Source organism: Bacillus sp. NPDC094106 (genome assembly GCF_044764345.1).
Taxonomy (GTDB): domain Bacteria; phylum Bacillota; class Bacilli; order Bacillales; family Bacillaceae_G; genus Bacillus_A.
Map to the genome: position 1 here is coordinate 1 of NZ_JBIWHY010000013.1, position 54,029 is coordinate 54,029.

General features: G+C 36.3%; 75 protein-coding genes. 53 read left to right on the forward strand and 22 right to left on the reverse strand.

The window, feature by feature from the left end; all coding sequences use genetic code 11:
• Nucleotides 1-195, forward strand: a 195-nt coding sequence (locus ACIQ7L_RS18405; protein WP_400569394.1) for a 3D domain-containing protein, incomplete at its 5' end; no start/stop codon positions are given.
• Nucleotides 196-251: 56 nt separating this feature from the next.
• Here ACIQ7L_RS18405 and ACIQ7L_RS18410 read toward each other — a convergent pair.
• Complete coding sequence (locus ACIQ7L_RS18410; RefSeq protein WP_400570895.1) at nucleotides 252-494, reverse strand: hypothetical protein; 243 nt, start codon at nucleotides 492-494, stop codon at nucleotides 252-254.
• A gap of 185 nt (nucleotides 495-679) precedes the next feature.
• On the opposite strand from ACIQ7L_RS18410, the gene miaA reads away from it, so the two are divergent.
• Complete coding sequence (gene miaA / locus ACIQ7L_RS18415) at nucleotides 680-1,630, forward strand: tRNA (adenosine(37)-N6)-dimethylallyltransferase MiaA (RefSeq protein ID WP_400570896.1); 951 nt, start codon at nucleotides 680-682, stop codon at nucleotides 1,628-1,630.
• A gap of 25 nt (nucleotides 1,631-1,655) precedes the next feature.
• Entirely contained in the window at nucleotides 1,656-1,880 is a 225-nt protein-coding gene (gene hfq, locus ACIQ7L_RS18420) for an RNA chaperone Hfq (RefSeq protein WP_000813896.1), read from the forward strand.
• A gap of 84 nt (nucleotides 1,881-1,964) precedes the next feature.
• Here the strand turns inward: hfq and ACIQ7L_RS18425 are convergent, their stop codons facing one another.
• Both ACIQ7L_RS18425 and ACIQ7L_RS18430 read right to left on the reverse strand, forming a co-directional pair.
• Nucleotides 1,965-4,370 (reverse strand): Gly-Xaa-Xaa repeat protein, encoded by a 2,406-nt coding sequence (locus ACIQ7L_RS18425; RefSeq protein ID WP_400571052.1) that lies wholly within the window; start codon nucleotides 4,368-4,370, stop codon nucleotides 1,965-1,967.
• A gap of 111 nt (nucleotides 4,371-4,481) precedes the next feature.
• The gene (locus ACIQ7L_RS18430) at nucleotides 4,482-5,447 is read right to left on the reverse strand and encodes a tyrosine-type recombinase/integrase (RefSeq protein ID WP_400570897.1); all 966 of its coding nucleotides are present in this window, start codon (nucleotides 5,445-5,447) and stop codon (nucleotides 4,482-4,484) included.
• Nucleotides 5,448-5,567: 120 nt separating this feature from the next.
• Between ACIQ7L_RS18430 and spoVK the strand changes: the two genes are divergently transcribed.
• Nucleotides 5,568-6,524, forward strand: a complete 957-nt coding sequence (gene spoVK / locus ACIQ7L_RS18435) for a stage V sporulation protein K (RefSeq protein ID WP_400570898.1) — start codon at nucleotides 5,568-5,570, stop codon at nucleotides 6,522-6,524.
• Between the two features lie 50 nt (nucleotides 6,525-6,574).
• On the opposite strand, the gene ACIQ7L_RS18440 is transcribed toward spoVK, so the two are convergent.
• From ACIQ7L_RS18440 to ACIQ7L_RS18450, 3 genes are all read right to left on the reverse strand, one after another.
• The gene (locus tag ACIQ7L_RS18440; protein WP_255257320.1) at nucleotides 6,575-6,709 is read right to left on the reverse strand and encodes a hypothetical protein; all 135 of its coding nucleotides are present in this window, start codon (nucleotides 6,707-6,709) and stop codon (nucleotides 6,575-6,577) included.
• 12 nt (nucleotides 6,710-6,721) lie between these two features.
• Complete coding sequence (locus ACIQ7L_RS18445; RefSeq protein WP_400570899.1) at nucleotides 6,722-6,859, reverse strand: hypothetical protein; 138 nt, start codon at nucleotides 6,857-6,859, stop codon at nucleotides 6,722-6,724.
• Nucleotides 6,860-6,957: 98 nt separating this feature from the next.
• Entirely contained in the window at nucleotides 6,958-7,581 is a 624-nt protein-coding gene (locus ACIQ7L_RS18450; protein WP_400570900.1) for a trimeric intracellular cation channel family protein, read from the reverse strand.
• Nucleotides 7,582-7,673: 92 nt separating this feature from the next.
• Here ACIQ7L_RS18450 and hflX point away from each other — a divergent pair, with 92 nt between their 5' ends.
• The 4 genes from hflX to glnA all read left to right on the forward strand — a co-directional run bounded on the left by hflX (nucleotide 7,674) and on the right by glnA (nucleotide 12,163).
• Nucleotides 7,674-8,951, forward strand: coding sequence for a GTPase HflX (hflX, locus tag ACIQ7L_RS18455; RefSeq protein ID WP_400570902.1), 1,278 nt, complete (start codon nucleotides 7,674-7,676; stop codon nucleotides 8,949-8,951).
• Nucleotides 8,944-10,215 (forward strand): methionine gamma-lyase family protein, encoded by a 1,272-nt coding sequence (locus ACIQ7L_RS18460; protein ID WP_400570903.1) that lies wholly within the window; start codon nucleotides 8,944-8,946, stop codon nucleotides 10,213-10,215. Before hflX ends, ACIQ7L_RS18460 begins: the two co-directional genes overlap by 8 nt.
• A gap of 175 nt (nucleotides 10,216-10,390) precedes the next feature.
• Nucleotides 10,391-10,780 (forward strand): transcriptional repressor GlnR, encoded by a 390-nt coding sequence (glnR, locus tag ACIQ7L_RS18465; protein WP_097894650.1) that lies wholly within the window; start codon nucleotides 10,391-10,393, stop codon nucleotides 10,778-10,780.
• 48 nt (nucleotides 10,781-10,828) lie between these two features.
• Nucleotides 10,829-12,163 carry a type I glutamate--ammonia ligase gene (gene glnA, locus ACIQ7L_RS18470; RefSeq protein ID WP_400570904.1) on the forward strand — a complete coding sequence of 445 codons (1,335 nt, stop codon included), beginning with the start codon at nucleotides 10,829-10,831 and terminating at the stop codon, nucleotides 12,161-12,163.
• A 114-nt stretch (nucleotides 12,164-12,277) separates the two neighbouring features.
• Here glnA and ACIQ7L_RS18475 read toward each other — a convergent pair whose 3' ends face one another.
• Nucleotides 12,278-13,435 carry a tyrosine-type recombinase/integrase gene (locus ACIQ7L_RS18475; protein WP_400570905.1) on the reverse strand — a complete coding sequence of 386 codons (1,158 nt, stop codon included), beginning with the start codon at nucleotides 13,433-13,435 and terminating at the stop codon, nucleotides 12,278-12,280.
• Between the two features lie 80 nt (nucleotides 13,436-13,515).
• Nucleotides 13,516-14,148: a LexA family protein gene (locus tag ACIQ7L_RS18480; RefSeq protein WP_400570906.1), complete on the reverse strand. Its 633-nt coding sequence runs from the start codon at nucleotides 14,146-14,148 to the stop codon at nucleotides 13,516-13,518.
• A 156-nt stretch (nucleotides 14,149-14,304) separates the two neighbouring features.
• On the opposite strand from ACIQ7L_RS18480, the gene ACIQ7L_RS18485 reads away from it, so the two are divergent.
• The 14 genes from ACIQ7L_RS18485 (at nucleotide 14,305) to ACIQ7L_RS18550 (ending at nucleotide 21,029) form a co-directional block, all read left to right on the forward strand.
• Nucleotides 14,305-14,550 (forward strand): helix-turn-helix domain-containing protein, encoded by a 246-nt coding sequence (locus ACIQ7L_RS18485; protein ID WP_400570908.1) that lies wholly within the window; start codon nucleotides 14,305-14,307, stop codon nucleotides 14,548-14,550.
• Between the two features lie 93 nt (nucleotides 14,551-14,643).
• Entirely contained in the window at nucleotides 14,644-14,913 is a 270-nt protein-coding gene (locus ACIQ7L_RS18490) for a hypothetical protein (RefSeq protein ID WP_400570909.1), read from the forward strand.
• Nucleotides 14,914-15,040: 127 nt separating this feature from the next.
• Nucleotides 15,041-15,187, forward strand: coding sequence for a hypothetical protein (locus tag ACIQ7L_RS18495; protein WP_400570911.1), 147 nt, complete (start codon nucleotides 15,041-15,043; stop codon nucleotides 15,185-15,187).
• A gap of 13 nt (nucleotides 15,188-15,200) precedes the next feature.
• Nucleotides 15,201-15,374, forward strand: a complete 174-nt coding sequence (locus tag ACIQ7L_RS18500; protein WP_400571053.1) for a DUF6906 family protein — start codon at nucleotides 15,201-15,203, stop codon at nucleotides 15,372-15,374.
• A gap of 16 nt (nucleotides 15,375-15,390) precedes the next feature.
• On the forward strand, nucleotides 15,391-16,221 hold the full coding sequence (locus ACIQ7L_RS18505) for an ORF6C domain-containing protein (RefSeq protein ID WP_400570912.1): 831 nt from the start codon (nucleotides 15,391-15,393) through the stop codon (nucleotides 16,219-16,221).
• A gap of 81 nt (nucleotides 16,222-16,302) precedes the next feature.
• A complete protein-coding gene (locus ACIQ7L_RS18510) occupies nucleotides 16,303-16,953 on the forward strand; it encodes a hypothetical protein (protein ID WP_400570913.1) in 651 nt (216 codons plus the stop codon).
• Between the two features lie 38 nt (nucleotides 16,954-16,991).
• Nucleotides 16,992-17,177, forward strand: coding sequence for a hypothetical protein (locus ACIQ7L_RS18515; protein WP_400570914.1), 186 nt, complete (start codon nucleotides 16,992-16,994; stop codon nucleotides 17,175-17,177).
• Nucleotides 17,178-17,264: 87 nt separating this feature from the next.
• Nucleotides 17,265-18,032, forward strand: a complete 768-nt coding sequence (locus ACIQ7L_RS18520) for a conserved phage C-terminal domain-containing protein (protein ID WP_400570915.1) — start codon at nucleotides 17,265-17,267, stop codon at nucleotides 18,030-18,032.
• A gap of 13 nt (nucleotides 18,033-18,045) precedes the next feature.
• Nucleotides 18,046-18,924: an ATP-binding protein gene (locus ACIQ7L_RS18525; RefSeq protein WP_400570916.1), complete on the forward strand. Its 879-nt coding sequence runs from the start codon at nucleotides 18,046-18,048 to the stop codon at nucleotides 18,922-18,924.
• Nucleotides 18,921-19,151 (forward strand): hypothetical protein, encoded by a 231-nt coding sequence (locus ACIQ7L_RS18530; protein ID WP_400570917.1) that lies wholly within the window; start codon nucleotides 18,921-18,923, stop codon nucleotides 19,149-19,151. The genes ACIQ7L_RS18525 and ACIQ7L_RS18530 overlap by 4 nt, the downstream gene beginning before the upstream one ends.
• A gap of 78 nt (nucleotides 19,152-19,229) precedes the next feature.
• Entirely contained in the window at nucleotides 19,230-19,403 is a 174-nt protein-coding gene (locus ACIQ7L_RS18535) for a hypothetical protein (RefSeq protein ID WP_400570918.1), read from the forward strand.
• 137 nt (nucleotides 19,404-19,540) lie between these two features.
• Complete coding sequence (locus tag ACIQ7L_RS18540; protein ID WP_400570919.1) at nucleotides 19,541-19,717, forward strand: DUF6877 family protein; 177 nt, start codon at nucleotides 19,541-19,543, stop codon at nucleotides 19,715-19,717.
• Between the two features lie 36 nt (nucleotides 19,718-19,753).
• Entirely contained in the window at nucleotides 19,754-20,146 is a 393-nt protein-coding gene (locus ACIQ7L_RS18545) for a hypothetical protein (protein ID WP_400571054.1), read from the forward strand.
• Nucleotides 20,147-20,279: 133 nt separating this feature from the next.
• Nucleotides 20,280-21,029: a DNA-methyltransferase gene (locus tag ACIQ7L_RS18550; RefSeq protein ID WP_400570920.1), complete on the forward strand. Its 750-nt coding sequence runs from the start codon at nucleotides 20,280-20,282 to the stop codon at nucleotides 21,027-21,029.
• Nucleotides 21,030-21,075: 46 nt separating this feature from the next.
• Here ACIQ7L_RS18550 and ACIQ7L_RS18555 read toward each other — a convergent pair whose 3' ends face one another.
• Both ACIQ7L_RS18555 and ACIQ7L_RS18560 read right to left on the reverse strand, forming a co-directional pair.
• On the reverse strand, nucleotides 21,076-21,513 hold the full coding sequence (locus ACIQ7L_RS18555; RefSeq protein ID WP_400570921.1) for a type II toxin-antitoxin system HicB family antitoxin: 438 nt from the start codon (nucleotides 21,511-21,513) through the stop codon (nucleotides 21,076-21,078).
• Between the two features lie 46 nt (nucleotides 21,514-21,559).
• Nucleotides 21,560-21,745, reverse strand: a complete 186-nt coding sequence (locus ACIQ7L_RS18560; protein ID WP_400571055.1) for a type II toxin-antitoxin system HicA family toxin — start codon at nucleotides 21,743-21,745, stop codon at nucleotides 21,560-21,562.
• A 177-nt stretch (nucleotides 21,746-21,922) separates the two neighbouring features.
• Between ACIQ7L_RS18560 and ACIQ7L_RS18565 the strand changes: the two genes are divergently transcribed.
• From ACIQ7L_RS18565 to ACIQ7L_RS18700, 28 genes are all read left to right on the forward strand, one after another.
• Nucleotides 21,923-22,120, forward strand: a complete 198-nt coding sequence (locus ACIQ7L_RS18565) for a hypothetical protein (protein ID WP_400570922.1) — start codon at nucleotides 21,923-21,925, stop codon at nucleotides 22,118-22,120.
• Nucleotides 22,117-22,392, forward strand: coding sequence for a Rho termination factor N-terminal domain-containing protein (locus ACIQ7L_RS18570; protein WP_400570923.1), 276 nt, complete (start codon nucleotides 22,117-22,119; stop codon nucleotides 22,390-22,392). Before ACIQ7L_RS18565 ends, ACIQ7L_RS18570 begins: the two co-directional genes overlap by 4 nt.
• Nucleotides 22,389-22,772, forward strand: coding sequence for an HNH endonuclease (locus ACIQ7L_RS18575; protein WP_400570924.1), 384 nt, complete (start codon nucleotides 22,389-22,391; stop codon nucleotides 22,770-22,772). The genes ACIQ7L_RS18570 and ACIQ7L_RS18575 overlap by 4 nt, the downstream gene beginning before the upstream one ends.
• A 116-nt stretch (nucleotides 22,773-22,888) precedes the next feature.
• Nucleotides 22,889-23,326, forward strand: a complete 438-nt coding sequence (locus tag ACIQ7L_RS18580) for a P27 family phage terminase small subunit (RefSeq protein ID WP_400570925.1) — start codon at nucleotides 22,889-22,891, stop codon at nucleotides 23,324-23,326.
• Nucleotides 23,323-25,044: a terminase large subunit gene (locus ACIQ7L_RS18585; protein ID WP_400570927.1), complete on the forward strand. Its 1,722-nt coding sequence runs from the start codon at nucleotides 23,323-23,325 to the stop codon at nucleotides 25,042-25,044. The genes ACIQ7L_RS18580 and ACIQ7L_RS18585 overlap by 4 nt, the downstream gene beginning before the upstream one ends.
• A 14-nt stretch (nucleotides 25,045-25,058) precedes the next feature.
• Nucleotides 25,059-26,267, forward strand: a complete 1,209-nt coding sequence (locus ACIQ7L_RS18590) for a phage portal protein (protein WP_400570928.1) — start codon at nucleotides 25,059-25,061, stop codon at nucleotides 26,265-26,267.
• Nucleotides 26,236-26,814 (forward strand): HK97 family phage prohead protease, encoded by a 579-nt coding sequence (locus tag ACIQ7L_RS18595; protein WP_400570929.1) that lies wholly within the window; start codon nucleotides 26,236-26,238, stop codon nucleotides 26,812-26,814. Before ACIQ7L_RS18590 ends, ACIQ7L_RS18595 begins: the two co-directional genes overlap by 32 nt.
• Nucleotide 26,815: 1 nt before the next feature.
• Nucleotides 26,816-28,180: a phage major capsid protein gene (locus tag ACIQ7L_RS18600; protein ID WP_400570930.1), complete on the forward strand. Its 1,365-nt coding sequence runs from the start codon at nucleotides 26,816-26,818 to the stop codon at nucleotides 28,178-28,180.
• 2 nt (nucleotides 28,181-28,182) lie between these two features.
• Nucleotides 28,183-28,446, forward strand: a complete 264-nt coding sequence (locus tag ACIQ7L_RS18605; RefSeq protein ID WP_400570931.1) for a head-tail connector protein — start codon at nucleotides 28,183-28,185, stop codon at nucleotides 28,444-28,446.
• Nucleotides 28,424-28,762: a phage head closure protein gene (locus ACIQ7L_RS18610; protein WP_400570932.1), complete on the forward strand. Its 339-nt coding sequence runs from the start codon at nucleotides 28,424-28,426 to the stop codon at nucleotides 28,760-28,762. Before ACIQ7L_RS18605 ends, ACIQ7L_RS18610 begins: the two co-directional genes overlap by 23 nt.
• Nucleotides 28,762-29,181 (forward strand): HK97 gp10 family phage protein, encoded by a 420-nt coding sequence (locus tag ACIQ7L_RS18615; protein ID WP_400570933.1) that lies wholly within the window; start codon nucleotides 28,762-28,764, stop codon nucleotides 29,179-29,181. The genes ACIQ7L_RS18610 and ACIQ7L_RS18615 overlap by 1 nt, the downstream gene beginning before the upstream one ends.
• Nucleotides 29,178-29,621, forward strand: a complete 444-nt coding sequence (locus ACIQ7L_RS18620; RefSeq protein WP_400570934.1) for a phage tail terminator family protein — start codon at nucleotides 29,178-29,180, stop codon at nucleotides 29,619-29,621. The genes ACIQ7L_RS18615 and ACIQ7L_RS18620 overlap by 4 nt, the downstream gene beginning before the upstream one ends.
• Before the next feature lie 5 nt (nucleotides 29,622-29,626).
• Complete coding sequence (locus tag ACIQ7L_RS18625; RefSeq protein ID WP_400571056.1) at nucleotides 29,627-30,685, forward strand: phage tail sheath C-terminal domain-containing protein; 1,059 nt, start codon at nucleotides 29,627-29,629, stop codon at nucleotides 30,683-30,685.
• Between the two features lie 13 nt (nucleotides 30,686-30,698).
• Nucleotides 30,699-31,133: a phage tail tube protein gene (locus ACIQ7L_RS18630; RefSeq protein ID WP_400570935.1), complete on the forward strand. Its 435-nt coding sequence runs from the start codon at nucleotides 30,699-30,701 to the stop codon at nucleotides 31,131-31,133.
• 12 nt (nucleotides 31,134-31,145) lie between these two features.
• A complete protein-coding gene (locus tag ACIQ7L_RS18635; protein WP_400570936.1) occupies nucleotides 31,146-31,538 on the forward strand; it encodes a phage tail assembly chaperone in 393 nt (130 codons plus the stop codon).
• A gap of 192 nt (nucleotides 31,539-31,730) precedes the next feature.
• Nucleotides 31,731-33,797, forward strand: coding sequence for a hypothetical protein (locus tag ACIQ7L_RS18640; RefSeq protein ID WP_400570937.1), 2,067 nt, complete (start codon nucleotides 31,731-31,733; stop codon nucleotides 33,795-33,797).
• A 12-nt stretch (nucleotides 33,798-33,809) separates the two neighbouring features.
• Nucleotides 33,810-34,223, forward strand: coding sequence for a hypothetical protein (locus ACIQ7L_RS18645; RefSeq protein ID WP_400570938.1), 414 nt, complete (start codon nucleotides 33,810-33,812; stop codon nucleotides 34,221-34,223).
• Entirely contained in the window at nucleotides 34,223-35,158 is a 936-nt protein-coding gene (locus ACIQ7L_RS18650; RefSeq protein WP_400570939.1) for an XkdQ/YqbQ family protein, read from the forward strand. The genes ACIQ7L_RS18645 and ACIQ7L_RS18650 overlap by 1 nt, the downstream gene beginning before the upstream one ends.
• Entirely contained in the window at nucleotides 35,158-35,496 is a 339-nt protein-coding gene (locus ACIQ7L_RS18655) for a DUF2577 family protein (protein ID WP_400570940.1), read from the forward strand. Before ACIQ7L_RS18650 ends, ACIQ7L_RS18655 begins: the two co-directional genes overlap by 1 nt.
• Nucleotides 35,480-35,923: a DUF2634 domain-containing protein gene (locus ACIQ7L_RS18660; protein WP_400570941.1), complete on the forward strand. Its 444-nt coding sequence runs from the start codon at nucleotides 35,480-35,482 to the stop codon at nucleotides 35,921-35,923. Before ACIQ7L_RS18655 ends, ACIQ7L_RS18660 begins: the two co-directional genes overlap by 17 nt.
• Nucleotides 35,924-36,964, forward strand: coding sequence for a baseplate J/gp47 family protein (locus ACIQ7L_RS18665; protein ID WP_400570942.1), 1,041 nt, complete (start codon nucleotides 35,924-35,926; stop codon nucleotides 36,962-36,964).
• A complete protein-coding gene (locus ACIQ7L_RS18670) occupies nucleotides 36,961-37,308 on the forward strand; it encodes a phage tail fiber protein (protein ID WP_400570944.1) in 348 nt (115 codons plus the stop codon). The genes ACIQ7L_RS18665 and ACIQ7L_RS18670 overlap by 4 nt, the downstream gene beginning before the upstream one ends.
• A 9-nt stretch (nucleotides 37,309-37,317) precedes the next feature.
• Complete coding sequence (locus ACIQ7L_RS18675) at nucleotides 37,318-38,130, forward strand: putative phage tail protein (protein ID WP_400570945.1); 813 nt, start codon at nucleotides 37,318-37,320, stop codon at nucleotides 38,128-38,130.
• Entirely contained in the window at nucleotides 38,127-39,113 is a 987-nt protein-coding gene (locus ACIQ7L_RS18680; RefSeq protein ID WP_400570946.1) for a hypothetical protein, read from the forward strand. Before ACIQ7L_RS18675 ends, ACIQ7L_RS18680 begins: the two co-directional genes overlap by 4 nt.
• Before the next feature lie 18 nt (nucleotides 39,114-39,131).
• Complete coding sequence (locus ACIQ7L_RS18685) at nucleotides 39,132-39,524, forward strand: hypothetical protein (RefSeq protein WP_400570947.1); 393 nt, start codon at nucleotides 39,132-39,134, stop codon at nucleotides 39,522-39,524.
• Nucleotides 39,517-39,657, forward strand: a complete 141-nt coding sequence (locus tag ACIQ7L_RS18690; protein WP_400570948.1) for a hypothetical protein — start codon at nucleotides 39,517-39,519, stop codon at nucleotides 39,655-39,657. Before ACIQ7L_RS18685 ends, ACIQ7L_RS18690 begins: the two co-directional genes overlap by 8 nt.
• Before the next feature lie 34 nt (nucleotides 39,658-39,691).
• Nucleotides 39,692-40,117 carry a phage holin family protein gene (locus tag ACIQ7L_RS18695; protein WP_400570949.1) on the forward strand — a complete coding sequence of 142 codons (426 nt, stop codon included), beginning with the start codon at nucleotides 39,692-39,694 and terminating at the stop codon, nucleotides 40,115-40,117.
• Nucleotides 40,117-41,082 (forward strand): N-acetylmuramoyl-L-alanine amidase, encoded by a 966-nt coding sequence (locus tag ACIQ7L_RS18700; RefSeq protein ID WP_400570950.1) that lies wholly within the window; start codon nucleotides 40,117-40,119, stop codon nucleotides 41,080-41,082. The genes ACIQ7L_RS18695 and ACIQ7L_RS18700 overlap by 1 nt, the downstream gene beginning before the upstream one ends.
• A 100-nt stretch (nucleotides 41,083-41,182) precedes the next feature.
• Here the strand turns inward: ACIQ7L_RS18700 and ACIQ7L_RS18705 are convergent, their stop codons facing one another.
• From ACIQ7L_RS18705 to ACIQ7L_RS18715, 3 genes are all read right to left on the reverse strand, one after another.
• Entirely contained in the window at nucleotides 41,183-41,833 is a 651-nt protein-coding gene (locus ACIQ7L_RS18705) for an Ltp family lipoprotein (protein WP_400570951.1), read from the reverse strand.
• Nucleotides 41,834-41,966: 133 nt separating this feature from the next.
• Entirely contained in the window at nucleotides 41,967-42,215 is a 249-nt protein-coding gene (locus ACIQ7L_RS18710) for a hypothetical protein (RefSeq protein WP_400570953.1), read from the reverse strand.
• Nucleotides 42,212-42,436 (reverse strand): LexA family protein, encoded by a 225-nt coding sequence (locus ACIQ7L_RS18715; protein WP_400570954.1) that lies wholly within the window; start codon nucleotides 42,434-42,436, stop codon nucleotides 42,212-42,214. Before ACIQ7L_RS18715 ends, ACIQ7L_RS18710 begins: the two co-directional genes overlap by 4 nt.
• A gap of 170 nt (nucleotides 42,437-42,606) precedes the next feature.
• On the opposite strand from ACIQ7L_RS18715, the gene ACIQ7L_RS18720 reads away from it, so the two are divergent.
• Nucleotides 42,607-42,969 carry a hypothetical protein gene (locus tag ACIQ7L_RS18720; RefSeq protein ID WP_400570955.1) on the forward strand — a complete coding sequence of 121 codons (363 nt, stop codon included), beginning with the start codon at nucleotides 42,607-42,609 and terminating at the stop codon, nucleotides 42,967-42,969.
• A 51-nt stretch (nucleotides 42,970-43,020) separates the two neighbouring features.
• Here the strand turns inward: ACIQ7L_RS18720 and ACIQ7L_RS18725 are convergent, their stop codons facing one another.
• From ACIQ7L_RS18725 to ACIQ7L_RS18750, 6 genes are all read right to left on the reverse strand, one after another.
• Complete coding sequence (locus tag ACIQ7L_RS18725) at nucleotides 43,021-43,311, reverse strand: hypothetical protein (RefSeq protein WP_400570956.1); 291 nt, start codon at nucleotides 43,309-43,311, stop codon at nucleotides 43,021-43,023.
• 2 nt (nucleotides 43,312-43,313) lie between these two features.
• Entirely contained in the window at nucleotides 43,314-43,796 is a 483-nt protein-coding gene (locus ACIQ7L_RS18730) for a hypothetical protein (RefSeq protein ID WP_400570957.1), read from the reverse strand.
• 226 nt (nucleotides 43,797-44,022) lie between these two features.
• A complete protein-coding gene (locus ACIQ7L_RS18735; RefSeq protein ID WP_400570958.1) occupies nucleotides 44,023-45,036 on the reverse strand; it encodes a zinc-ribbon domain-containing protein in 1,014 nt (337 codons plus the stop codon).
• Between the two features lie 5 nt (nucleotides 45,037-45,041).
• Nucleotides 45,042-45,371 carry a hypothetical protein gene (locus ACIQ7L_RS18740; protein WP_400570959.1) on the reverse strand — a complete coding sequence of 110 codons (330 nt, stop codon included), beginning with the start codon at nucleotides 45,369-45,371 and terminating at the stop codon, nucleotides 45,042-45,044.
• A 74-nt stretch (nucleotides 45,372-45,445) separates the two neighbouring features.
• The gene (locus tag ACIQ7L_RS18745; protein ID WP_400570960.1) at nucleotides 45,446-45,616 is read right to left on the reverse strand and encodes a hypothetical protein; all 171 of its coding nucleotides are present in this window, start codon (nucleotides 45,614-45,616) and stop codon (nucleotides 45,446-45,448) included.
• Between the two features lie 28 nt (nucleotides 45,617-45,644).
• Entirely contained in the window at nucleotides 45,645-46,532 is an 888-nt protein-coding gene (locus ACIQ7L_RS18750) for a cytosolic protein (protein WP_400570961.1), read from the reverse strand.
• 983 nt (nucleotides 46,533-47,515) lie between these two features.
• Between ACIQ7L_RS18750 and ACIQ7L_RS18755 the strand changes: the two genes are divergently transcribed.
• Nucleotides 47,516-47,659 (forward strand): hypothetical protein, encoded by a 144-nt coding sequence (locus ACIQ7L_RS18755; protein ID WP_400570962.1) that lies wholly within the window; start codon nucleotides 47,516-47,518, stop codon nucleotides 47,657-47,659.
• Between the two features lie 78 nt (nucleotides 47,660-47,737).
• Nucleotides 47,738-48,805 (forward strand): pyruvate kinase, encoded by a 1,068-nt coding sequence (locus tag ACIQ7L_RS18760; protein ID WP_400570963.1) that lies wholly within the window; start codon nucleotides 47,738-47,740, stop codon nucleotides 48,803-48,805.
• A 162-nt stretch (nucleotides 48,806-48,967) separates the two neighbouring features.
• Here the strand turns inward: ACIQ7L_RS18760 and ACIQ7L_RS18765 are convergent, their stop codons facing one another.
• From ACIQ7L_RS18765 to ACIQ7L_RS18775, 3 genes are read right to left on the reverse strand one after another with little or no spacing between them, the layout of a single operon-like run.
• On the reverse strand, nucleotides 48,968-51,196 hold the full coding sequence (locus tag ACIQ7L_RS18765) for a transglutaminase TgpA family protein (RefSeq protein ID WP_400570964.1): 2,229 nt from the start codon (nucleotides 51,194-51,196) through the stop codon (nucleotides 48,968-48,970).
• Complete coding sequence (locus ACIQ7L_RS18770) at nucleotides 51,193-52,407, reverse strand: DUF58 domain-containing protein (protein ID WP_400570965.1); 1,215 nt, start codon at nucleotides 52,405-52,407, stop codon at nucleotides 51,193-51,195. The genes ACIQ7L_RS18765 and ACIQ7L_RS18770 overlap by 4 nt, the downstream gene beginning before the upstream one ends.
• Nucleotides 52,407-53,369, reverse strand: a complete 963-nt coding sequence (locus tag ACIQ7L_RS18775) for an AAA family ATPase (RefSeq protein ID WP_400570966.1) — start codon at nucleotides 53,367-53,369, stop codon at nucleotides 52,407-52,409. The genes ACIQ7L_RS18770 and ACIQ7L_RS18775 overlap by 1 nt, the downstream gene beginning before the upstream one ends.
• Between the last annotated feature and the right edge of the window lie 660 nt (nucleotides 53,370-54,029).

Sequence of the window (54,029 nt, forward strand, 5' to 3'; positions counted from 1 at the left end):
AACATGAAGATGGTTGCTGTTGACCCGAAAGTGATTCCACTTGGATCAAAAATATGGGTAGAAGGTTACGGAGAAGCAATCGCTGGTGATACTGGCGGTGCAATTAAAGGTAACCGTATCGATGTTCTAGTTGGCTCAGATTCTGCTGCTGACAAGTGGGGACGTAAATCTGTTAAAGTGAAAATTTTAAAATAATCTATATGTAATGAAGAATGGCTGTTAGGAGATTCCTAACAGCCATTTTTGGATTGTTAAAAAGGATATACTGTTCGGCCAGTAATGATTTTATAAGCGCTGCAAAATTGGTTTTGTATATATTGTAGAGTAGATTCATCTAATGTTTTTTCGTCTACTATGGAATGAAAGGAACGAAGCAGGCAGTTTAAAGCGAAATATAACTCTTCTTGTGAACAATTTTTTTCCTTTATAGATGTAGCTAAAATGAGTTCTTTTGTTAAAGTTGAAAAATTAATAGGAGCTTGTGTAACTTCCATAATGTCCTCCCCGATCTTATTTTTTATCATATATATGTAAAAATGGACAAACTATGTCTACTTTCTATTTTTGCTAATATAATTTCATTTACCATATTGAAAGAACTTGCATTATGACCATTAAAATTGGTAAGATTGGATATAATAACTAGATGGAGTATATTACATAAAGAGAGTTGAAGTATATGGGAGAAATGCAACGTGAAAAAGTTGCTGTCATCATTGGACCGACTGCTGTAGGGAAGACAAAGTTAAGTATTGATCTTGCGAAAGCGTTAAATGGTGAAATTATTAGTGGAGATTCGATGCAAATCTATCGTACGATGGATATCGGAACCGCTAAGGTGACGACAGATGAAATGGAAGGAATTCCGCATTATATGATTGATATAAGGAATCCAGAAGAGTCATTTTCTGTGGCGGAATTTCAAGAGCTTGTTCGCGGTCATATTCGAGAAATTACAGAACGCGGGAAATTACCGATTATTGTTGGTGGCACTGGCCTTTATATACAATCTGTTCTATATGATTATCAGTTTACAGATGAAGCTGGAGACTCTGTATATCGAGAACAAATGGACAAACTAGCGATAGAACATGGTGTGGAATATATACATAAGAAATTACAAGAGGTAGATCCAGAAAGTGCGAATCGTATTCATGCAAATAATGTAAGGCGTGTCATTCGTGCATTGGAAATTTTCCATACGACAGGACAAAAAATGAGTGATCAACTTGAGCAACAAGAAAATGAATTATTATATGATGTTTCATTAATTGGCTTGACAATGGATCGCACAATGCTATATGATCGCATCAACTTACGTGTTGATCATATGATTGAACAAGGTTTATTGCAAGAGGTAGAGGCTTTATATGAAAATGGTGTTCGAGATTGCCAATCTATTCAAGCAATCGGCTACAAAGAGTTATATAATTATTTTGAAGGTCACGCTTCTCTAGAAGAAGCAGTATCGCAATTGAAAACAAATTCACGCCGCTATGCAAAACGTCAATTAACATGGTTCCGTAATAAGATGGATGTAGCATGGTTTGATGTTACGGATGGTGAAAAAACGGCAGAAATTTTGCGATACACAGAAGGAAAGTTACAACTAAAGTCGAATAATAAGTAAGTAGAGAAAAAGAGGAGGATTCGACATGAAGCAATCAATCAATATTCAAGATCAATTTTTAAATCAACTCCGTAAAGAAAATACGTTTGTAACGCTGTACTTATTAAATGGTTTCCAGCTTCGTGGGTTAATTAAAGGTTTCGATAACTTTACTGTTTTATTGGAAACAGAAGGTAAGCAACAGCTTATTTATAAACATGCTATTTCTACATTTGTACCTCAAAAAAATGTTTCGATTGAATTAGAATAGTAAAAATGTTACATAGAAAAAAAGAGCGAGTTACTCGCTCTTTTTATTTTGATTTAAAATAAGATGTTTTTAGGGAACGAGATGCTATGCGATTCTAAATATAGTAAGTCTTATATTTGTATCGCCGGTATTAGGGATTGTAATTTCGCTAAGTGTAGATTGAATGGATATGCTTGTGCCAGCTGTTAATGTTTCAATTGTTGTAAAGGAAAGAGAATCTCCTACTACATTGCAAGAGAAATTATCTGTTGCTGCTTCTCTATTTTGGGAAACACCGACTCCGAGTGGAGCACACCCTGGAGCGGTTGTGGAAATAGAAAAGCTAATTACATATATACCAGTAGTTAAAATGGTTAGTTCATCTGTTCCATTAAAGGAAATATTTATTAGATTAGATGGTGTACTAAAAACGAAGGTTTCAGATTGAGCAACGGTTTGCGGCTGTGAATTTTGTAGAACGGCTGTTGCGATAGGGAAGCTAGCACCAGTAGCGCCGGTAGCGCCAGTAGCACCGGTAGCGCCGGTAGCACCAGTAGCGCCGGTAGCACCAGTGGCACCGGTAGCACCAGTGGCACCGGTAGCACCAGTGGCACCAGTAGCACCGGTAGCACCAGTGGCACCAGTAGCACCGGTAGCACCAGTAGCACCGGTAGCACCAGTAGCGCCGGTAGCGCCGGTAGCACCAGTAGCACCACGAGGTCCGGTAGCACCGGTAGCACCGGTAGCGCCAGTAGCACCAGTAGCGCCGGTAGCGCCAGTAGCACCGGTAGCACCAGTAGCACCACGAGGTCCGGTAGCACCGGTAGCACCGGTAGCACCGGTAGCACCGGTAGCACCGGTAGCACCAGTAGCGCCGGTAGCACCAGTAGCACCGGTAGCGCCAGTAGCGCCGGTAGCGCCAGTAGCGCCGGTAGCACCGGTAGCGCCAGTAGCACCGGTAGCGCCAGTAGCACCGGTAGCGCCGGTAGCACCACGAGGTCCGGTAGCACCGGTAGCACCGGTAGCACCGGTAGCGCCAGTAGCGCCAGTAGCACCAGTAGCGCCGGTAGCACCACGAGGTCCAGTAGCACCGGTAGCGCCAGTAGCGCCGGTAGCACCACGAGGTCCGGTAGGTCCGGTAGCACCGGTAGCACCAGTAGCGCCGGTAGCACCAGTGGCACCAGTAGCACCACGAGGTCCGGTAGCACCGGTAGCACCAGTAGCGCCGGTGGCGCCAGTAGCACCGGTAGCGCCGGTAGCACCAGTAGCACCAGTAGCACCGGTAGCGCCGGTAGCACCAGTGGCACCGGTAGCGCCAGTAGCACCAGTAGCACCGGTAGCGCCAGTAGCGCCGGTAGCGCCAGTAGCACCGGTAGCGCCGGTAGCACCGGTAGCGCCGGTAGCACCGGTAGCGCCGGTAGCACCACGAGGTCCGGTAGCGCCAGTAGCGCCGGTAGCGCCGGTAGCGCCGGTAGCGCCGGTAGCGCCGGTAGCGCCGGTAGCGCCGGTAGCGCCGGTAGCACCAGTAGCACCAGTAGCACCGGTAGCGCCGGTAGCACCACGAGGTCCGGTAGCACCGGTAGCACCGGTAGCACCAGTAGCGCCGGTAGCACCAGTAGCACCGGTAGCGCCAGTAGCGCCAGTAGCGCCGGTAGCGCCAGTAGCGCCGGTAGCACCGGTAGCGCCAGTAGCGCCGGTAGCACCACGAGGTCCGGTAGCACCGGTAGCACCGGTAGCGCCGGTAGCACCACGAGGTCCGGTAGCACCGGTAGCACCGGTAGCGCCAGTAGCGCCAGTAGCACCAGTAGCGCCGGTAGCACCACGAGGTCCGGTAGCACCGGTAGCGCCGGTAGCACCACGAGGTCCGGTAGCACCGGTAGCGCCGGTAGCACCACGAGGTCCAGTAGCACCGGTAGCGCCAGTAGCGCCGGTAGCACCACGAGGTCCGGTAGCGCCAGTAGCGCCAGTGGCCCCAGTAGCACCACGAGGTCCAGTAGTGCCAGTGGCCCCAGTAGCGCCGGTAGCACCAGTAGGACCTTTTGTTTCACATGGTGCAAATTGAATGAAGATAAGTTGTAGTTCTTCTATCTGTTCAACAATATTTGTGAAAGTGTTAGTATTTAATCGGAAGAGTTTTGTAATATATAATAAAAAGTTGATTAAATTTTGGAATTCAATAAATACAGCACTTGCAACAAATGATGGGCTTTCTAATATGGTTATTAAATTATTAATAATGGAAAGTCCCATTGCTTTAAGTAAGGATGTAGTATCTAAGGAACGGATAAGCTTTTTGAATGTAATTAATGTATTTATAAAATCTTCGATATTACTTGGAGACGGATCTTGAAAGACTCTTGGGATAATTTCTGTTAAATTAGCTATAATTGTACGAAAAATTTTTATTTGAGATTTCGAAATAGGGATAGATGTAGTAGTTGGGATACGTCCAGAACCACTTTGGAAGTAGGGTTCTGGAATGTTGTTTTGACGATCTTCAAAGTGAGGCATTCTTTTTCTCCTTTCTAATTGAAGTGTGAACACGATTCATCATAGTAAATGCAAATTATAGATAAATGTGAATGGTGAGACTAGCCATTTTTATAAACAAAAAGAAAACGCCTATTTTGAGGCGTTTTCTTTTTGTTTTGCATAATGATAATATCTTTTTAATGAAATCTTTGATTTGAAACCGATGCGGTTAATGATTTCTTGTTCTGGAGTGTGTTGCTCAATCAGTCGCAAAATAAAGGTGTTTCGGAAATGTTGGCCAGAAATACCTTTACGTAAGTTCGCTCTTGCTACTTCCAGGCGAATCATTTTTTGGATTGCAATTTCTGTTAGTGCTTTTGGAGCATCGTTTTCGTACACCCAGCGATAGGTGCCGCGGTTAAAATCGAATGCAACAAAAAGCGGATCATCACTATGATATTTTGGACGAACGGGTTCAGGGATATTTTTGTAATAAGTATATAATTGTTTTTTATCTTCCTCGGTCAAAAAGATGGTTCTTTGAATTCCGGAAACTGATGGGATAGAAAGTGTATTTGTTTCAAAATGAACATGATGCATATTTAATGATACGAGCTCTTGTAAGGACAAACCGTAATCAATGAGTAGGTTCACAATAGAGATGTTACGATCCATTAATAATGGACGAACAGGGCGTTGTTTCTCTGATAATCCTTCTAATGAAGTAAGGATATGTTTTAAGCGTTTTTCTTCTTCTGGTGAAATAAAATCTTCATTTCGTAGTGCTCGATCGGGTTGGATGACAAGTTCCATATCCTTCAACGGATTTGGTAGGTTTAAAAATTGATACAATCTATTTAAAACGATAAATACACGGTGCATTGTTTTTTCGGAGTAATGTCGTTTCTTTTTTAAGTCGAAAAAATAATCTTCATAGTCTTTTGTACAAAGTGTTGCCCATATATTACTAGAGGGCAGTTTTTTATTTTTTTCTAACCAATGCCCGAAATCTTCAATGTCATAAACATATCTTTTAATGGTTGAAGGTTTTCTACCTTTATCTAATAAAAAAGTAGAAAAGGCTTGTACTGTATCGTGAAGCTCCGTTGTTTCCATAGTCCCACCACCCTAATTATTTCTTATATTATAGCAAACTTTTCTGAAAATAGTCATTTATAAAGGGAATGGAAATATTAATAATAATATTTTGATTAGTCGATAAAAAGAGGTGATTGTATGGAACAGTCAATGCGAAAGAAAAATAATAATCAAATTAATATTGTGCTAAATCACCGAAAAAAAATTTCAGTACCTGCTTCAGAAAATAAAGCGGTTATTTCAAATGAAACGGCTACGAAACATGAGATGTTGCAAAGGATTGAAGAAGAGATGGGGAAACTGGTTGGAATGGATGATATAAAAAAAATAATAAAAGAAATCTATGCTTGGATTTATGTGAATAAAAAACGACAAGAAATCGGTTTGAAATCGGAGAAGCAAGTGCTTCATATGTTGTTTAAAGGTAATCCGGGAACAGGAAAAACGACTGTTGCAAGGATGATTGGGAAATTATTATTTGAGATGAATATTTTATCGAAAGGGCATTTAGTGGAAGCGGAACGTGCAGATCTTGTGGGAGAATATATTGGGCATACAGCACAAAAGACGCGGGATCTGATAAAGAAAGCTATGGGAGGTATATTGTTTATTGATGAGGCGTATTCATTAGCGCGTGGCGGTGAAAAGGACTTTGGGAAAGAAGCGATTGATACACTTGTAAAGCACATGGAAGATAAGCAACATGGATTTGTTTTAATTTTAGCTGGATATTCAAGAGAGATGAATCATTTTCTTTCGTTAAATCCAGGCTTACAATCGCGTTTTCCGTTTATTATTGAGTTTGCGGATTATACGGTGAATCAGTTATTAGAAATTGGAAAAAGAATGTATGATGAACGAGAATATCAATTATCAAAAGAGGCGGAGTGGAAATTTCGTGATCATTTACATGCGGTAAAATATTCATCCCAAATTACATCATTTAGTAATGGGCGCTATGTACGAAATATTGTCGAGAAATCCATTCGTACACAGGCAATGCGTTTATTGCAAGAGGATACGTATGATAAGTATGATTTGATTGGGATATCTAGTAGTGATTTAACGCTTGAAGAAGATACGCACAGTTCATAAACTGTGCGTTTGTTTTATATAGAAGGAAATGCGATATAAGGTTTTGTATTCTATTTCGTGTTTTTTGTTTTTGCTCGTTGTTCTAATTTGGTTTTTGGACTTTGATCGGCTACGTCTGAAGCGAGTCCTTGTGGATTCACACTACTACTTTGTCCACGATTACGGTTGTTATTTCCTTTTGCCATCTAATATCACCTCTATTGTTCTTTTGCTTTTTGTTGATATGCTTTATGATATCGCTCCATTTTCTCGCTTTTTTCGTGTGCAGAATTAGGGTCATGGCCAAATTGATTGACAGAACTTTTTTGGGCCCCTTTGTTTACGTGTTTTGTCATTATGTTCACCTCGCTTTAAGATTTAGTATGGACACTCTAAACAGAAAAAAACGTTAGAAAAGAAAAACCTCTTTACGTCATGTAAAGAGGTGGGTTTACTATTTATGCAAGGAACGCTTTTTATTTTCTAAGCGTCTGTGCGGCAAATGCCATTTGTAATGAATGGAAATCATGCGGAAGCAAACAATAAAAATAAATAAGGTGTATAGAGCCCAGTCACTGACAATAATCTTGGCGCCGATTAAAAATCCTGCTAAAATCGTCCAAAATGCATATACTTCTGCACGAAGGACGAGAGGTTGACGGCGTGCTAATAAATCACGAATGATTCCGCCACCAATTCCTGTTAAAACAGCTGCGACAATTGTAGCGCTAATAGGTAAGTTAAGCTTTTGTGCGTAAAGTGCTCCTTGTACAGCGAATGCTGATAAGCCAATGGCATCCGTAATGTTTTCCCATCGTTTCCAGTGTATGATTAATTTATTTGGAAATAGAAAGATAATGGTCATTGATAAAAGTGCAATTTGAAATAACATGTCTTGTTGCCAAAAAGCGTTGATTGGATAACCGATTAATAAATTACGAAGGGCACCTCCTCCAAATGCAGTTGCCATTCCTAAAATATATACTCCGAAAATATCGTAATCTTCTTCCATTGCGACAATCGCTCCGCTTAGTGCGAAGGCGATTGTACCGATGATGCTAAAAATCTCCCATGCCATGAATTTTCTCCCCCGCTAACTAGATGAAATGTGCTTCCTCTGCTATTATATTAGAAGGTTTAATTTTCGAAAAGGATGAGTGAGCATATTTGATGGAAGAAAAAGAAAAAGTCATATTAGTTGGCTGCCAATTGCCGCAAGATGATGATGAGCGGTTTATGCATTCTATGACAGAGCTTGTGTCGCTCGCAAAGACGGCGCGTGCAGAAGTTTTGGTATCTACAACGCAAAAGCGTCCGAAATTTCATCCTGCTACTTATATAGGAAAAGGGAAATTAGAGGAACTTGCTGCAATGACTGAAGAATTAGAACCGGCTGTTATTATATTTAATAATGAGTTAACACCAAGTCAAATTCGTAATTTATCTTCTGCATTAGATGCAAGAGTAATTGATCGAACGCAACTGATATTGGATATTTTTGCTCAGCGTGCGAAATCAAGAGAAGGGAAGCTTCAAGTGGAGCTCGCTCAGTTGCAATATATGATGCCGCGCCTTATGGGACAGGGGTTAGCCTTATCGCGTCTCGGAGGTGGAATTGGTACGCGAGGTCCAGGTGAAACGAAGTTAGAAACAGATCGTCGTCATATTCGTTCGCGTATTGATGAAATTAAGAAACAACTCGCGGTTGTTGTGGAACACCGGAAAAGATATCGTGAGCGCCGAAAAAATAATCAAGTATTTCAAGTGGCGTTAATAGGTTATACAAATGCTGGGAAATCGACGCTGTTTAACAGGTTAACAGAAGCTGATACGTTTGAAGAAAATTTACTGTTTGCAACGCTAGATCCAACAACAAGAAAAATGCAATTGCCTTGTGGTTACACCGTGCTATTAACTGATACGGTAGGGTTTATTCAAGATTTACCTACGTCATTGGTTGCGGCGTTTCGCTCTACATTGGAAGAAGCCGGAGAAGCGGATGTGATTTTACACGTTGTTGATTCGGCAGATCCAAACTATGCAGGGCATGAACAGACGGTAAAACAATTACTACAAGATCTTGAAATTGATCGTATTCCAATTATTACAGTTTATAACAAAAAGGATAAATTACATCAAAATTTTATTCCGTTTCCAAAAAGTGATTTTCTTATGACAAGTGCTTTCGAGGAAGTAGATTTAGTAAGGCTAAAAGGATCAGTAGAAACGAAGATGATGGAAACGATGGAACCGTATAAGGCTATGATTCCTCCGAGTGAAGGTAGATTACTAACGCTTTTAAAAACAGAAACGGTATTAACCGGGATGGAATTTAAAGAAGATGAATTTTTGTATGAGTGTACAGGGCATATATTTGCTCATTCCCCGCTGAATGGACAATTAAAGAGATTTTTAGTGAAAAAAGGAGAAGAGAATAACAATGTTTGATCGTTTAGAAAATGGAGCAAGAATCGCTCCTATTGTAAAAGAAGTAGAAAGTCAAATTGTAGATATACATAAACGTGTAGATGAAGTGATTGAGAGTAATCAATTTCGCGTACTAGAAAGTTTTCGTAAACATAAAATTAGTGATTCGCACTTTATCCCAACAACAGGGTATGGTTACGATGACATCGGCCGTGACACGTTAGAAAAAGTGTATGCTGATGTATTTGGAGCGGAAGCAGGTCTTGTTCGTCCGCAAATTATTTCAGGTACACATGCGATTTCAACAGCTTTATTTGGCATATTACGTCCGAATGACGAATTATTATATATAACAGGGAAACCATATGATACGTTAGAAGAAATTGTTGGAGTACGTGGTAAGGGTGTTGGTTCTTTCAAAGAATATAATATTGGTTACAATGCAGTTCTGTTAACAGATGAAGGACGTGTTGATTTTAAAGCTGTACAAGCTGCCATCCATGATAAGACAAAAATGATTGGAATTCAGCGTTCAAAAGGTTATGCGAATCGTCCTTCATTTACTGTTGCGGAAATTAAAGAGATGATTTCGTTTGTAAAGGAAATCAAGCCAGATGTTGTTGTGTTTGTAGATAACTGTTATGGAGAGTTCGTGGAAGAGTTAGAGCCATGTCATGTTGGTGCAGATTTAATGGCAGGATCTCTTATTAAAAACCCAGGTGGTGGAATTGTAAAAACAGGTGGTTATATTGTTGGGAAAGAGCAATATGTAGAAGCTTGTGCGTATCGTTTAACGTCTCCGGGGATTGGAGCGGAAGCAGGTGCTTCTTTATATAGTTTGCAGGAAATGTATCAAGGTTTCTTCTTGGCGCCTCATGTAGCAGGACAAGCGTTAAAAGGAGCGATTTTTACAGCGGCATTTTTAGAAAAGCTAGGAATGAATACATCACCAACTTGGAATGCTGCAAGAACGGATTTGATCCAGTCTGTTCAATTTGATGATAAAGAGCGTATGATTGCATTTTGTCAAGCGATTCAATACGCATCTCCAATCAATTCACACTTTACACCGTACCCGAACTATATGCCAGGTTATGAAGATGATGTTATTATGGCTGCAGGTACGTTTATTCAAGGTGCAAGCATTGAATTATCAGCAGACGGTCCGATTCGTGCGCCTTATGTTGCTTATGTACAAGGTGGATTAACTTATTCTCACGTGAAGATTGCGATTTGCTCTGCAATTGATGCGTTGATTGAAAAAAATCTATTAACAATTTCGTAAGGAAAAAGCTGTCGATCTCGACAGCTTTTTTGCATAGAAGCAGGTATTTGTGACATTTCTAAAAAAGAATAAAAAATTTATTAAAAAACGATGTTAGAAAAGCTAACATCTATTGACACTAAACATAACATGGTATAGAATGAGAAGCAGTTAAGGCGAAGGAGGAACTGAAACAATGAAAGAAGATAGACGTTCTGCCCCGCTGTTTCCTATTGGTATTGTAATGGATTTAACACAATTATCTGCTCGTCAAATTCGCTACTATGAAGAGCACAATTTAATTTTCCCAACTCGTACAAAGGGAAATCGTAGATTGTTTTCATTTAACGATGTAGATAAGTTGTTAGAAATTAAAGATTTGTTAGATCAAGGCTTAAATATGGCTGGTATTAAACAAGTATTACAAATGAAAGAAAATCAAACAGAAGCAGTGAAAGTAAAAGAGGAAACGAAAGAAATTTCAAAGGCCGAGCTTCGTAAAATTCTTCGTGATGAACTGCAGCATACAGGCAGATTTAATCGAACATCATTACGACAAGGTGATATTTCAAGGTTTTTTCACTAAAGATTACTGATTCTGAAGGTGTTTAGAGGGACTAAGGAGGAATTTATAATGGCTAAGTACACTAGAGAAGATATTTTCCGTTTAGCGAAAGAAGAGAATGTAAAGTATATCCGTTTACAATTTACAGATCTTTTAGGAAGTATTAAAAACGTAGAGATTCCAGTTAGTCAGTTAACGAAAGCGCTAGATAACAAAATGATGTTTGATGGATCTTCTATTGAAGGATTTGTACGTATTGAAGAGTCTGATATGTACTTATATCCGGATTTAGAAACTTGGGTAATATTCCCTTGGACTGCTGAAAAAGGTAAAGTAGCTCGCTTGATTTGCGATATCTACAACGCTGATGGCACTCCGTTTGAAGGTGATCCACGTAACAACTTAAAACGTATGTTGAAAGAAATGGAAGCACTAGGATTTACTGAATTCAACCTTGGACCAGAACCAGAGTTCTTCCTATTCAAAGTTGATGAAAAAGGAAATCCAACATTAGAGCTAAATGATAACGGCGGATACTTTGACCTTGCGCCAATGGATCTAGGAGAAAACTGTCGTCGTGATATCGTTCTTGAACTTGAAGAAATGGGCTTTGAAGTTGAAGCGTCTCACCATGAGGTTGCACCAGGTCAACACGAAATTGACTTTAAATATGCAAATGCAATTCGTTCATGTGATGACATTCAAACATTCAAGCTTGTTGTAAAAACAATCGCTCGTAAACACGGTTTACACGCAACATTTATGCCAAAACCATTATTTGGAGTGAACGGTTCAGGTATGCACTGTAACTTATCACTATTCAAAAATGGAGAAAACGTATTCTATGATCAAAACGGTGATTTACAGTTAAGTGATGATGCGCGTCATTTCATCGCAGGTATTTTAAAACACGCACCAGCATTTACAGCGGTAGCAAACCCAACTGTAAATTCTTACAAACGTTTAGTACCTGGTTACGAGGCACCATGTTACGTAGCATGGTCTGCACAAAACCGTAGCCCATTAGTACGTATTCCAGCATCTCGCGGTGTAAGTACACGTGTAGAAGTACGTAGTGTTGACCCAGCTGCAAACCCATATTTAGTAATGGCAACATTATTAGCAGCAGGTCTTGATGGAATTAAAAATAAATTAACTCCACCAGCTGCAGTAGATCGTAACATCTATGTAATGACAAAAGAAGAGCGCGAAGAAGCAGGTATCGTTGACTTACCAGCAACATTAGCGCAAGCATTAGTTACATTACAATCTAACGAAATCATCTGCGGTGCATTAGGTGAGCATTTACTTGAGCACTTCATCGAAGCAAAAGAAATTGAGTGGGATATGTTCAGAACGCAAGTTCACCAATGGGAACGCGATCAATATATGTCTCTTTACTAAGAGTTCGAGGCCTTGATACTACGGTATCGGGGTCTTTTTTCTTTCGGGCAATTTTATTGGACGGTTGTATGTTTTATCAACTGCCCGATAATTGCCCGGGTTTATTTGAAAAAATTATTCAAGGACATTTCTCATATGCTCCTCGAATTTGTTCATTGCTTCTTTATCTAATTTTTTGCTGATGTGTGAATAAACATCAGATGTAATTTGCATACTACCATGTCCAAGTCGTTCTTGTAAATATTTCATGCTAACACCAGCTTCAAGTTGAAGTACTGCATGTGTGTGGCGCAAAGAATGTATTGGTAAAGAAGGTAGATTAGTTTTCTTTAAAATTCTAGAGAATGAATTAAAAAGGCTTGATTTTGGCATATAGTTACCATCACTTCTACATAAAACTAAATTATATTTAAAGTAATAATTATCGTTTAAAGCAAGTTTGTTTTGATTTTGGTATTTTTGATGAAAGTGTAGATCATTTGCAAGACCTTGACTAATTGTAATAATTCGCTTTGAATTATAATTTTTTGTGTCTCCAAACATCATATCTGGATTCTTAGATGCTTCTTTGAAATCTAATGATTTGTTAATGTTGATGGTTTTTTCTTTTAAGTCAATATCGGTCCATTGTAGAGCAGCGGCTTCACCTTTTCTTATGCCAGTCTCAATTAAGGTTTTGTAAAATATCCAGTAAATATAATCATATTTATACGCTTCTCGTAAAAAATCAGCAATGTGTTCTGATTCTATAAACTGTATTTCTGGATTTTTCTTTTTGATTTTTATTTCTACTCCAATGCAAGGATTCTTTGTTATCTTTTCTAAGATTATTGCTTTCTCTATAGCGTTATACATGGTTCCATGAACAATCTCAATAGTCCGTCTACTGTAGCCTTTTTCAGTTAAATTATTAATAAATTTTTGATATAGAACAGGTTTAACATCTTTTAAAAGAATGTTTTTAAAATAAGGGATGATGTGGTTTTTAACACTATTTTGGTGTAGTGAAAAAGTGTTCTTTGCTACAGTCCCTTTTTTGTATTCGTTTAACCACATTTCAAGGTATGACTTCAAAGATTCATCAGTCGGATGATAGCCGTCACGTAGCTGTTTCTCCATTTTTTCAGCTGCTAATTTGGCTTCTGTCTTATTTGTAAACCCCTTCTTTGATTTTTCCCTAGTTTTTCGCGTGATTGGATCCTGATAATAGATGCGGTATTCCCAAAAGTCTTTATTGGATCCTTTCTTTTTGTACTTATGGAAGGTAGCCATATTAAAAACCCCTTTCTTATTTGTTTAAAAAGAGTAGACCGTCGTCTACTCTTCGATGTTAAATTGCTAGCGCTAGAAATTTAAAGATCTCTTGTAAATCGTATTGCTTTACCAATGATTCGCGCTGGTACACTTGGTGTGATGACTAGCGGTTCGTATGAAGGGTTATCAGGCATTAGTATTACAACATCACCTTGTTTTTTTACCCTTTTTAAAGTTGCTTCAGTATCACCGTTAACTTGAACGGCTGCTATTTCTCCATTTTCTACGTCATCCTGTTTTCGAATTAATACAAAAGATCCATTAGGTATAGTTGGTTCCATTGAATTACCTTTAGCTTCTAAATAATATATTTCACCTCTTGGTAAAATATCAGGCATTTCATAACGATATCCTTCAAAATTTTCTTCAGCACATATAGGCAATCCACATGCTATTTTTCCTAATATCGGTACTCTTATCGGATGAATAGGAGCTTCGTATATATTAGAAGGCTTATCCTCAGTTAAGTCAGATCGATTAATATTGAAATAATCAGCTAGCATCTGTATTTTATCTGGTCTAGGATATGTTTTTGCATTAAACCAATTAGAAACCGTTGTTTCCGGTAACTCTAATTCTTTTGCTATATCTGTTTGAAAAACGCCTTTTTTATTGGCGTGGCTCTTTAAATTACTAGCCATAATGTCTTTCATTTTTTGTTGACTACTCATTGATATCACCTCGCTTTCATATATATTTTACCGTTTTTCGGTAGTGATGTAAAGAAGTAAATACCTTTAAAAAGTATTTTTCATACTTTAACGTATTGACTATACCGTTTAAAGGTAGTATATTGAGTGTAGAAATTAACGAAAGGAGCTAATATGATGTTTCAGATAACATTAAAGGCTGCTAGGGTAAACGCTGGATTTAAACAAGATGTAGCGGCGAATAAACTGGATATTTCAGAGAAAACACTTCGTAATTATGAACAAGGTGTAACTGCTATTCCAGGTCATGTTTTACAAAAAGCTTCTATTTTATACAAAATTCCATCTGATTACATTCGATTACCAATTATAAATGATGGAAAGTACGATGAAGATTTTTTTTTAACTACAACTACCGTTTAAAGGTAGTTAGTGTGTGAAAAATACGAGGAGAAATCCTTACCTTTTTTAGAGTGTGAATTGTCGAATTTTGATGCTGAAAAGGAAGGTGACAATATGCTTAATATTCAGCTAGATGACAAAATCATTGAACAGCGATTTTCAGAGGAATTACGAAAACGTCTCGATCAAATTGAACAAAGGAAAACTTTATGGGATATGAAAGAACTCTGCAAGCAAACGAGTATGAGTGAAAACACCATAAAAGAAAAATTCTTTTATGATGAACGATTTTCGAAATACAAAATAGGCGGAAAGTGGTATTTTCCAGCTCTAGAAGCAGAAGCCTTTTTGCTCATGTGGGTAAAAGAACAATCTATGCATTAAAAAAAGAGGTGATGACCTCAAATTTTTTTCGAATTTAATTGTCGAATTTTGAAACTTTATATAGAACGAATTGTTCTTTTATAAGAAACTTTGTGAGGAAAAATTCTTTGAAAGAAGGTGAATTTGCATGAACGCTGTTTTATCAGCAAGCAAATTAATGACAGCATCTGAAGTACGTAAGCAATGTGCTGAAATGCGTAATAATCTTACAGTTATGTTTGTGATTGAGTTAGAAGCAAAACAAAAATTACGTGAAATGAATGGTAAATTGTGAGGGAGTGATTATTATGAAGAATGGTAAAAATCCAACCAAACGCGAGAAGATTCAAATCAAGTTAAATAACTTAAATAACTTAAATAACTTAAACCCTGACAATTGGTTAATTTATAAAAAAGTAGAAGGCGAGTTACATCTAGTACATCGTTACACTAACGTACAACGTGTAATTCCGAATTCATAGTTTGGGAGGAAGGAAAATGGATCAATTAACTGTAGCAAACGAACTACATATTTTAGGAAAACAAAATATCGCGGGTTATGAATTCACTGGAATTGAAGGTGGTTTCGGTGAAGATAAAAAGGCAATGTTAGTTAAAGAAATTGCGGATATTCATAACAGAGAAACTTGGAAAATTAATGAACGAATTAATGATAATCGAAAAAGATTTCAAGATGGTATCGACATTATTGATTTAAAAACACATCCGTTTAACGGATACGTTTTAGAAAGCTTAAAAAGACAAGGTATTCTCACACAGTCTCAAATTGGAAACGCAAAAAATATTTACATTCTTTCCGAACGAGGATATGCAAAGCTCTTGAAAATCCTTGAAGATGATACAGCCTGGGAATTATATGATCAATTTGTTGATGGATATTTCAATATGAGAAAACAACAACAAATACCTACGGATCCAATGAGTGTTTTGAAGCTTACATTCGAAGCGTTAGAAGGACAGAATCAAGAAATTCAAGGTCTCAAAACAGATGTAAAAGATTTACGAGACAATGCGCCATTATTCGCAGTTGAATGCGATGAAATCTCTAATGCTGTGAAACGTTACGGTGTTATGTTGCTTGGTGGTAAGAATTCTAATGCTTATCGAGACCGTGGATTGAGAACTAAATTGTACAAAGATATTTACAGTCAGTTATATCGGCATTTTGATGTAAAAACCCACAAAGCTATCAAGCGTCGTCATTTAGAGTTAGCAAAAAGTAAAATCGAAGAATATGAGTTACCAATTTTTTTAAGTGAAGAAATCAATATGATAAACTCGCAAATTAACATTACGGAAATACGGTAGTAAAAGAAATAGTAATCATATATCAAATTAATCACTCCTAAATTTTCAGGAGTCAAATTATCAAAGAAGAGGTGGAACAAAATGGACAAGTTAAAAGTGATTGCAGGAATAGAAGAAAAAAATCCGGATTATTTTGATATATATTTACGGATGTTTACTAGTGCTGTACGTGAATTACAAGAGCAGAAAATCGCTAAAGAAGTATGTAGTAAAGAGTCGTATAAAAAAGCAATCTTTGCTGGCGTGAGATTTGTTAGATATTCAAAGAATGATACATTGAATTATGACTATTTGATAAATAAGTTTCAATTAATTGGATACTTACAGCATTTAATGGGTGCTTTAACTCCAAGGGAATTTATAAATATCTTCCCAATAACAAAAGAATATGACGGAGATAAATGGGGAGAGAAAGATTACTTCTTCACTATGAAACGAGCTAAAGAAATTGGTATGGATACACCTATAGGGGAGAAGGTTTTAGAATTTCTCTACGATTATACAAATTTAGATATGACATTCTTTACAGTTAGTTCGATGACTATTATGAGCAGAATTAGACAAGTCGAAGGTAAAAAGTCCCTGGCTGAAGAGTTTTGTGAAAAATTAGGAGTTGACACTTATACGATGCACACAGATCAACAAGGAAAACAACAGTTAACAAATAATCGTACTGGTGAAACTCAAGAGGTTAAGAAAGCTAGACCGAGATATTTGAAGCCAGTTGAATAATAAACGCAATTTTGCGCTCAACGAAGGGGGGAATAACAATGAGAATCGATTATCAGAATGCTACAGTTGTAGACTACCTTAAATTACTTGATACACGTAAGCAAGGTGGACAAGCTCGTTTATTTGCGGATATACGCCTTACTTGTTTATCAGCTGCACTTGGTTTTGGAACACAAAAAAGTAACTTGCGCCAACAAGTTACCGTACAAAAATGCTATTTATAAAATATCTAACGAAAGTATATCATACATGTCCATTTTATGAAAAGAGGGGCTGAAATATGCAACTTATAAAAAATAAGAGGTGTCTACATGAGTAACTTAATCATAGATGAAGAACCTTTACTTGTTCTCCCGGAGTTAGCAAAGCAAATCGGATTAAATGAAGCTATCATTTTGCAACAAATACATTATTGGTTGAAGAGATCGCACCATTTTTACGATGAGCACTATTGGATATACAACAGCGTTACACAGTGGAAAGAACAGTTTCCTTTCTGGGGAGAGTCAACAATAAAGAGGACCATAAAAAGCTTGGAAATTCAAAAACTATTACTTGTTGGTAATTACAATAAAGCGAAGTTTGATAAAACAAAGTGGTACACGATTAATTATTCGGTTCTCCGTCGGTTAAAATCGACCGACGATGATGTCAATATGACCCGACCAGAAGGTCAATATGACCCAATGCAAGAGGTCAATATGACCCGACCTATACCAGAGAATACACAGAGACTATCTACAGAGACTACAGAATATGTAGTCGAGATAGTGAACTATCTCAACATTACATGTGAAAAAAAATATCGTACCTCCTCTAAGAAGACACAGACTTTAATCAAATCTAGATTGAAAGAGGGCTATACAGTTAAAGACTTTAAAAAAGTTATCGATATAAAGAAAAACCATTGGTTTAAAGACCCAAAATGGGATGAATATTTACGACCTGAAACATTATTTGGAACAAAGTTTGAAAGTTATTTAAATAGTAAACCAAAAGCCACAAAAGAAATGTCAGCTGCAGAACGACTAAAACGTTTTGAGCAAGAAGCAGCAGAACAAGACGACTTACCATTCTAAGGAGGAACACTGAATGGAAAGAGAAGAGATATTTCAAAAGGTATTTAGTAGTAATCGGGCGATTAGAAACTCAGTTAATGAGAATGAAATTTTAGAAGCTATATCCATTGATGACGGAGCTTGGTGTCAAACATGCAAGATTAATATACCGATGGTGCAATTACCAGTTCATATGATAAAAGCATTAAAAAAAGTACCAGGACTTAACAAGAAGGGGATAATACAACCAGTGTGTCCTAAATGCTTCAGAAAGCCTTCTTCTGATAAAGATGAAATTAGATATCAAGATGTTGTTGAAGCCGCACAGAAACGACTTCAGGACGGTGAAAGGAAGCGTTACTTGATGCCAACACCTGGAAGGTACGTAAATGCTACTCTGGAAAATTTTGAAATGCGTAAGGGGACAGAAAAAGCTTTTAATGGAGCAAAGTATTTTATTGATAATCTATCTAAGAAAGAAGAAAAAGGATTGTTTCTGCAAGGTGGATTTGGTGCAGGGAAAACGCGGTTATGTTATTCCATTAAACATGCTTTGGACAAGCTTGGGAAAAGTATCATTGTATACAATGTAACGCAGCTCTTAGACCGTATTCGTTCAACTTTTAATAGTGATAAAGAAAGTAAACAAGAAATTATGGCATTGCTTATGAAATGCGATGTGTTGATTTTAGATGATTTAGGAGCGGAAAAGCCCAGTGACTATACTGCTGAGTTCCTATATACAGTAATAGATTATCGGAATAGTAATTTAAAAAGAATGGTGATTACAAGTAACTGCAGCAGTGAAGAATTACAAGAACGACTTGGAGAGTTACAAGGCGGAAGAATTTTAGATCGGTTAAAAGAATCATGCTACAAAATACCAATTACGGCAGGGAGTGCGAGGAAATGAGTGGAAATCAAAATAATGGTAAAAAAGAAAGTAATAAAAAACAAATTGAGTCAATGCTAAAAGAATTATTGGTTAGATCCCATACAGATGTACGAGTAAGAAATTTTTTAGATGATTTTAAGGAGTTTATAAGTAAAGAGAATCAATTAAGTGAGGAATTTAAAGATGGCTTAAATAGATTACAAAAGAAGCATTTTCCAAACTTTGAACAAGTTGTTGCTAATTAAATAAAAGAGATGGGCGCAATTTTGCGCTCATCTTAACAAAATAGTTATTGTAATAACCAATTGTGGACGGTGGGACAATTGAAAGAAGTATCATATGCAATCCAAACACTAACAGTTGAAAAGGCTGAATATGAGGAACGGATGAAGCTGCTTCATTGTAATCAATATAGATATAAACGATTTAAGAAAAGAGTTAACGAATTGAATAATGCTATTGAAATTCTAAAGCGACATGTTTCGACACAAAAATGACTATCAGAATCATAGTAAATTGAAGTTGTTTTTCTTTCCGAATGTCATTGGTCTTGTGAACGTTAAAACGTCTTAGGGAGGAAAAAAACGTATATTACGAGGTTTGTTGTTTTTAGGTAGAAAGTGAGGTTGATAACATGACATATTTGCAAGAAATAAATAAAATTGCACCTCAATTACCTTTGGTAGTTCTGCAAGATATCAAACAACGTGTGGGAGATTGGCTTGCAAGTGGTGGCGATGAAAATGATGAATATATTGGTCAACAATTGAGATATGCTCAACGAGTTGTGGAAGCTGGTGATTTGAAATAAGTATTCAAGGTCAAAAAGGAAAGAAGGTGAATCATCATTTTTGACTGGCTGAAAGACTATCAGAAATTAGAAGAAGAGATTGCTTATTTAGAATACAATCTAGACAAAACAAAAGCTGAATTGAAACGCTGGGTATATGGTGATTTACAAGAGGTTCGTTTAACAGCTAATTCAGAAGGAGCAAAAGTAGAAAGTCGTATAGAAGCAATCGAATATGAATTGGCTCATAAGATGAATGAAATGCATAATTTAATGTATTTGATTAATAAATTTACAGGATTAGATAATAAAATTGTACGTATGAAATATATAGAAGGAATGACGTTATCCAGTATAGCATGTAGCCTAAAATATAATGTGGATTATATTAAACGTAGACATTCAACTATAGCAAGAATAATAAAGTTTGCTGACGAGTTAAAAAAGTGACTTTTTGGTGGGTCACCTTTTGGTCACTGAAACTATTGAAAAAATGATTTATAGTAATAACATAAGATTTTGACGAAAGGGCAACTGATGCATGGTTGCTCTTTTTATTATGTAAAAAAGGATGGTTATAAATTTGTTAAATCAAGTTCTTAATATGGATTGTTTAGAAGGAATGAAAATGATTGAGGATAAATCAATTGATATGATTTTATGTGATTTACCTTATGGGACTACATCTTGTAAATGGGACAGCATCATTCCTTTTGACTTGTTATGGGAACAGTATGAGCGAATTATAAAGGACAATGGAGCTATCTTATTAACTGCCAGTCAGCCATTTACAACGAAATTAATTGCTTCTAACATGAAGTTATTTCGTTATGAGTGGATATGGAAGAAGGGAAATCATACAACCGGATTCCCAAATGCAAATAGAATGCCACTGAAGAATCATGAAAATGTATTAGTATTTTATAAAAAATTACCGAAATATTATCCTCAAGACTTAATCCTTTTGGATAAACCAATTTATAAAAAGAGTACAGGAAAGAAATTAAAAATCTTTGGTAAGAGAAATAATGAATCGTTAAGTAAAGTGCATGTAACTAAGTATACAAATTATCCTAAATCGATTTTAGATTTCCCACGAGATAGTAAAACATTTCATCCAACACAAAAGCCAGTTTCTCTTTTTGAATATCTAATTAAGACTTATACAAAAGAAGGCGAGACAGTATTAGATAATTGTATGGGTAGCTTCACAACTGCTATTGCATGTATCAATACGAATCGTAATTATATTGGATTTGAATTAGATGAGGGTTATTGGAAGTTAGGTAATGAACGTGTAGTAAAACATATGAAAACAATTAAACACCAATAAAAGGTGTTTCTTATTATATAAAAAAAGAGGACGCTCCAAGCGTCCTTTATGGTGTATTCTTTTTATCTTTATATCCCAAATGTTCCTCTAATGCTTTTACAAGCATTTCGGAAAAATTGACATCTTGTTTTGCTGCTTGTTCTTCCAGCCATGAAGGAAGGGTTACATTTTTTCTTTTATAGACAAGTGTATCTTTATTTCTTAATGGTGGCATCCAAACATCAATTAATGTTGTTGAAATTTGGCTATCATCATCTTGTATATCTATATTTTCAATTAGTGTTGGTTCTGGTATTTCGTCGCCGTCTTCTTCCATAGCGGAAAGGTGAAGTCCTAATGCTTCTCTACCCATTTTTAGAACTTCTTCTAATGATTCGGCATGAGAAACACATCCTAACAAGTCGGGAAAATATATTCCATAACTTTTTGAATCTTTTTCATCCCTACATAGAATAGCGGGATAAACATAATAATCTTTTTTCATAGTTTGTTTTCGTAACAATTTTTTATATAATAGGGAAAGCAAGGGGCTATTTCAGCCCTGCTTGCTTTAGAATGGAATGGTAAATCCATTTTGGCAAATCCTTCACAGGATGTTGAATGGTCACCTTTCCTTTCTTGGTCGGATGGATGAATTGATGATGGTCACCGCGAATGTCCTTCAAAAACCATCCATCCTTTTTAATCACTTTTATTGCGTCCCTACTACTTGGAATTGTTACTACCTCCTTTCAACTTTCTATAATTATTATAACACGCATTGTAATGCGCATCAAGAAAAAGATGCAAATTTCTTTGGTTTTTTTGTATATTTTTTTAAATGAATATAAGTATATTAAGCATCCAAAATGGGTGCTTTTTATTATGTAAAAATTACATAGGTGGTGATGGTGTTGAAAAAAGTAAATGAACCAATGATTAAGATTCATGTTGATACAAGTGAAGCACAAGAAAAGATTGAAGCATTGAAGTTAGTGGTTGAAGGATGTACACAAGCTTTGGAAAACTTAGGTGAAGCGATGTCCAATCTTGGAAGTCAATTAAAGTTGAATGGTGTCGTTACGATAGGAAAGGAGAGTGACAAGGAATGATTACTGAAATTAGAAAGACTGTATCGGGTACAGAATACTGGGACACAAAAGAAAAGAGAAGTCTCTTTGTTCCAACTGGTGAAGAACCAAAATTCAAAGTAACTGAAAATCCTAAGAGTATGTTAACCGTTGATTCTGAACTAGAACAACCAAAGGAAGTTTCTTTGGAAGATATGAAAGTAAATGAGTTACGTGAATATGCTAAAGAATTAAATATTGAAATCCCAACTGATGTAAAAAAGAAAGAAGACATCATTAATTTATTATTATGAAATATTGTGACTTTAATGGATGTACAAATAAGATAGAGCGAGGCTCATACTGTGAGGAGCATAGGCGTAGTAAGAGTAAGCCAAAGGTAGACAAGTCTATCTATCATAACAGTAATAAACAATTCTATAATTCATTAGTGTGGAAGAACATGCGGAGTCAGATATACGAAAGGGAGAAGGGCTGTTGTCAACGATGTGGGAAGTTCGTATTCGGTAGGCAAGCACAGGTGCATCACATCATACCTATTAAAAAGAATCCAATGCTTAAGTTAGAACCGAACAACCTCAAGCTGTTGTGTCCTGTTTGTCATAGCATTGAAGAAAATAAAATTGAAAAAGAAAAAGTTTTTTTAAATTTTTTTTCAAAGCCCCCCTTTTAAAATTTTAAAAAAAATTTTTTTCAAAAGACCGGCCCCCCCAGTTATTTTTTTCGTTAGACGACATTTTTGAAAAACAAAGGGGGGTGTGAAAATCGATAAAAGAGGGGGTGTAAATTTTGGCCACGAAAAAGGAAAGACAAAAAATTGTTGCTGAAAAAACAGAAGCTGAAAAACAGCGAATTTTAAAGGTCATGAGGGATGCTGATATTTACACCCTCACTTTGGACCCGTTGATTGAGAGTTATCTTGATATCTTTGAAATCTATCAAACTATGTATATTGAGTGGAAAGAAAAAGGATTTCCGCCTACTCAACGACATACTAATAAAGCTGGTGCGACAAATAATTCAAAGCATCCATTGGCGCAGCAAGTGGAAACATGGGCTGATAAGAAAACAAAAGCATTAGATCTATTGGGGCTTACTAATAAATCAAAACCAAGTAAATTTATCACAGGCGGCTCAACTGTAGGTAAAAATGAAGAATTGAAAAAGCCTGAAAAAAAGGTAAGCGAATTGGATGAATTTCGTACGAAATGGCGGAATGCCAAATGATTGAGCGCGGTGTAAATTATGCTGATATTTATGCGAAACAAGTAAGAAAGAATCCTAAAAAGTACCCTGATACCATTAAAAAGATGGTAGATAGGTATTACAAATGGAAAAAGCGTAAAGACATTTGGTTTGATGTAGATCGTGCCAATGAAATGATGGATTGGGTTGAAACATTTGTCCGTCATACGAAAGGCAGCCTTGCTGGACAACCCTTTATCCTGGAAGATTGGGAGAAATTCGCTTACTCGTGGATATATGGATGGGTGCATAAGAATGAAAATGATGATGTGGTTCGTGTTACTCGTGAGGCTTATATCCAGGTTCCTAAGAAAAATGGTAAAACATTAATCGGTGTTGGTGCTTTGGGTTATGCGATGTATGGTGAAGGAGTGCTAAGTGCCGATTGTTATTGTTGTGCGAGCGATTTTAACCAGGCGCAATATGCAGCCAAGCCATTTGCAGCAACAATAATGAACCATGATGTATTAATGGAATGCTCACACATCTATAAAGGTCCAAAAGGGACGATTTCCAGTGTAACATATGATTATCTTCGTGATGATTTAGCTTATCAGAACCAATTTATTGTTATGAGTAAGAATATCCAGTCTATTGAGGGTTCCAATCCACACTTCATTCTAAACGATGAGCTCCATGCACAAGAAAACATGGATCAGTACGATAACTTCAAATCAGCACAGGTAGCGCGTGCCGAACCAATCATGTTTAATATCAGTACAGCGGGTAAAGGTTCGTCTTCAGTAGGTATGCGAGTATATCGTGAAGCTAAAGAAGTATTGAAGCGTGATGATAATGATTCAAGTTTTGTCATGATTTATGAGCCAAATAAGAATTATGATTGGACAGACCGCGAAGTTTGGGCAATGGTTAACCCGAATATTGGTATTTCAGTGACAATGAGTGCGCTTGAAACAGAATTCATCACAGCGTCACGTTCAGCACATAAGAAAGCCGAATTCTTATCAAAGCATTTGAATGTATTCGTAAATGGGGCAGAGAATTACTTCGAACAAGACCAGGTGCAGCATGTTCTTGTGGATGACTTGGGTGATCTTACAGGTGAAACTTGTTATCTTGGATTGGATTTATCAAAAACAACCGACTTAACTTGTGTTTCACTAAACTTCCCAACATACGATGATGACGGAAAAGCCATCTTAAAAGTAAAACAAATGTATTTTATTCCGAATGCTGATATTGAATTTCGTGAGAAAGAAGACAACGTGCCATACACAGATTTAGTGGAACGTGGTTTTGTTCAGTTTTGTGATGGGAAGATGATTGACCAGGATCAAGTGCTAGATTACATCAAAGAATGTATGGAATTATACGATGTGCAGCAACTAAACTATGACCCGGCTATGTCGCAAAAGCTAATAGAGAAGTGTGAAAACTTAGGTTTAGAATGTTTGGTAGTTAATCAGTATCCAAATGTGATGAATGCCATGATCGATGATTCTGAGAGACTAATTTATGAAAAGAGATTACTTACTGATAATCCACTCTTTATATACTGTGCTTTAAATCTAGTTGTAGTAACAAATATGAATGGAATGAAGGGGCCTTCAAAACGTCAATCAAAGAAAAAGATTGATGGATTTGTGGCCTTTTTAGTTGCTCATAAAGAAACAATGATGCTACTGGATGATATAGATGGTGATGGAATGGATAGCTTGATTAGTGAAATTTATAGATAAGGGGAGGTGAGAAATTGAGATTACGAGATAGGTTTTCAAACTTTGTGTATCGACAGATTGAAAAGCGTGGTTGGTTTGAGGATATTTTTTCGAATACGATTCGTTATGGCGGAAAATATGTAAGTGATTCAAATATCCTGGAATCCAGCGATGTTTATGAATTGCTACAGGACATCAGTAATCAAATAATGTTAGCTGATATCACTGTGGAAGACGGAGAAGGAAACGAAATCAAAAATCATCCTTATCTTAAGATTTTACAGAATCCAAACAATTACTTAACTCAATCTGAGTTCATCAAATTGATGACGAATACTTATTTGTTACAAGGTGAAGTCTTTCCGGTTTTGGATGGTGACCAATTACATTTAGCGTCGAATGTTTACACTGAATTAGATGATAGGTTAATAGAGCATTTTAAAGTTGGTGGTGAAGAGATACCGGGGTTCATGATTCGTCATGTGAAAAATATCGGTACCGATCATTTAAAGGGAAAAGGTATTCTTGAATTGGGAAAAGATACGCTTGAAGGAGTTATGAGTGCTGAGAAGGTTCTTACAGATAAATATAAGAAGGGTGGACTGTTAGCTTTCCTTTTACAATTGGATGCTCACATCAATCCACAGAATGCAGCACAATCCAAACTCATTAAAGCGATATTAGATCAGCTGGAAGCTATCGATGAATCACGTTCAGTAAAAATGATTCCTCTTGGAAAAGGGTATTCGATAGAAACGCTTGAAAGCCCGATAGACGATGAGAAGACACTAGCATATCTAAATGTATACAAGAAGGATTTAGGTAAGTTTCTAGGCATAAATGTGGATACATACACGGCTTTAATCAAGGAGGACCTTGAAAAAGCGATGATGTATTTGCATAACAAGGCTGTTAAACCAATCATGAAAAACTTTGAAGACCATTTGAGTCTTCTTTTTTTCGGAAAAAATTCGGATAAGCGTATTAAATTCAGAATCAACATTCTTGATTTTGTACCATACAGCACGAAAACAAAGATTGCTTACAACATGGTTAGAACGATGATTACAACACCAGATGATGCAAGAGAAATGTTAGGATTCGACAGACTTAATACAGATGAATCTAGTAAATTATATGTCTCTAAGGACCTGGTCAATAGTAAAGACTTAGGAAGAGTTACTGATGATAGCTTGAAGGGAGGTGATGGGAATGGCGAAGAACAAGGAAACACGGACATTTGACATCACCAAATTAAATACTAGGGATGCAACAGAAGAGCAATCTTCTATGATAACTGGTTATGCAGCTGTTTTTAATTCAAAAACATCTATTGGTGGTTGGTTCGAAGAGATTATTGAACCAGGTGCTTTTGCTCGTTCACTTTCTGAAAATGGAGATATTAGAGCATTATTTAACCACAATTGGGATAATGTTCTCGGTAGAACGAAAAGTGGTACCTTGCGACTAGAAGAAGATGAGAAAGGATTAAAATTCGAAATCGAATTACCTAATACATCTACTGGTCGCGATTTAGCAGAAAGTATGTCCAGGGGTGACATTAACCAATGTTCTTTTGGATTTTGGATAACTGAAGAAACGTGGGACTACAATATTGAACCAGCACTAAGAACAATTCATGAAGTAGAACTTTATGAAATATCAGTTGTTTCTATACCAGCTTATGACGATACTGAAGCATCATTAGTTCGTAGTAAAGAGATTGGTAAAGAAGTAGAACAACGAATGAAAATGATTAAACAAATAAATCAAATTTTGGAGGAAAAGTAAAATGAACAAACAACTTTTACTAGCTTTACAAAAACGAAATAAAGAGAAATTAATGGAATTACGTGCACAGATTGAAAATCCAGAATTACGTGCTGAAGATTTAACAGCTATTCAGGAAAAAATCGATGAAATTAATAAAGAACTACAAGATGTTGCTGATGAGTTAGCCAATCTTGAAGATGATGGTGAAGGCGACGAAGGAGACGGAGCAGGAACTGGTGCAGGTGATGAAGGTGGTTCCGGTGATGAAGGAAATGGAGAAGATGAGGGGCGTTCTGGTGACGAAGGTGATGGCGAGAATCGAACTGGTGTAACTCCGCAACAACGAAATGCAGCAATGATAGCTATTAGAGCTGGTCTTTCTACTCGAGGAAAGAAAACAAATCCAACAAAAGAAAAAGAGATTCGTTCCGCGTTTGCTAACTTTGTAGTTGGTAAAATTACAGAAGCTGAAGCACGTTCACTTGGTATTGAAGCTGGCAATGGATCAGTAACAATTCCTGAAGTTATTGCTTCTGAAATCATCACTTATGCGCAAGAAGAAAATTTACTACGTAAATATGGGACCGTTGTAAAAACCGCTGGTGACGTAAAATATCCTGTCTTAGTTAAAAAGGCAGATGCGAATGTACGTAAAAAAGAACGTGGTAACGGCGATGAAATCCCAGAAACAGCAATTGAATTTGATGAAATTCTATTAAGTCCAGCTGAATTTGATGCACTTGCTACTGTAACGAAAAAGTTACTTAAAATGACTGGTGCTCCAATTGAGCAAATCGTTGTGGATGAACTTAAAAAAGCTTATGTGCGTAAAGAAACGAATTATATGTTTAATGGTGATGATAAGGACAATGAAAACCCTGGTGCATTAGCTAAGAAATCAGTGAAATACTATGAATCAGAAACAATTGATATTAATGCAGCTGGTTATTCTCAAAAGCTATACCAACAATTAGTTAAGTTAAAGGGACAACCGGTTACTGAAGTTCTAAAAAAATCTATGTGGATTGTAAACCGTGCAGCATTAACTGTATTAGAAGGAATGACTGATACAACTGGTCGTCCTTTATTACATGAAGCGAAAGATGGTGTGGGTTATACATTATTGGGCCATAAATTAGACTTTACTGATGAAGCAAGTGCAACTGATCCAACGAAACCAGTATTTTATTTTGGTGATTTCAAGGCATTCCACATTCAAGATGTTATCGGAGCAATGGAATTACAAAAATTAATTGAGAAATTTAGTGGTACAAATAAAGTTGGTTTCCAAATCTACAACCTATTAGATGGTCAATTAGTTTATTCTCCATTCGAGCCAGCTGTTTACCGTTATGAAGTTGGTGCAACTAATCCAGGTGCTTAATAATGGATGATTTAATTAGTAAGTTTAAAGAACATATAAGATGGGATGAGGGTATGGACGATTCTATGCTCTCATTTTATTTGAAACAAGGAAAAAATTATGTTCAAAAGGCAACTGGCAAGCAAACTGAATACCTGGTTATTATGTGTGCGGGTATCTTTTATGAATATCGTGTAGCAGAAAAAGAACTAGAACAGGCTCTAGATGCATTGACACCGTTCTTTGTACAGGAGGTATATTCAGATGCCGAAGAGACAAACGAATAAATTAAAGAATAAAGTTGCAATCTATGGGAATATCAAAACAGTAAACGAATTGAATGAAACGACTTACAAATTCGATAAAATCAAGTCGATTTGGGCAAATGTTATTCCACAGACTGGGAATCTTCAGAAACAAGTTGCTGAAACGATTCTAACAAATGTAACTCATAAAGTTATTGTTCGTTATGAAGCCGGTAAAGACATTACCAAAGATATGCAGATTCATTTCCGCAATAGTAAGTTTGAAATAAAATACATTCTTAACCCTTATTTTGCAAATGAGAAGTTAGAAATATTTTGCACGGAAGTGATGGAATAATGGAGATTCATGGATTAACAGAATTTCAAAGAGACTTGTTAGTGACGGCTAACGTTAAAATCCCAAAAGAAAGAAAAAAAATCTTGCGTAAAATTGGGAGTAAAGCGAGAACCCAAGTAGCAAGAACAGCAAGAACGAGTGTAAAACGAAAGACAGGTAATTACCACAAGAAGTGGAAACGCGGTAAAGTCTTTAAAGGTCACACTGGCGGTTTAGTCGTTCGTGTTATTAATTCCAGTCCACACGCTCACTTGATTGAAAATGGCCATCGACAAGTTACGAAAGATGGTCGAGAGGTTGGGTTTGTACCTGGAAAAAAAGTGCTCGATAGAGGAATGTTAGAATTTGAGGCGAGCGGAAAAGTGGAGGCAATGATTTCAGAATGGTTGGATGATTTACTGGGGGATAGTGGATTATGATTACTTACAAGGATATTAAAAAGGCAATTAATAGCTTATTAACAAAAAAGTTTGCTATCGATATAAACAGTAATGATGTCAAAGAAGGCTTTGCTAGGCCTTCTTTTTTCGTGCAATTAGAGAACAGTGAGCGTTCTGGTGATGCGAGCCAGGTGTACAAATCATTAACTGTTCAAATCTATTACTTCCCTTCTAATCGTTATGATTACTCAATCGAAGTAATGGAAGTACAAGAACAATTAGAGAATCTATTTGATTTGAAATTAAAAGTTCTTGACCGATTTTTTAACATCGATAACACAAGTGCAACCACAACTGACGGTGTTTTAAGCTTCTCATTCGATATCGCATTTTACGAAGGTCGAGAATTTGAATACAACACCAATGGTGTGGATTATCCAGTGGAACCGATGGAAGAATTAGATTTTGAGAAGGAGTGATTTTTATGGGTTTACCAGAAATTAAAATTGTATTTAGCGGTAAAGCAAAAACAGCAATGCAAAGAAGCAAATTGGGTATTGTTGTATTGATTTTGCAAGATGATACAAGTGATGTTGCTACAACTGTTTATAAAAGTCCTAATGAATTGAAAACAACAGATTGGAGCACCGACAACCTGGATTATATTGAAAAGGCGTTTGAAGGGAATCCTAGCAAAGTGATCTGTGAGCGTATTGCTACATCAGTAACGAATTATAATGAAGTGTTATTGCGCTTGAGGTATAAAAAATTTAACTATTTGGCTGTACCACAAATTAAAGAAGCTGATACATCCGCCATTTCAACATGGATTAAAACGCAACGTGAAAAGGAAAAGAAAACCTTCAAAGCTGTGCTACCAAATATCAAAGCGGATCATGAAGGGATTATTAATTTCACAACTAGTGGAATTAAAGTTGGTGAAAAAGAGTACACAACAGCAGAATATACAGCTCGTATTGCTGGTATTTTAGCTGGATTACCGTTTACTCGTTCAGCTACTTATTATGTGTTTCCTGAAGTGGATTCTATTGTTGAGATTGAAGACCCAGATGAAGCGGTAGACAATGGGGAACTAATTTTTATCAATGACGGCGAGAATATAAAAATTGGCCGTGGTGTGAACAGTCTAAGGACTACTACTGACTCGAAAAACGACGACTTTAAGAGCATCAGAGTCATGGAAACTATGGACATGGTCCGTGACGATATTTACAACACTTTCAATGAGCAATATGTAGGGAAAGTAAACAATGTGTACGATAACCAGGTATTATTCATTACCGCCCTTAATGCATATTTTACTGGCTTAAATAATGAATATATTTTAGATGATAAATCAGATAACAAAGCCTGGATTAACGTATCTCTTCAGCGGAAAGCTTGGGAGGGTGCTGGAGTAGATACGTCCGATTGGGACGATCAAAAGGTGAAGGAAACAGCATTTAAACGAAATGTGTTTTTATCTGGCACTATTAAAATAGTCGATACAATGGAAGACTTAGATTTCCAAATTTCTATGTAAGGAGGTTTAATAGATGAGTAAATTAAAAGGAAATAAGCAAATAAATGGTACCTTCGGCTCGGTTTGGGTAAATGGTGAAAAATGGTTAGATGTTGAGAGTTTTGAAGCAAAGGTAACTATCGATTATGAAGATGTAAATATGGCCGAAGACTTAGCTACCCATAAGAAAATGATTGGATGGACAGGTGAAGGTTCCATGACTATTAAAAAGGTATACAGTCGTGGTTCTACATTATTAGCAAAATCTGTGAAAGAAGGAGTTGTACCGGATGTTAACATTGTTGGAAAACTTGCTGATCCAGATGCATTTGGTGCTGAGCGTGTAGCCATAAATGAAGTAACCTTTAATGAATTCATGTTGCTTCAATTTGAGCAAAAAACACTTGCCACAGAAGAATTATCGTTTAACTTTGCGGACTATGATCCAATCGATTTAATTTCAGCATAAGGAGAGATAAAAATGAAAAAGATTACGAAGTTAACAGTAACGGATTTAATGAAGAATAAAGAGCAATATCAAGTGAAAGAGAATGTAACTGAAGAAGTGTTTATTGATAGGTTAGGTGCAAGTATAACGATTAGAAAACCTGAGAAGTCTTTATGTATTGAAGCTATGCAAATGGCACAAGATCCAAACCTGATTAGTAAATCGGATGCATTTGTTGCATACAGCGTTATTGTAGAACCAAATTTAAAAGATAAAGAATTACAAAAAGAATTTGGATGTGTAGAGCCGACTGATATTATTGATAAAATCTTTGAGCCTGGAGAAATTACAGGTATCGCTAAGCTTGCATTAGAATTAGCTGGATACACTAAAGCGTTAAAAAAGGTTAAGGATTTAAAAAACTAATTAAAAGTGATGAAGATTTTAATTTTCTTCATCACTATATACAAAAAGGATTCAAAGTTGATTATTTATTAAATTTAAGAGTAGACGAAAAACTTATTATGGCAGCTAGTATGGAGCTGCATTTGGAAGAAGAAAAAGCTAAGTTCTCTATGAAATAGCTTTTTCTTTTTTTGTTGAAAAGAGGTGAAATAGATGGCAGGTAGAGTTATTTCCGCAGTACTAGAATTGAGAGATCACTTTTCAGACCAAATGCGAAGGGCTGCCGAAAACTCTGATGATTTTAGAAATAGATTACAGCGGGTGGAAGATCAGACTAACCGTTTAGGAGTGTCAGCAGCAAAGCTTGCAGCTGTAGGTGCAGGTGTAGCGACTATAAGTGCAGCTGCAGGACCAGCGGTGGCTGGAATTGGTGCGTTAGGTGCTTCTTTTGCAGCAGCCGGTATTGGTGCCGCTGCCTTCGGAGCCGTATCTGTATCTGTGTTAGGCGATGTGTTTAGCAAAGCTGAAGAAGTAGGGAAAATTGAAGAGAAAATCGCGAATGCTGACACGGCCAAAGAGAAACTGGCGGCTCAAAAAGAGTTAGCTGCAGTATACGAAGATATGGGAAATAAGCAAAAAGAAGCTATTAAAAACTTACAAGAATTTAAAAGTTTTTGGGGAGAATTCACAAAACAGTTTGAAGAACCTGTATTTGCACTGTTCGGCCAGGGGTTAAAGCTCACTCAAGGAATACTAAAAGAAATGGCTCCCACGATATCAAGTGTTGCGGATGTTTTTGTTGAATTGATGGGTGAAATGACAAATGCTATAGAAGCTGGTGGTTTAAAACCATTTTTTGAATGGTTAGAGACAAATGCAGCTGAGGCACTTTATAGTTTCGCACATATTTTCGGAAATACTTTTGCAGGGATATTCTCATTACTTCAAGCATTTGCTCCTTTGGGTGCCAGTATGGAAGAAGGGCTTTTAAGTTTAACCGAAAAATTTAAGAATTGGGCTTCAAGTGTAGGAGAAACCCAAGGGTTCAAAGATTTTATCGATTATGCTAAAACAAATGGTCCAGTCATAATGGACATTTTAGGGAATGTTTTTGATGTAATTGTGGACGTAGGTGTAGCGCTGGCTCCATTAGGGGCAAAGTTATTAGAAGTGTTTCAAAATATCACCAACTTTCTTGCAGATTCAGAAGGAGTAAAAGAATTCTTTCAGACGATTTCCGATATTGGTACATCTATCATTGATAACTGGGGTCCGATATCTGATATTCTTATCAGTTTAGCGGCTGGGGTAGCGGCTTTTAAACTAGCGATGGCTGGGATGGAAATCATAGGAGTAGTTAATACACTGATGATGGCTTGGCGTGAAGGTACATTGATGCAAACAGCGTCACAATTGTTATTGAATAGTGCTATGTTAGCAAACCCTATTACCTGGATCGTTGGAGCAATAGCGGCGTTGATTGCGATAGGTGTACTTCTTTATTTAAACTGGGATACTGTGAAAGCAAAAGCAGGGGAATTATGGTCCTGGTTAGTTGAAAAGTGGGAAGGTATAAAATCAGCGACGTCCGAAGCTTGGAACGCAACAAAAGAATATATATCTTCAGCTATTCAGGGGGCATGGGATAGTGTAGTTAGTACAGCTGAATCCATATGGAACAGTATTGTTGAAAAGTGGAATTCTGTGAAAGAATCGACGTCTGAAACTTGGGATAGTGTAAAAACAGCGATCAGTGACGCGATGAGCAGTGCAGGGGATGCAATAAGCGATTTTTTTAGCCCGCTTTTAAATTTTATTGACAGTGCGAAAGGTGCTTGGGATTCATTTGTTGGTAAAATAACGAGCTTTAAAATGCCATCTTTTAGTTTCCCATCCTTACCATCTTGGTTAGGTGGAGGCGGTGGAGCCGATGGCTCTCATGCTACTGGATTGGCAAATGTACCATTTGATGGTTATAAAGCTATCTTGCATAAAGGAGAAGCTGTATTAACAGCTAGTCAGTCGAGTGCATTACGTGATGCTGGAATGTTAAAAGAAAATGGTAATGGTACTCCTACACTTAACTTTAATTCTTCAGATGAAAATGCACAAGGCAGAAGTGCTATCACTACTAATACAGATTCAAGTAATGCAAATAGTACTAACAATACAACTAACAAAAATAACGTTACAGTAAATGTTTATCCTCAAGGAACAACAGCGAGGGAAATAATAGATGAAATTGCAATGGAACTAAAATTAGTATTAGCAAATATGTAGGGTGGTGTAATAGTGGATATTATATTCTTTGCTAATAATAGAGAGGAAATGTTACAACTTCCTATTGTTCCAGAAAATCAACAATGGGATGCACCACAAAAAAATGAAACGTTTGATACCATTCAAAAAGGAGAGATTAATTTAATTGGTCTAAAAGGATTGACCACTTTAAATATCTCTTCTTTTTTTCCTATGAAAGATTATTCATTTGCTAAAAGTAATGCAAAAGGAGATGAAAGCATTGCCTTTTTTAAGAAATGGAAAGAAAGGCGTGAACCTATCAGAATCATCATCATTAGTAAAACAAACCTGGAAATGTTAAATATCCTGGTTTCCATCGAGAACTTTACGTGTGGAATAGACCGAGCAGGAGACATTCCATATAAACTTGATCTAAAAGAGTATATCCAAGTGAGGGTGACATAATGGCGCACCAGTTATATGTAAACTCAAAGAATATCACGCAACTTGTCGGTGGTCTTGGATGGGAAGATAGTATTGATACTCTTGGTGTTAAGCTTGATTTCACTTTAGCTTATTCCGATGTGAAAGGTTTTCCAAGAAACGTTGTTTCTATTGGTGATATCGTTACATTAAGAAATGGAAACAAGGAGATTTTCAGAGGTATTGTTGTATCTGAAAGTGCTTCTGGTAGATCACCGAGGTCTTATACTTGCTTTGATTTTGCTTTTTACTTGAATAAGAGTAAAACTATTGTTCAGTTTAACGGGCATACCGCAGATGATGCGATTCGAAAAGTATTGATAGAGTTCAATGTACCGCACAATGTTACGGATATTTCTACTCAAATAAATACTATCTATAAGGACAAAGTTGTAAGTGATATTATCAAGGATGTTTTAGAGCAAGCTACCAATGAATTAGGTGTGAAGTACAGAATGGAAATGCGCGGTTGGGCCCTGTTTATTGAAAAACAGACTGACTTGGTTGTATCAGCTATGGTGGATCTGATTAGTAACCCATCTCGCAAGCGTTCGATTGAAGAAATGAAGAATAGTATTATAATCATTTCAGATAAAGACCAGGATACAAGTATTGTTGCAACAGCGAAGGATAGTAACAGTATTAGAAAATATGGTTTGCTGCAAGAGATACGAAATGTAAATGAAGAGGAAATGGCTCAAGCACAAAACATAGCTCACAATGTATTAAATGATTTAAACCGAATCAAAGAAGATAATAGCATTGAGCTATTAGGGAACGATGACGTTAGATCAGGAAGAATATTAAAGGTAAATGAGCCAATCACAGGGATGAGTGGTAAATATTTAATTACCAGCTGTAAGCATACTGTAAATAATGGTATTCACAAAATGTCATTGTCATTAGGAGTGGCATAATGAACGGAATTGTAGAATTAGCTAAGTTATTTAAAGACAGAGAAAACGAACCATATGAAGGTTATGTAATAGGGGAAGTCATGGCTGACTTTCCAGATGTGAAAATTAAAATTGACGATAACATTCATTTGGATGTATCACATTTAGTATTCGCAGCACATCTTTTAAGTGGTTATACACGTGAATACGAGCTAGTTGGTACTAATATGACCAATGGGACTATAAAGTTGACTGATACCATTAAAAAAGGTGATAGAGTCATTTTAGTTCCGTCGCAAAATGGCCAATCGTACATTGTCATAGATAAGGCGGTGACATTGAATGTTTCCACAGGTTGATGAATCAAATATACCAAATGAAGAAAAGGAATTTAAAAAGGCTCGTCATACTGGCAAGTCTTTTCTTTATGACTTCAAAAAGGGTGACTTTGTTACGCACAATGGCAAACTTGTAGAAGTTACAGGTATTGAAGCGTTGAAAGTTTGGATTGAAAAAATCATTCGTACAGAAAAATTTAGATTCAGGATATATGAAGCAACCAGTGATGATCAGTATGGTGTCACGATTGAAGATTTATTCAGTTCACCACTACCTCGTGCATTTGTAGAATCTGAAATAAAACGTGAAGTTACAGCATCGATACTCACACACAGTGAAATACAGAGCCTTGAAAATTGGCGATTTGAATATAAAGGCGGCCATACTTCTATTTATTTCACTGTGGAATTAATCGATGGCGCATTTAACTTTGAGGTGGTGATCTAATTGGAGAAGGAACAGGACATCCACAATCGGATGCTAGGAAAAATAGGTGAGGAACATGATAAAAGCAGCGGTTCATTTATATATGATGCAACAAAACCAGCTGCAATTGAGTTTGAAACAAAATCAAAAGAAATCCAAGCTGTCCAGGATAAGTTAGATGTAGAAAATTTGGATGATAAAGAGCTGGAGCGCTTTGTTTATCAAAGGACCGGTATTGAAAGAAAACCAGCAACAAAAGCAACAGAGGAAGTCATCGTATCTGGTTCACAAGGTTCATCTATCAAAAAGGGTGACTTAGTTGGAACAGATACAATTAACTTTGTATCGCTAGAGGATAAGGTCATTAATGAGACTGGTTTCATGCATGTGTTAGTTGAATGTGAACAGTTTGGTGTAATTGGTAATGTGCCTGCCAATAGTATTACTAAGTTCCCAGTAACCCTTCCGGGTCTAATCAATGTCTATAATCCGAAACCATTTGTAAATGGATATGATGCTGAATCAGACACTGATCTACGGCAGCGATATTATGACAAACTTCAAAAGCCAGGAAAGGCAGGGAATAAATATCACTATCTTGAATGGGCAAAAGAAGTTACGGGTGTTGGAGATGCAAGAGTGGTACCGCGCTTTAATGGTCCATTAACAATGAAAGTAGTTATTATTAATGCGAATAAACAGCCGGCATCGAGCGAATTAGTGCAAGAGGTACGTGAACATATCGAAAACGAAATGCCGTTTGGTGTGGAAGAACTAAGTGTAATATCGGCAGCTGCTGTTCCTATCAATCTATCGGTAACTTTAACATTGGCTGATGGATATACGGAAGAAATGGTTAAAACTCATATCAAGAAGAATGGTATGGAATATCTTCAGCAAATAGCTTTTAAAACAAGCTTTGTTAGCTATGCAAAAATGGGTGCACTCATTATTGCAAGTGAAGGCGTTTTGGATTACCAAGATCTATTAGTAAATGGTGGTGCAGCTAATATTGCAATAGGTAATGAAGAGGTAGCAATCATGGGAGGTGTGAATGAATGAATCATATGAGCGTGTATCTGAAGAATAAGGTACTCACGGATAATTTAAGAACAAATCCAGTATACGTAGCCTTATTCAATGCCGATGTGGAAGTTTCACAAGCAAGCTATGTAAGGCAAACAATAACATTTGTTGAACCTGTGGATGGTCAAACATCAAACAATGCAGATGTGCTTTTTCCAATAGCTACTGAGAGTTGGGGAAGTATCACTCACATTGGTATTTTTGATAGTTTGACAGATGGGAACTTATTATTTAGGTCTCCAGCAGAATTTGTAAAGAACATCGATGTTTCAAGCCAATATAAAATCCCGAAAAACTATTTAATTGTTCGGTTGAAGTAGGTGGTGTAAATGCACGCTATACAAGAACAACAGTGGGGACAAGTAAAGGTTCGCACTTGGAAAGAATTAAACGCTCATCAGTGGGAATGCTTCAGAATGGCATTAATGGAGTCCGAAACGGACTTAACCGTGCAAGGTGTAAATGTGGTTCAATCGGGCGCTGTGAATGAATTGTCAGCAGAAATGCAAGCGCAAGGGGTTCGAATCGAGCATTCACCTGCCATCATGCAAACCATTACTGAAATGATTACAAGTATAGTAGTTTCGAAGAGAGACTATAAAACGGACCTGCTCAAGTATCTACCACTGTATGAAAGAAAATCAGAGGTTTTTAAAGGCATTATGACCTCGTATGACAGGGAGCTTAGGAACTTAGAGCAGAGTCTGGAAGTAGTGGATAGAAACATATTCTTGGATACTGCAATTGAAACATTGCCTATTTTTGAACGTGATTTGGGAATAAAGCCGCTTAAAATATTGCGCTATGATCAGCGACGTGAACAGATTTCTTCAAGATATCGGGCTAGTTTTGACCAAACCACCGAAGAAACGATTAAATCAGTTGCCAGCGCTTATTCAAATGGCGAGGTAGAGGTAAATAAAACAGATACCCCAGGTATCTATGAAATTAAATTTGTAGGTACCATAGGAATCCCAAACAATTTAGATGGCTTAAAGCAAGCTTTGGATATAGTCATGCCAGCTCATCTTGGATTGACATATACATTCGTATTTAATCCTTGGGATATGTGGAGAAGAAGTACATGGGGTGAAGTGAAGAGTAAGACTTGGAACAACTTAAGAGATGGGGTGAATCAATGAAGAATACAATGAATTACAATTTAAAGAAGCCTGAATTTGAAGATTATGTAGATGTTACCGATCTTAATGACAATATGGATATTGTGGATGAGGAACTCCATAAATTGAAGGCAAATCAAGGTAACTTATCTTTGCTAAAAACAACAGACAAATCGAATTTTGTAAACTCATTAAATGAGCTTTTTACAAATGCCGATAACGGTAAGAAAGCAATAGCAACCGTTGTCGGCTCTCCGGCAACGAGTAATGATACTTTCGACCAGTTAAAAACGCATATTCAAAATGCTAAAAATAAAGGTGCTGCTAACTTAACATTAAAGGGTACTCCGGCAAGTGGAACAGAGTCACTTGATTCACTCATGAGTAAGATTGCTAACATATCAACGAAAATGGTTTTGCCGTTATCAACTTTAGAGTCAATATCGAATATTTTTGCTACCTCATTACAAACGGGAGAAGTAACAAATAACGAATATTACTTTACATCCAGGGTAAGTAATTTTGATACAACGACTACTCATTATCCAACGACGATTAAACTTTATAAGTACGATAAAAACGGGAATTTGATAATGAACAGAACAGAATCAAGTTTAACAAATTTAAATAACGTGGTTCTAACCAGTTATGGATATGTATTATCTTATGGTGAATTAGGTTATCAAAAATTAGTTATAAAAGATATCAATGGTAACATAATTTCAACGATCAATAACAAATTCCAAAACGAAGGAACCATGTTTATCCATAAAGATAGATTAATATGGTGCAGGGGTAACTTTGTGGACGAGTATGATTTTAATTTTAATAGGTTAAAAACACACAGTATTAATTCGTATTTTACAAGCTTCTTATATACGAACGGAAAAATTTACGAATATACAAATAAACGTTTTAGAGTTTTTGATATCGATAGTGGAGTAATGGAGAAAGATTATAAAATTAATATTTTCGAGCCGTTTATTTGGGCATCAGTCATTTAAAAAGGAGATGATGTTTTTATGTACTACTACAAGGTTGTAAACTTTATAAACTCTTTTGGTCAAGCAACGTGGCATGGTCTTAACAAAGACCTTAATATTCCTGGCAGTCAAGTATACCCTGTAGACTTACAAGCAGATAATTACTGCCTAGTAATCAATCAGGAGAATGTGAAAAATGAAAGCCTAATAAATTTAACAACAGAAGAGTATGAACGTTTCAAATTAGAAATTACAAGCACAGGTAACCAAGATCAAGAAGGTGAAATGCCGTTGCCAGAACGTGTAGCTCAATTAGAAACAGGACTTGTAGAAATGAGCACATTAGCAGCAGAGCAAGAACAACGTAATATTAGAAATGAACAAGCCATTGTCGAATTAACAACATTAGTAGGAGGAATGCCAAATGTTTAATCAAAAATCTGGTTTAGTAGGTATTTGGACAGACATGGTGAAGGATGGACGATACAAACGTGAACAAGTACCAAAATTATCGAACTTGCGTGAAGAAGTATATAAAAAGTTAGATGAAAGCACTGCTGAATAGTAGGCTTTTTTATTTTGCTCAAAGAGGTGAAACGATGGATCGTATCGATATATTAATTAAATCATTTATAGCTGCCTTCGGTGGCTTTTGTGGCTATTTTTTAGGAGGTTGGGATTTGTCATTGAAAATTTTAGTTACAATGGCTGTTATCGACTACATTACTGGAATGATTGCAGCAACTACACTTGGAGAATTAAAAAGCAAAATCGGATTTCGAGGCATTGCCAAAAAGGTAGTGCTTTTTTTATTGGTTGGAGTTGCAGCGCAGCTAGATATGATGTTCGGCAGTAATAGCGCTATTCGCGAAGCTACAATCTTTTTCTTTGCAGGGAATGAACTACTATCAATCCTAGAGAACGCCGGACGTATGGGGATTAAATTACCTTCGGCATTAACAAATGCAGTTGAGATTTTAGGTAGCAAACAAAAACAGGAAGATAAAAAAGGAGATGTTGAGTAATGCCAACAGCAGCACTTTCAGCAGGTCATAGTCAAAGAGTCCCAGGTTCTAGTAGCATATTTGGAAGAGAGGAATTAGTAGCCCGTGATTTTGTATCCCGTGTAGCTCGTTTTTTCCGTCAAGCTGGATGGGATGTAGTTGATTGTTCGGATAATGTGGGAACGACTAAAACAGACGTATGGAGCAATTGTGCTAATAATCATTTACGTGTTAATAGTGATTTTGATGCAACATTCCATTTGAACTGCTTTAATGGAACAGCAAATGGTACAGAAGTGTTGTATCATCCAAGCTATGGTAACTATAGTAAATGCGAATCCTTAGGTCGAACAGTAGCAAATGCCTTTGGTACAAAATTCCGTGGTGTACCGTCTCGTCCCGATCTTGGCTGGTTAAATAAAACAAAAACAGATTATTATTTTGAATTACTTTTCGTAGATAACGAAAGTGACATGCAAAAATACAACCAAAACGCTGACAAAGCTGCAAAAGCGCTTGTTGAAGCTGTTACAGGTAAATCTATTCAAAATGGAGGTAGCAATCAGATAGCGGGCGATGATTCAATTAAAGAATCAGGTATCGGTATTGCTGTCTCAAAGTATCCTGACGGATACGGTGTGAACTTGTATGAAAACCCTGCTAATCCACAATTTACTGGGCGTATCACTGACCGCACACCTTATCTTATTCTTCAAAGACATTGGAGCGAAAATCCAGAAGAAGAAATGATTAATCTAGGTAGTGACAAACAATGGGCGTATAACAAGCATTTCGATGTTCAATGGTTCCACGCTTACACAAAATATTGGCCTGGGTATCAGATTCGCTGCTTCGATGGTCCAAACGGAAATGATGTCGGTTATGTGGATGGTAGTCAGCCTTATCAGTTGTATAATCGTCAAGGTGGTTATATTGATATTGGCGGCAACTGTTGGGTTAAAGAGGAACATGTAATTATTAAGTAAGGAAAAGAAGCCGGCTCCTATGAGTCGGCTCTTTTTTTGATTTAATAATCATTATAAAACACCCTCAATCAAAGAATAGGATGAGGGTGTTTTTTACGTTTTATTTACCTAAATTATTAATAGCGTAATCGGCTTCTTCTTGTGTGAATTTTTCACCGTTTTCAGAAGTCAGTTGGTCCCTTATCGCTTCTGGTGACATACTCATTGTTTTCTGATAACTTTTTGCTTTTTTCAAGGCATTTTCATTAAAATTGGCTTTCACATTGTCAATTGCGTATTGTGCTTCATCTTCAGCAAATTTTTCACCGTTTTCAGAAACAAGCTGATTATAAATTCCCTTTTTTGACATGTTCATTTTTGCATATGATTCAGCCTTTTTCAAAGCGTTTGCTTTCCAATCAAATTCAAAATTATTTATTGCATAATTAGCAGATTCTGCGGAAAACTTTTCACCATGTTCAGAAACAAGCTGATTATAAATTCCCTGTTTTGACATGTTCATTTTTGCATATGATTTAGCTTTTTTCAAAGCGGACTTATATTCTACAGGAACGTTATCCTGTGCCTTTGTTTCTTCTTTTTTAGGTTCTTCCTTTTTTGCATCTTGCTTTGGTGTTTCTTTTTTAGTTTCTTGTTTTGGCTCAGTAGAAGCTTTTTCTTTTGGATCATTACTTCCATCAATAAGAGCAGCAACAAAGATAATTACAACTAGTGCGAGAACTCCTAAACATCCAAACTTAAAAATTTTCATATAAATATCCTCCTAGCAAAATATATACTGATTCCGATATTTAGTATAACAAATTTCAAAAGGGAATTTCACATATTTTCCTCTTTGTGGAAGGATAGTTGTAAGAAATCGGTTTAGAGTAAGAAATTCATCCCTATAATTGCTTCACTTGTTCAAGTAAATCCATTACTTGCTTATGTGTTTCTTTCCATTCCTCCAAAGAAATTTTTGTTATATCAGAATTGGCTACTAAAAATAGCTTATAAGATTGCCATTCGTACATAAGATGTGCAATCTCTTGTTGGTTATCTTGTTGATTTAATAGATAGGCACTTTGTTTTTGAGCTGCATAAATCTCTTTAATCAATTTATCCCTTTCTGCTGCCATTTGGTTCGTTATCATATAATTCCTCCTTTTAAAATTTTAATTGTTCTTGGTTTAGATGGATCCCGATGAATATAACCGTTATCTTCTAGTTGTATTAAATATCCGTACACAGTTGAACTTGAAGCTAGTCCTACTGCCAATCCGATTTCACGTACAGTTGGAGGATAACCATCTTCTTGTACTTTTTGTTGAATGAAGTTTAAAATCTGAGTTTGTCTGTTATTTAACGGTTTCATCATATAGCCTCTTTCTTATAGGTAATATTTAACTATATGATACAAAAAAAAGAAAACGAATACAAACACGCGTTCGTGTTTTATTTGAGATAAATTTACAAATAAATTACTGTCCATTAATAATCTCTTGCTAAAATTTTATATGAAACTAATTAAAGGAGATGAATCTAGTGGAACTGACAGTACTCGATGAACAAGAGGTAACGGTCACTATAGTAGAAATATCTCAATGCGAAAAGAAATATCATTTCCGTTTGTGCAAAAACAACGAGTTTCTGCAAGTTAATTTTGTTGATGATAAGGATAGGTTTCTAAGTATGTTACCAGTTACAGCAATTGAACGTGGAGTAAACAAGTATAGATTAATAAAAGAAGATAAAAAACATATGGTACGATATGGTGGTTTATCAGGTTGGATATTAGTAGAAGCAAAGGGGAATCAAGAATTGGCTTATGTGAGACCGATGACAATAGAGGAAACTCTGGCACTTCGATATTTAGAAGATAATTATATTGCATATTTAAATTATTAAGCCCCCTCATGTGAGAAGGGCTTAATGATTTAATGTATCTCATTATTAAGTTTAAGTTGTAAAAAAGCGTAGATATGTAAATATTAAACCAACAACTGCAATTCCTGTTCCTACAATCCATTTTATTGATTCGTTTTTATTCTTTCTATGATATTCACGTTCTTCATGGAACATTAGCTGTATGTTTTTTTCGGTTAGTTTCAGACTAGTATTCAACTGTTCTTTAAGATTGTCTAAATCTTTATGAGTAGCATAGTTGCTCATGTCGCCACCACCTCCACCATTACCGTTGTCAGTAACTTTTCGATTTCTATCTTGTATTAATTCTACGATTTCTCCCATAATTATAGCACCTCTTTAATTATAAACGGAATTTTAGTTTCAAATACTTTGTTGTTATTAATAGAAGTTGTTACCCCCATTTCTCCTTGACGCTTGTGGGTAAAGCTCACTTGTAAATAGTAATAATTATTTATAAAATCCACTCCTGAAAAATCATCGTCTATAGGGATGTTTACTTCAAGATATTCATGATCGTACTCTTTATCTTGTTGTTCTTGTGGATCATATTCCCTAACATATCTTCTAACAATAGTAGTTTCTTTTCCTCCAAATTGATGATATAAAGTAATCCATACTGCTACATAATCAAGAGTTTCATGGATATAGGGTAAGGTTCTTTGAGTACGAGAAAGACCTCCGATGGTACATGAGACATTTAAAGTGTTATTTATACCTTTGTACAATGTTAAGTTTGCTAATTGTGAATCTTTATTTGATTGAAACTTAATAGAAGTTAGGGAAGGAAAGAAATTATTTGAACTCATTTATTGTGCCCTCTCTTTTATTAGATTTAAAAGTAAGTATTTTGCTAGAAAAATGAGGCGGATTTCTTTCTTGCTATAATACTTAAAATTTACTTTTAGATAAAGCGCGTAATATAGGTTTTATGATTTCACCTAATATACGATACGCATTAAAAATAGATCTAATTACTTTCATGAAGTTAGAACGGTTTTTGATTTTGCACATCTACTTTTATATATCATGTTCCTAATCGTTTTTACTTAAATTTTCTCGTAATTTATTCTCAAATATAATACGTTGATCTTCTAAATTTCTAGCGGTATGATACTCACCCTTTCTTTTGGTAGAAGTCGTTCTACCTGTTGTTTCTGGAGGATAGCAAACATTACATTTTGCTGTCCCCTCATGCCTAGCTTTTACCATCGCTTTATATTCATTTCCACATTTACCACAAAGCCACCAAATTCTTTCGTTGCATCTTGTAGAAGTTTCTTCAGGAGTAGTAATCCCGTAAACCCCTTTATTTTTAGTAGGATGCCATTCTTTTGCAATCTCTGGATTTAATAAAGCTATTGATTGTTGATACTTTTCACACTTACGACATCCTTTACCGTTTTTAACTCGTAGATTGGCTTTCTCTAACCAAATATGTCCTTCTTTGCAAATCCAGTATACTTCTTCATTAGTAGTATAGAGTGCATCATATGGGGTTTTTGATTTTTGGTTATAGTCATTCTTAAAGATGAACCATTCCTTTGCTATTTCTGGATATACAGCTGCGAAGCAGTTATCTTCACACACTATTTTGTTTGAGCAATATGGACAAGCACTCTGATTATTATGTCTACTCTTGATAGACTCTTTCCATTCATGGTTTCTTTTGCATTTCCACCATCTATATATTATATAGTTACTCTCTTCCTCAAACAAAACGTCTTCTGATGAAATTTCGTTCTTAGTGGGATGCCATTGTTTTGCTAATTCAGGGTCTATGTCCTGTAGGCTTTTAATTTGTCTTGCTTCTTTGATTTCAGTTTTTTGTTCAGCCTTCTTTAATCTCAAACATTTAGGGCATTCTTCATTTTTCTTTAATCTTTCTCCAGGTGTTGCGCCCCATTCGTGCCCTTCCGAACAGATCCACCAAATATATTCATAACTTCCATATGTAATTTCATTAGAATTAATGTTTTCATTTTTTGTAGGATGCCACTCAGACAACAGTTTGTCAGATAGTCTTTTATCGATAATTAAAGAATCCATACTTTTCACCGTTCTCTCTCGTTAATTAAAAACCATTTGCCATCGTTAATCTCTTTGGGACTTATCTCATATTCGTCTAATTCAACTATGTTGTTAGAGTCTTTTTGAAAATATGGTTTTACAAATACTGATGCGTTACCATATGTATATCCATTTTCAGATTCGTCTTTATATGCTTCAATTCTAGAAATTCGCATTTTGTATTCATAGAGAGGGTGAGCAAATTTTTGTTCTAATTTTAAATTGATTTGTGACGGGTTATCGCTATTTATTTCTTCCGCAGATTCTCGAACGGGCTCTCTCCATTCTCTCCATCCCCAAGTTCCTGGATCCATATTATACACCGACCTTTTTGCTATTTTTTATCAAAATCCTAATAGCATTATATCAGACCTTGGATATATTGGTATTATTTATCAATATTGAACTCGAATATATGCTTCTTTTCGATGTGAATTTCATAAACTAGTTTGATACAAAAATCCGCAGCCTCTTGATCATTATGCATAAGAGTAACACCTTCTACTTTGTTATTTTGAAAATCTTTTATTGCTTGTAACATTTCTTCTGTTGTTTTCACGATTTATTCCCCATTTCTAAAGTTTTTATTATGCTTTCATAAACTGTTTGAAAATAGCTAGAGAGTTAGACTGTGCCTGTTCTTTACGCTTAGCAACATTATGGATTTCTCTAAAGCTATCAATGTAGTTGTAGACCATGCTTTTAAATGTTCTTGTAAAGTAACCAATCGGATTTTTCATCAGAGTTCTGTTATGCTCAAATTCATGAGTTTTAGAGAATAGGGTAGAAGCAGCATTTGCAAGAATGTTGTTAAATACATCTTTGTCCGCGAGTAAACTACATTTCTTTTCTGCTTTCTTTGTAATATTCAAGGCATTTTGGAAAGATTCATTAATGACTTTTGGACCAAATGCACTTGCCAATCTCATACGCATAGATTTTGGAACACGATAGTCAATAAAATCTTTATCATTTTCATGAAATTGAATTTCGTGTTCTTTACGTATATTTATATCTTTTATATTTTGTTTTAAGGAAACAGGTGTTGTTTTATTGGTCGGACACTTTGTAGGACTTTTCTTAGGTGTCTTGTTGGACACTTCTTCCACAATAGGTTGAATGATAATTGCATTAGCAGTTTGAAGCATATCAGATTTACGCTTCATAGCTACCTGCTTGATCATGCCCAGGTCTACAAGTTTTTTCATTAAACGTTGCACAGTTTTATAAGATACTTCTAACTTGTCTGCAATCGTATTTTTGCATAGGAAACTAACACCTACATATTTGCAGCTGTGGCGTTTTAAAATTTCAAGTAATGTAATTAATTTAGATTGTACGTCAGTACGCTTAATAGACATACGGATAGTGTCTCTGTATGCACGTACAGTTTTATTTAATTCTTCTACTTCTTTAAATGTAGAAAGATTGTGGAAGGACTCTTCACTGGCGATAACATCAATGCGTTCTTTCATTAGACTCGGGCTCCTTTGTATAAACAAAAAAGCAACAGAATGCCGAATGTAAGCAAACTGTTGCTAGGAGCCCTTACGTACTGTAAAATAGTCCGTAAGAGTACAACAAGTGTTTGCCTATCCAGAGTAGGCGGACGGTATAAGAGTGCTACCAACACTACTTATACACGCTGTGCTCTTTTGTTTTTCATTTGGAAAACTGCCCGGTAATTACCCGAAAGATGCCCGATTTTACCTAGTGTAGTTCGATTTGTTTTGCGGTATCGAATTTTCGAAACGTTGATAAATTAACATTTTGTAGTGGTTTCGATTCGTTTTTATGACCTCAAATATGTTCAGAACGCAAGTTCACCAATGGGAACGCGATCAATATATGTCTCTTTATTAAGAGTTCGAGGCCTTGATACTACGGTATCGGGGTCTTTTTTATTGTGATTTTGCGAGTGCTATAAAATGCCCTGTGAAGGGTACAGGGCATTACAAAGGTTTTCGGTTAAGGGAATACATGACCTTGTTATGATATCACGGGCTGATTGCATGGATTTGCGGACGTTTTGACAATTTTAACAACAAAAAAAGAGTCCTGAGGGAGTCTGGATTCAGGGCTCTAAAGTAAGGGTATTGTCGAATTGTCGAATCGACATCGTAATAATATCATGAATCTATTGGTAAAAGGACTGGTAAATGTGTCCAAATTAAAAGTCCTGGAGGGAGACTCTAGAGCAAATAACAGGGCAATAAAAAAGACAAATGGTAGAGAATGACTTCCTTAGATGTAAAAAGTTTAACACGTAATTTATAAGAACTTTATATACAGGTGTTACAAAAACATGAACATATGGCAGGCGCATCATCAGAAAGGGGAAACAAACGTGGATAAGAAGCGGAAAGAACTAAAATAACTAATAGAAAAAATTGATAGTGAAGAGAAACTTATAAAAATTGAAATAGGGAGAGACCGTTATAAAGAAGTCATCACAGATATGGAAAAGGAATATGGTATCATGTTTGATTTCGCTGCTTTACGAAAGCATCCTGACTGGTATCTAGATATGCCTGATGACATTAGAAAACAAGGGGTAGTCGGCAAATTTGAAGTAAAAGATAGATTTTTCTATGTATCATAACTGCCTGCGATTAATGTCTGTAAAGTATCATTTTTTCCTTTTTATTGGGAATTATAAATAAAAAGGATGGTGCGAAATATGACAATTGATCGAATTTGTACAATTGGACCAGTTAGTAATAATAAAGATACATTATCTCAGTTAATAAAAAACGGTATGAACATTGTTAGGTTAAATTTATCACATGGTTCGCATGAAAGTCATAGGGAAGTAATTCGTTTAGTAAGATCTTTAGATGATTCCATCAAAATTCTAGGTGATCTACAAGGTCCTAAGATTAGATTGGGTTCGATTGAGGGAGAGCGCATTACTCTTCAAACAGGAGCCACTTTTACTTTATACATGCATTCAGTTTCAGGAAGTAACGAGGGAGTAAGCGTTGATTATGCTGGAATTGTTAATGATGTAAAGGGCGGAAGTAGAATTCTAATTAATGATGGAGAAGTTGAATTGGTTGTTGAAAAGATAAGTGCGGAAAAAATAGAGACGAAAGTACAGGTAGGCGGTGATATCGCCTCTCATAAAGGGGTGAATTTGCCAGGTACAATTGTTAATTTACCAGCTATTACAGAGAAGGATAAAAAAGATATTCAGTTTCTTTTGGGAGAGGACGTAGAGTTTATTGCGTGTTCATTTGTTCGACAAGCTTCTCATATAAAGGAAATTCGAGAATTTATACACCTAAAAAAAGAAACTCCTCCTAACTTAATTGCTAAAATTGAAACAATGGAAGCTATCGAAAATTTTCAAGCTATATGTAAAGAAGCAGAGGGAATTATGATTGCAAGAGGAGATTTAGGGGTGGAATTACCGTATCAATTTATCCCGCTTCTACAAAAAATAATGATTCAAGAGTGTAATCATACAAATACATATGTAATTACGGCAACCCAAATGCTACAATCTATGGTGGAGAATTCTATTCCTACAAGGGCTGAAGTAACCGATGTGTTTCAAGCCGTACTAGATGGGACAAATGCTGTCATGCTTTCTGCGGAAAGTGCAGCGGGGGATCATCCGATTGAAAGTATTGAAACATTACGCATAGTTTCTGAATTTGCTGAGTATGTAAGAAAAGATGCGCCTTTTAATATGGGAGATACGCTGAAATTATTACATAAGTCTTTTTCTAAAGTAAAGTTTTAATCAGGGGGGGATGAAGAAAACCCCCACCGATTAAAGTTTCAATTTATCCCGCTATTTGCGGTCAGTAAGATCCCTACCTTAAAATTTGATGAAAACAAAGAAGTTAGGTGGGGATCGGGATGCTTATAAAAGTCTGATTCATTCAAACAGGGCATTTTTCAATCAAATTACCGTATCGAATTCATTTGACTTGGGCGGAGAGGATGCTTTTTTTATGAGTTTTTCCCATAATTGTACAGATTTGTTCCATTCCGATGCGGCATGATTTTTTTGATAAATAGCATTTTCAAAACTAAGAGTGAGTTTTTGCATATCAGTCGAATTGTAAAGGGTATCTACATGGATTGCATATTCTCTCAATGTTTGGCTCTCATTGCGGGGAATGCCGTTTCTCGCCAGTTGTTTTAAAAGTGCGTTGTATGCCTTTGAATAAACAGCATCTCCCTTTCGGTATTTATAGAAGAAAAGGATAAAAAATGCGAACCACTTTATTCTAGTAGTAAAGAGGACATAGCTAAGTATGCTCATTGATATAATACAAAGGAACAAATACCACCATGAAAACGTTTTTTTTGAATCGACGATCTTTCCGTTAGATGGAACTTCCGTATTCTCTATTACATTCTTTTGTTTTACTCCTTCGTTTTGCTGGGGAATCTCTTCATTGCTAGGTACCGTGGTTGCGCTATTTTGTGAGATGGGAGCTGAAGTATCGTGTGTGAAGTTATACGGGTTGTTAAAACCTTTTGTTGGTTCGAATGGGACCCACCCGTATCCCGGAAAGTATACTTCCACCCAAGAGTGAGCATTTTTATTAGTGATTGTGTAAATGTTCTTATACTCTGAATCAGTCAATTTGTTTTCAAGAGTGCCTCCTGTATATCCTTTCACCCAGCGTGAGGGAATTCCGATAGAGCGAAGTAAAACAATCATAGATGTTGAAAAATTATTACAGTATCCGCTTTTTGTATCGAAGATAAACTGATCTGTATAATCTTGATCCTTTCCGGGAACCTTAACATGTTCTATTTCATATACAAAGGAATTATCTGCGAAGTAGCTTTCAATAGCTAATACTTGATCATATCGATTGTTTTTATCTTTTGTAAGATTTATCGCCAAATCTTTTACCCTCTTTGGTAATGAACCGGGTAGCTGTGTATACTTTGCTATGAAATAAGGGCTTGCCTCTAGACCCTCCGCTGCTTTTACAGCTTTTAAGTTTTCAATAGAAAAATAAGGAGTCTCATAAGCCACCTTGTATTTGTTTAAGGTCATGGAATAATTGTCTTTCATTACATATATTTTTTCCGAAAAGGGATCTGCACTGAATGATGCATTAGAAGTAGCCTCAACCGATATTAATCCTGCGGGATAAATAAGGTGAGGATAGTCTTTTTGCATGGTGATAATCGCTTCGGTAGTTTCCGTTTTTGTATTCGGCTCATACCAACTCACTACGTTGTTTTTATTCTTAAAAGAAACTTTTTTTGGAGTTTCAGAAATTTCCCAACCCTTTCCGGTATAAAAGTCTTTTGTTTCCACTCTCCAATATTGACTGTTTTGCATTTGCGCCGTGAAAACAATTGTGTCGTCCCATTTAAAAGGACCGCCTAATTGAGAGTCATCCATACTGTAACCAGATTTGCTGATTTCTGTTTCCTTATTAGCTGAAGGCGAATCAAATTTTAAGAAAGTATCAATATTAGACCATTGAGGACCAGGTTTTGGAGCGAAATATCCAAGGGTTATCGCAAGTATAATAGATACAGCAGTCGGTACGAGTAATTTCGGTGTAAATTTGGTGTACTTTTGTAGGTTTTCGGACGTTTTTATGCGTTCAGTATGGAGAAGACTGAGCATGAAAAAACCAGTTATAATTGTACGGATAATCGCTCTATTCATGTCGTGTAATCCGGATATATCAAAAATTGTGATATAAATAATGGTTAAGGTAAGAAATAAGAGCCCACGTTTTTGGCGAATAATCCAATAGAGGATGAGGAAGCACAAAAACCAGAGCACTAGAAAAAATAAGAAGGTCTGAAAGACTTTGGAAAGATCCCACCAGTTTGCTTGAAAGAGGAGGGTGATATTACGAGAAAAATCAGACAAGAATTCTATCAACCAGGCAGGATGAATAAAGCTTCCCTTATAATCTACTGAATGAATCATAAATAAGATGGCTACAATCTTTATAGAAATTTGAAATCGCACTTGAAAAAAAGAGAGAACGAAGCAAATTCCTATAAATCCTGTAAAGAGATTCAGTCTTACCATGTCTGTAACTTCTATAAGTGGCCTTAACCATTCTAATAAAATGAGAAAACCGAATATATGCATTAGGAAACTACTAATATTCCGTTTATTATTTGAAGGTAATGTTCTCATTTGCTCACCCCGAAAAATACATTTGCATAATGATTCCCATAAACCGCTTTCACAAATATTTTTTGTTTTCGCAGTGTTTCGAGTACGTTTAGCTCCCGATTTGAGAACTGATGTGCTTTTTCTTTGACGACAAATATCATGAGCCTACTGTTTTTCATTGACATACTTTCAGCAGTTTTTTGAATATCGGGAGAAAGATTACTTGTCACAAGTACGAATGTTATTGGTTGATAGATTTTCTTTAACTCCATTTCTATAGTTTGAGAGAGCGAGAACATATTGTCTGCTTGTACTTTTGCTAAATGACAGAAAATTTGTTGTAATTGTGTCTCTCCATGATGTAAAGAGAAAATGGTTTGTTCTTTTCCGGTGGATATGAATGATGCTTGTGAATCCTGTTTTAAGATAGATCTTATGAGAGAAGCTGTAAACGTAACAACCAATTCAAACATGGGAGAGGGCGTTCTGTCCATAAAAATTACGGCATCATGACTTCGCTGTTGTTCAAACTCTTTCGTCATAATATTGTTTTTTCGAGCAGTTGTCTTCCAATCGATCCATGAAAAACGGTCACCGGGTTTATAACCTCTGACACCAGCTGAGACTGTTGTATCTCTTGCTATATTCACATTTGAGGAAAGCGTTCCTTGTTCGAAATAGCTTTCCACTTTTCTATAAGCTATGTCTACATATTGAGGGTACACTAAAAATTTATTGGGAACTGAAAAGATTGTTTCTTTTTCAATAATCCCGAATACATCACCAGTTTTTACACGCACATTCGAAAAGGTGTGTTCCCCTCTAGGGATTGCGTTAATTACATATTGGTATGAAATATTTCGTTTGAATCCTGGAAATAATAATACTTTTGCACTTTTTGATTGTTTGCGGTTTTTGAATTCCATGGGTAGCACTTCCTCTACAATTAAATAAAGCAAGGGAAAAGGGATTTTCCGCTTTATTGTAATAGTACCTAAAAATTGCTGCCCGGCGGTGTACTCCTTTTGATTTGTTATACGCCTCACTTCAGCGTTCCATAGGGCACAAAAGGGCAACAATAATGAATAAAGACCGAAAGGAATAAAACTGTAAAATAGAAACCAACTTACGAATTTTCCTTGTAACATGGTGTATATAAATGTTAAAGCAATGAATAAAACAATCAACGATATCTTTCCGACATTATGAACTGCTCGTAATAGCTGTTTCATCAGGAGTTTTTTTCCTTTTGAGCCGGAACTGGAGTCCGGGCGAGAATTTTTGTAATGATACTTTCTGGTGTTAGCCCTTCAAATTTCGCCTCTATTTTTAAAATGAGTCTGTGGGACAAAACATATGGCGCTAAAAATTTAACATCATCAGGAATGACATAGTCCCTGCCATTTATGAGCGCATACGCCTGTGAAGCTTTCATTAAAGCAATGGAACCACGCGGACTAGCTCCTAGTTGAACGGAGTTATAAGAGCGGGTTTGATTAACGAGTTTTACGATGTAGTGCTTGATGGCTTTGGCCGTATATATTTCCCGTACGTTTTGTTGTAAGTGTAGTAATTCTCCTATTGTAATAACAGCTTGTAAATGAGAAATAGGCTTTGTTTTTTCTATACGATTTAAAACTTCAAACTCTTCTTCCGGTGTGGGATAGCCCATTTTTAGCTTTAGTAAGAAACGGTCAAGCTGAGCTTCTGGTAAAGGATATGTTCCTTCATACTCAATTGGGTTTTGTGTAGCTATTACAAAAAATGGTTTCGGTAAAGGTCTTGTTATCCCATCTACGGTTATATTGCCTTCCTCCATACTTTCAAGCAAGGCTGATTGCGTTTTCGGTGATGTACGGTTAATTTCATCAGCTAGTACAATATTTCCCATAATAGGTCCTGACATAAATTTAAATTGTAATTCTTTCGGATTATAAATAGAAACACCTGTTACATCTGATGGCAGTAAATCAGGAGTGAATTGAATCCGTTTGAAATTTGCATCGATGGATTTGGCAAGGGCTTGTACCATCATTGTCTTACCAACACCTGGAACATCTTCTAGTAATACATGACCTTCAGCTAAGAGAGCCGCTAAGGTCAGGGTAATTTCCTTTCGTTTTCCGACCATCACCTTCTCAATATTATGGATTATCTTTTCTACAACTGAATGCAAAGAATCAAGTTGCGTCATCGTACCACCCCAATTTCTTTTTCTAGTTCATTCAATCTATCCCGCTATTTCTGGGCAGTAAGACCCCATCTCAAAATCTGGAGAAAACAAAGAAGTTAGGGAGGGGATGAACTGCCAGTAAAAGATCGATGGTTTAGCTAATAATTAGTGGGGATGAAGAAAAACCCACTTACTAAAGTTTCACTTTATTGTGATAAATATGGTCTATGTAAATAATTCGTGTAAAATAAAATTTGTTTTTTGGATTTTTGTTTCAGGGGAAAGCAAACCTAAGGACGATGAAAGAAAAATTACTTGAAATAGTTGGTACTATTGAGGAATTTACTCCTTTTATTACTTTATATAATTTCTATGTCATCTAAGGAAATCCTACTCTACGTTTTTAATTATTTTGTTTTGATATAAAAATATTTCACTAGAAACATAGATTAACCGGTATCAGGTAATAACTAAAAAGAACCTTTTTAAGTATATAAATCCATTTTAATTTTTCGACATCTAAATCCCTGCTATGCAGAATAAAAAGTCACCTACACTCGTTTGCTTTTTCTGCTTTTACTTCGCATGTGGCAGAAACAGGCCCTGACCGCTTCTATGCATGGCCAGATCCTCTCTCCCACCTAAAAAGAGGGGTTTTATGTCGGTTTTTTATTTGATGTA

Coding starts and splice junctions, on each gene's coding strand:
- ACIQ7L_RS18410 (WP_400570895.1), bottom strand. CDS start 494: ATGGAAGTTACACAAGCTCCTATTAATTTTTCAACTTTAACAAAAGAA.
- miaA (WP_400570896.1), top strand. CDS start 680: ATGGGAGAAATGCAACGTGAAAAAGTTGCTGTCATCATTGGACCGACT.
- hfq (WP_000813896.1), top strand. CDS start 1,656: ATGAAGCAATCAATCAATATTCAAGATCAATTTTTAAATCAACTCCGT.
- ACIQ7L_RS18425 (WP_400571052.1), bottom strand. CDS start 4,370: ATGCCTCACTTTGAAGATCGTCAAAACAACATTCCAGAACCCTACTTC.
- ACIQ7L_RS18430 (WP_400570897.1), bottom strand. CDS start 5,447: ATGGAAACAACGGAGCTTCACGATACAGTACAAGCCTTTTCTACTTTT.
- spoVK (WP_400570898.1), top strand. CDS start 5,568: ATGGAACAGTCAATGCGAAAGAAAAATAATAATCAAATTAATATTGTG.
- ACIQ7L_RS18440 (WP_255257320.1), bottom strand. CDS start 6,709: ATGGCAAAAGGAAATAACAACCGTAATCGTGGACAAAGTAGTAGTGTG.
- ACIQ7L_RS18445 (WP_400570899.1), bottom strand. CDS start 6,859: ATGACAAAACACGTAAACAAAGGGGCCCAAAAAAGTTCTGTCAATCAA.
- ACIQ7L_RS18450 (WP_400570900.1), bottom strand. CDS start 7,581: ATGGCATGGGAGATTTTTAGCATCATCGGTACAATCGCCTTCGCACTA.
- hflX (WP_400570902.1), top strand. CDS start 7,674: ATGGAAGAAAAAGAAAAAGTCATATTAGTTGGCTGCCAATTGCCGCAA.
- ACIQ7L_RS18460 (WP_400570903.1), top strand. CDS start 8,944: ATGTTTGATCGTTTAGAAAATGGAGCAAGAATCGCTCCTATTGTAAAA.
- glnR (WP_097894650.1), top strand. CDS start 10,391: ATGAAAGAAGATAGACGTTCTGCCCCGCTGTTTCCTATTGGTATTGTA.
- glnA (WP_400570904.1), top strand. CDS start 10,829: ATGGCTAAGTACACTAGAGAAGATATTTTCCGTTTAGCGAAAGAAGAG.
- ACIQ7L_RS18475 (WP_400570905.1), bottom strand. CDS start 13,435: ATGGCTACCTTCCATAAGTACAAAAAGAAAGGATCCAATAAAGACTTT.
- ACIQ7L_RS18480 (WP_400570906.1), bottom strand. CDS start 14,148: ATGAGTAGTCAACAAAAAATGAAAGACATTATGGCTAGTAATTTAAAG.
- ACIQ7L_RS18485 (WP_400570908.1), top strand. CDS start 14,305: ATGTTTCAGATAACATTAAAGGCTGCTAGGGTAAACGCTGGATTTAAA.
- ACIQ7L_RS18490 (WP_400570909.1), top strand. CDS start 14,644: ATGCTTAATATTCAGCTAGATGACAAAATCATTGAACAGCGATTTTCA.
- ACIQ7L_RS18495 (WP_400570911.1), top strand. CDS start 15,041: ATGAACGCTGTTTTATCAGCAAGCAAATTAATGACAGCATCTGAAGTA.
- ACIQ7L_RS18500 (WP_400571053.1), top strand. CDS start 15,201: ATGAAGAATGGTAAAAATCCAACCAAACGCGAGAAGATTCAAATCAAG.
- ACIQ7L_RS18505 (WP_400570912.1), top strand. CDS start 15,391: ATGGATCAATTAACTGTAGCAAACGAACTACATATTTTAGGAAAACAA.
- ACIQ7L_RS18510 (WP_400570913.1), top strand. CDS start 16,303: ATGGACAAGTTAAAAGTGATTGCAGGAATAGAAGAAAAAAATCCGGAT.
- ACIQ7L_RS18515 (WP_400570914.1), top strand. CDS start 16,992: ATGAGAATCGATTATCAGAATGCTACAGTTGTAGACTACCTTAAATTA.
- ACIQ7L_RS18520 (WP_400570915.1), top strand. CDS start 17,265: ATGAGTAACTTAATCATAGATGAAGAACCTTTACTTGTTCTCCCGGAG.
- ACIQ7L_RS18525 (WP_400570916.1), top strand. CDS start 18,046: ATGGAAAGAGAAGAGATATTTCAAAAGGTATTTAGTAGTAATCGGGCG.
- ACIQ7L_RS18530 (WP_400570917.1), top strand. CDS start 18,921: ATGAGTGGAAATCAAAATAATGGTAAAAAAGAAAGTAATAAAAAACAA.
- ACIQ7L_RS18540 (WP_400570919.1), top strand. CDS start 19,541: ATGACATATTTGCAAGAAATAAATAAAATTGCACCTCAATTACCTTTG.
- ACIQ7L_RS18555 (WP_400570921.1), bottom strand. CDS start 21,513: ATGAAAAAAGATTATTATGTTTATCCCGCTATTCTATGTAGGGATGAA.
- ACIQ7L_RS18570 (WP_400570923.1), top strand. CDS start 22,117: ATGATTACTGAAATTAGAAAGACTGTATCGGGTACAGAATACTGGGAC.
- ACIQ7L_RS18575 (WP_400570924.1), top strand. CDS start 22,389: ATGAAATATTGTGACTTTAATGGATGTACAAATAAGATAGAGCGAGGC.
- ACIQ7L_RS18585 (WP_400570927.1), top strand. CDS start 23,323: ATGATTGAGCGCGGTGTAAATTATGCTGATATTTATGCGAAACAAGTA.
- ACIQ7L_RS18595 (WP_400570929.1), top strand. CDS start 26,236: ATGGCGAAGAACAAGGAAACACGGACATTTGACATCACCAAATTAAAT.
- ACIQ7L_RS18600 (WP_400570930.1), top strand. CDS start 26,816: ATGAACAAACAACTTTTACTAGCTTTACAAAAACGAAATAAAGAGAAA.
- ACIQ7L_RS18605 (WP_400570931.1), top strand. CDS start 28,183: ATGGATGATTTAATTAGTAAGTTTAAAGAACATATAAGATGGGATGAG.
- ACIQ7L_RS18610 (WP_400570932.1), top strand. CDS start 28,424: ATGCCGAAGAGACAAACGAATAAATTAAAGAATAAAGTTGCAATCTAT.
- ACIQ7L_RS18615 (WP_400570933.1), top strand. CDS start 28,762: ATGGAGATTCATGGATTAACAGAATTTCAAAGAGACTTGTTAGTGACG.
- ACIQ7L_RS18620 (WP_400570934.1), top strand. CDS start 29,178: ATGATTACTTACAAGGATATTAAAAAGGCAATTAATAGCTTATTAACA.
- ACIQ7L_RS18625 (WP_400571056.1), top strand. CDS start 29,627: ATGGGTTTACCAGAAATTAAAATTGTATTTAGCGGTAAAGCAAAAACA.
- ACIQ7L_RS18630 (WP_400570935.1), top strand. CDS start 30,699: ATGAGTAAATTAAAAGGAAATAAGCAAATAAATGGTACCTTCGGCTCG.
- ACIQ7L_RS18635 (WP_400570936.1), top strand. CDS start 31,146: ATGAAAAAGATTACGAAGTTAACAGTAACGGATTTAATGAAGAATAAA.
- ACIQ7L_RS18640 (WP_400570937.1), top strand. CDS start 31,731: ATGGCAGGTAGAGTTATTTCCGCAGTACTAGAATTGAGAGATCACTTT.
- ACIQ7L_RS18650 (WP_400570939.1), top strand. CDS start 34,223: ATGGCGCACCAGTTATATGTAAACTCAAAGAATATCACGCAACTTGTC.
- ACIQ7L_RS18655 (WP_400570940.1), top strand. CDS start 35,158: ATGAACGGAATTGTAGAATTAGCTAAGTTATTTAAAGACAGAGAAAAC.
- ACIQ7L_RS18660 (WP_400570941.1), top strand. CDS start 35,480: ATGTTTCCACAGGTTGATGAATCAAATATACCAAATGAAGAAAAGGAA.
- ACIQ7L_RS18670 (WP_400570944.1), top strand. CDS start 36,961: ATGAATCATATGAGCGTGTATCTGAAGAATAAGGTACTCACGGATAAT.
- ACIQ7L_RS18675 (WP_400570945.1), top strand. CDS start 37,318: ATGCACGCTATACAAGAACAACAGTGGGGACAAGTAAAGGTTCGCACT.
- ACIQ7L_RS18680 (WP_400570946.1), top strand. CDS start 38,127: ATGAAGAATACAATGAATTACAATTTAAAGAAGCCTGAATTTGAAGAT.
- ACIQ7L_RS18685 (WP_400570947.1), top strand. CDS start 39,132: ATGTACTACTACAAGGTTGTAAACTTTATAAACTCTTTTGGTCAAGCA.
- ACIQ7L_RS18690 (WP_400570948.1), top strand. CDS start 39,517: ATGTTTAATCAAAAATCTGGTTTAGTAGGTATTTGGACAGACATGGTG.
- ACIQ7L_RS18695 (WP_400570949.1), top strand. CDS start 39,692: ATGGATCGTATCGATATATTAATTAAATCATTTATAGCTGCCTTCGGT.
- ACIQ7L_RS18700 (WP_400570950.1), top strand. CDS start 40,117: ATGCCAACAGCAGCACTTTCAGCAGGTCATAGTCAAAGAGTCCCAGGT.
- ACIQ7L_RS18705 (WP_400570951.1), bottom strand. CDS start 41,833: ATGAAAATTTTTAAGTTTGGATGTTTAGGAGTTCTCGCACTAGTTGTA.
- ACIQ7L_RS18710 (WP_400570953.1), bottom strand. CDS start 42,215: ATGATAACGAACCAAATGGCAGCAGAAAGGGATAAATTGATTAAAGAG.
- ACIQ7L_RS18715 (WP_400570954.1), bottom strand. CDS start 42,436: ATGAAACCGTTAAATAACAGACAAACTCAGATTTTAAACTTCATTCAA.
- ACIQ7L_RS18725 (WP_400570956.1), bottom strand. CDS start 43,311: ATGGGAGAAATCGTAGAATTAATACAAGATAGAAATCGAAAAGTTACT.
- ACIQ7L_RS18730 (WP_400570957.1), bottom strand. CDS start 43,796: ATGAGTTCAAATAATTTCTTTCCTTCCCTAACTTCTATTAAGTTTCAA.
- ACIQ7L_RS18735 (WP_400570958.1), bottom strand. CDS start 45,036: ATGGATTCTTTAATTATCGATAAAAGACTATCTGACAAACTGTTGTCT.
- ACIQ7L_RS18740 (WP_400570959.1), bottom strand. CDS start 45,371: ATGGATCCAGGAACTTGGGGATGGAGAGAATGGAGAGAGCCCGTTCGA.
- ACIQ7L_RS18750 (WP_400570961.1), bottom strand. CDS start 46,532: ATGAAAGAACGCATTGATGTTATCGCCAGTGAAGAGTCCTTCCACAAT.
- ACIQ7L_RS18755 (WP_400570962.1), top strand. CDS start 47,516: ATGGAAAAGGAATATGGTATCATGTTTGATTTCGCTGCTTTACGAAAG.
- ACIQ7L_RS18760 (WP_400570963.1), top strand. CDS start 47,738: ATGACAATTGATCGAATTTGTACAATTGGACCAGTTAGTAATAATAAA.
- ACIQ7L_RS18765 (WP_400570964.1), bottom strand. CDS start 51,196: ATGAGAACATTACCTTCAAATAATAAACGGAATATTAGTAGTTTCCTA.
- ACIQ7L_RS18770 (WP_400570965.1), bottom strand. CDS start 52,407: ATGAAACAGCTATTACGAGCAGTTCATAATGTCGGAAAGATATCGTTG.
- ACIQ7L_RS18775 (WP_400570966.1), bottom strand. CDS start 53,369: ATGACGCAACTTGATTCTTTGCATTCAGTTGTAGAAAAGATAATCCAT.